Annotated in this window: 50 protein-coding genes; 19 read left to right on the top strand and 31 right to left on the bottom strand. The window is 63.0% G+C overall.

Annotated features, from left to right (window positions below; genetic code table 11):
* Positions 1-166: 166 nt before the first annotated feature.
* Positions 167-754: a hypothetical protein gene (locus RA20_RS05665; RefSeq protein WP_039125529.1), complete on the bottom strand. Its 588-nt coding sequence runs from the start codon at positions 752-754 to the stop codon at positions 167-169.
* Between the two features lie 129 nt (positions 755-883).
* Positions 884-3,232, bottom strand: coding sequence for a DNA topoisomerase IV subunit A (gene parC, locus RA20_RS05660; RefSeq protein WP_039125527.1), 2,349 nt, complete (start codon positions 3,230-3,232; stop codon positions 884-886).
* A 229-nt stretch (positions 3,233-3,461) separates the two neighbouring features.
* Between parC and RA20_RS05655 the strand changes: the two genes are divergently transcribed.
* The 6 genes from RA20_RS05655 to RA20_RS05630 all read left to right on the top strand — a co-directional run bounded on the left by RA20_RS05655 (position 3,462) and on the right by RA20_RS05630 (position 7,790).
* Complete coding sequence (locus tag RA20_RS05655; protein WP_039125525.1) at positions 3,462-4,088, top strand: SH3 domain-containing protein; 627 nt, start codon at positions 3,462-3,464, stop codon at positions 4,086-4,088.
* Between the two features lie 34 nt (positions 4,089-4,122).
* Complete coding sequence (locus RA20_RS05650) at positions 4,123-4,953, top strand: SDR family NAD(P)-dependent oxidoreductase (RefSeq protein WP_039125523.1); 831 nt, start codon at positions 4,123-4,125, stop codon at positions 4,951-4,953.
* Positions 4,954-5,026: 73 nt separating this feature from the next.
* The gene (locus RA20_RS05645; protein WP_039125522.1) at positions 5,027-5,230 is read left to right on the top strand and encodes a twin transmembrane helix small protein; all 204 of its coding nucleotides are present in this window, start codon (positions 5,027-5,029) and stop codon (positions 5,228-5,230) included.
* A 6-nt stretch (positions 5,231-5,236) separates the two neighbouring features.
* Complete coding sequence (locus RA20_RS05640; protein WP_039125520.1) at positions 5,237-5,809, top strand: cob(I)yrinic acid a,c-diamide adenosyltransferase; 573 nt, start codon at positions 5,237-5,239, stop codon at positions 5,807-5,809.
* A gap of 293 nt (positions 5,810-6,102) precedes the next feature.
* A complete protein-coding gene (locus RA20_RS05635; RefSeq protein ID WP_039125518.1) occupies positions 6,103-6,861 on the top strand; it encodes an electron transfer flavoprotein subunit beta/FixA family protein in 759 nt (252 codons plus the stop codon).
* Positions 6,861-7,790 (top strand): electron transfer flavoprotein subunit alpha/FixB family protein, encoded by a 930-nt coding sequence (locus RA20_RS05630; RefSeq protein WP_039125516.1) that lies wholly within the window; start codon positions 6,861-6,863, stop codon positions 7,788-7,790. The genes RA20_RS05635 and RA20_RS05630 overlap by 1 nt, the downstream gene beginning before the upstream one ends.
* 81 nt (positions 7,791-7,871) lie before the next feature.
* Here the strand turns inward: RA20_RS05630 and RA20_RS05625 are convergent, their stop codons facing one another.
* Positions 7,872-8,696 (bottom strand): DUF6473 family protein, encoded by an 825-nt coding sequence (locus tag RA20_RS05625; protein ID WP_039125514.1) that lies wholly within the window; start codon positions 8,694-8,696, stop codon positions 7,872-7,874.
* A gap of 153 nt (positions 8,697-8,849) precedes the next feature.
* On the opposite strand from RA20_RS05625, the gene RA20_RS05620 reads away from it, so the two are divergent.
* Positions 8,850-9,725, top strand: coding sequence for a 3-hydroxybutyryl-CoA dehydrogenase (locus RA20_RS05620; RefSeq protein WP_039125512.1), 876 nt, complete (start codon positions 8,850-8,852; stop codon positions 9,723-9,725).
* A gap of 73 nt (positions 9,726-9,798) precedes the next feature.
* Here the strand turns inward: RA20_RS05620 and RA20_RS05615 are convergent, their stop codons facing one another.
* Genes RA20_RS05615 through RA20_RS05585 form a run of 7 tightly spaced genes read right to left on the bottom strand, consistent with a single transcriptional unit; the run spans position 9,799 to position 15,207 of the window.
* Positions 9,799-10,692 carry a lysophospholipid acyltransferase family protein gene (locus tag RA20_RS05615; RefSeq protein WP_039125510.1) on the bottom strand — a complete coding sequence of 298 codons (894 nt, stop codon included), beginning with the start codon at positions 10,690-10,692 and terminating at the stop codon, positions 9,799-9,801.
* A 32-nt stretch (positions 10,693-10,724) separates the two neighbouring features.
* Positions 10,725-10,994: an HPr family phosphocarrier protein gene (locus tag RA20_RS05610; protein WP_039125508.1), complete on the bottom strand. Its 270-nt coding sequence runs from the start codon at positions 10,992-10,994 to the stop codon at positions 10,725-10,727.
* Positions 10,995-11,402: a PTS sugar transporter subunit IIA gene (locus RA20_RS05605; protein WP_039125506.1), complete on the bottom strand. Its 408-nt coding sequence runs from the start codon at positions 11,400-11,402 to the stop codon at positions 10,995-10,997.
* 9 nt (positions 11,403-11,411) lie between these two features.
* Positions 11,412-12,290, bottom strand: coding sequence for an RNase adapter RapZ (gene rapZ, locus RA20_RS05600; RefSeq protein ID WP_039125503.1), 879 nt, complete (start codon positions 12,288-12,290; stop codon positions 11,412-11,414).
* Positions 12,283-12,720: an HPr kinase/phosphorylase gene (locus RA20_RS05595; RefSeq protein ID WP_039125501.1), complete on the bottom strand. Its 438-nt coding sequence runs from the start codon at positions 12,718-12,720 to the stop codon at positions 12,283-12,285. Before RA20_RS05595 ends, rapZ begins: the two co-directional genes overlap by 8 nt.
* A 16-nt stretch (positions 12,721-12,736) precedes the next feature.
* On the bottom strand, positions 12,737-14,449 hold the full coding sequence (locus tag RA20_RS05590) for a sensor histidine kinase (protein ID WP_039125499.1): 1,713 nt from the start codon (positions 14,447-14,449) through the stop codon (positions 12,737-12,739).
* Between the two features lie 53 nt (positions 14,450-14,502).
* Positions 14,503-15,207, bottom strand: coding sequence for a response regulator transcription factor (locus RA20_RS05585; RefSeq protein ID WP_039125497.1), 705 nt, complete (start codon positions 15,205-15,207; stop codon positions 14,503-14,505).
* A gap of 352 nt (positions 15,208-15,559) precedes the next feature.
* Between RA20_RS05585 and RA20_RS05580 the strand changes: the two genes are divergently transcribed.
* Complete coding sequence (locus tag RA20_RS05580; protein ID WP_039125495.1) at positions 15,560-17,158, top strand: phosphoenolpyruvate carboxykinase; 1,599 nt, start codon at positions 15,560-15,562, stop codon at positions 17,156-17,158.
* A gap of 194 nt (positions 17,159-17,352) precedes the next feature.
* Positions 17,353-18,030 (top strand): methyl-accepting chemotaxis protein, encoded by a 678-nt coding sequence (locus RA20_RS05575; protein WP_052248848.1) that lies wholly within the window; start codon positions 17,353-17,355, stop codon positions 18,028-18,030.
* On the opposite strand, the gene dgt is transcribed toward RA20_RS05575, so the two are convergent.
* The 3 genes from dgt to RA20_RS05560 form a co-directional block, all read right to left on the bottom strand.
* A complete protein-coding gene (dgt, locus tag RA20_RS05570; protein ID WP_241482215.1) occupies positions 18,027-19,382 on the bottom strand; it encodes a dGTP triphosphohydrolase in 1,356 nt (451 codons plus the stop codon). The two genes, RA20_RS05575 and dgt, sit on opposite strands and share 4 nt — an antisense overlap.
* A 64-nt stretch (positions 19,383-19,446) precedes the next feature.
* The gene (locus tag RA20_RS05565) at positions 19,447-20,343 is read right to left on the bottom strand and encodes a cation diffusion facilitator family transporter (RefSeq protein WP_039125494.1); all 897 of its coding nucleotides are present in this window, start codon (positions 20,341-20,343) and stop codon (positions 19,447-19,449) included.
* A gap of 24 nt (positions 20,344-20,367) precedes the next feature.
* Positions 20,368-21,135, bottom strand: coding sequence for a sulfite exporter TauE/SafE family protein (locus RA20_RS05560; RefSeq protein WP_039125492.1), 768 nt, complete (start codon positions 21,133-21,135; stop codon positions 20,368-20,370).
* A gap of 145 nt (positions 21,136-21,280) precedes the next feature.
* On the opposite strand from RA20_RS05560, the gene RA20_RS05555 reads away from it, so the two are divergent.
* From RA20_RS05555 to RA20_RS05545, 3 genes are all read left to right on the top strand, one after another.
* Positions 21,281-22,966, top strand: coding sequence for an acyl-CoA dehydrogenase family protein (locus RA20_RS05555; RefSeq protein ID WP_039125490.1), 1,686 nt, complete (start codon positions 21,281-21,283; stop codon positions 22,964-22,966).
* Between the two features lie 160 nt (positions 22,967-23,126).
* Complete coding sequence (locus RA20_RS05550) at positions 23,127-23,810, top strand: SGNH/GDSL hydrolase family protein (RefSeq protein ID WP_039125488.1); 684 nt, start codon at positions 23,127-23,129, stop codon at positions 23,808-23,810.
* A gap of 247 nt (positions 23,811-24,057) precedes the next feature.
* Positions 24,058-24,450: an META domain-containing protein gene (locus RA20_RS05545; RefSeq protein WP_039125487.1), complete on the top strand. Its 393-nt coding sequence runs from the start codon at positions 24,058-24,060 to the stop codon at positions 24,448-24,450.
* Here the strand turns inward: RA20_RS05545 and recO are convergent.
* The 3 genes from recO to era all read right to left on the bottom strand — a co-directional run bounded on the left by recO (position 24,404) and on the right by era (position 26,555).
* Positions 24,404-25,159, bottom strand: a complete 756-nt coding sequence (gene recO, locus RA20_RS05540; protein WP_039125485.1) for a DNA repair protein RecO — start codon at positions 25,157-25,159, stop codon at positions 24,404-24,406. The genes RA20_RS05545 and recO overlap by 47 nt on opposite strands.
* 70 nt (positions 25,160-25,229) lie before the next feature.
* Positions 25,230-25,559, bottom strand: coding sequence for a DUF1491 family protein (locus RA20_RS05535; RefSeq protein WP_039125483.1), 330 nt, complete (start codon positions 25,557-25,559; stop codon positions 25,230-25,232).
* 90 nt (positions 25,560-25,649) lie between these two features.
* The gene (gene era / locus RA20_RS05530; protein WP_039125481.1) at positions 25,650-26,555 is read right to left on the bottom strand and encodes a GTPase Era; all 906 of its coding nucleotides are present in this window, start codon (positions 26,553-26,555) and stop codon (positions 25,650-25,652) included.
* 202 nt (positions 26,556-26,757) lie between these two features.
* Between era and RA20_RS05525 the strand changes: the two genes are divergently transcribed.
* Entirely contained in the window at positions 26,758-28,140 is a 1,383-nt protein-coding gene (locus RA20_RS05525; RefSeq protein ID WP_039125479.1) for a multicopper oxidase family protein, read from the top strand.
* 80 nt (positions 28,141-28,220) lie between these two features.
* On the opposite strand, the gene rnc is transcribed toward RA20_RS05525, so the two are convergent.
* The 9 genes from rnc to folK form a co-directional block, all read right to left on the bottom strand.
* Positions 28,221-28,898 (bottom strand): ribonuclease III, encoded by a 678-nt coding sequence (gene rnc / locus RA20_RS05520; protein ID WP_039125477.1) that lies wholly within the window; start codon positions 28,896-28,898, stop codon positions 28,221-28,223.
* Positions 28,895-29,731, bottom strand: coding sequence for a signal peptidase I (gene lepB, locus RA20_RS05515; RefSeq protein WP_039125475.1), 837 nt, complete (start codon positions 29,729-29,731; stop codon positions 28,895-28,897). The genes rnc and lepB overlap by 4 nt, the downstream gene beginning before the upstream one ends.
* A 58-nt stretch (positions 29,732-29,789) precedes the next feature.
* On the bottom strand, positions 29,790-30,221 hold the full coding sequence (acpS, locus tag RA20_RS05510) for a holo-ACP synthase (protein WP_039125474.1): 432 nt from the start codon (positions 30,219-30,221) through the stop codon (positions 29,790-29,792).
* Positions 30,218-30,637 carry an ABZJ_00895 family protein gene (locus tag RA20_RS05505; protein ID WP_039125472.1) on the bottom strand — a complete coding sequence of 140 codons (420 nt, stop codon included), beginning with the start codon at positions 30,635-30,637 and terminating at the stop codon, positions 30,218-30,220. Before RA20_RS05505 ends, acpS begins: the two co-directional genes overlap by 4 nt.
* A 7-nt stretch (positions 30,638-30,644) precedes the next feature.
* Positions 30,645-31,391 carry a pyridoxine 5'-phosphate synthase gene (locus RA20_RS05500; RefSeq protein ID WP_039125470.1) on the bottom strand — a complete coding sequence of 249 codons (747 nt, stop codon included), beginning with the start codon at positions 31,389-31,391 and terminating at the stop codon, positions 30,645-30,647.
* Between the two features lie 106 nt (positions 31,392-31,497).
* Positions 31,498-32,139 (bottom strand): DUF2062 domain-containing protein, encoded by a 642-nt coding sequence (locus tag RA20_RS05495; protein WP_039125468.1) that lies wholly within the window; start codon positions 32,137-32,139, stop codon positions 31,498-31,500.
* A gap of 67 nt (positions 32,140-32,206) precedes the next feature.
* On the bottom strand, positions 32,207-34,339 hold the full coding sequence (locus tag RA20_RS05490; protein WP_039125466.1) for a RelA/SpoT family protein: 2,133 nt from the start codon (positions 34,337-34,339) through the stop codon (positions 32,207-32,209).
* 38 nt (positions 34,340-34,377) lie between these two features.
* Entirely contained in the window at positions 34,378-34,731 is a 354-nt protein-coding gene (gene rpoZ / locus RA20_RS05485; RefSeq protein WP_039125464.1) for a DNA-directed RNA polymerase subunit omega, read from the bottom strand.
* Between the two features lie 93 nt (positions 34,732-34,824).
* Positions 34,825-35,394, bottom strand: coding sequence for a 2-amino-4-hydroxy-6-hydroxymethyldihydropteridine diphosphokinase (gene folK / locus RA20_RS05480; protein ID WP_039125462.1), 570 nt, complete (start codon positions 35,392-35,394; stop codon positions 34,825-34,827).
* Between the two features lie 136 nt (positions 35,395-35,530).
* On the opposite strand from folK, the gene RA20_RS05475 reads away from it, so the two are divergent.
* Complete coding sequence (locus tag RA20_RS05475; RefSeq protein WP_039125460.1) at positions 35,531-36,103, top strand: LabA-like NYN domain-containing protein; 573 nt, start codon at positions 35,531-35,533, stop codon at positions 36,101-36,103.
* Positions 36,104-36,169: 66 nt separating this feature from the next.
* Here the strand turns inward: RA20_RS05475 and RA20_RS05470 are convergent, their stop codons facing one another.
* Entirely contained in the window at positions 36,170-36,631 is a 462-nt protein-coding gene (locus RA20_RS05470; RefSeq protein ID WP_039125458.1) for a c-type cytochrome, read from the bottom strand.
* 140 nt (positions 36,632-36,771) lie between these two features.
* Here RA20_RS05470 and ispH point away from each other — a divergent pair, with 140 nt between their 5' ends.
* The 5 genes from ispH (at position 36,772) to RA20_RS05445 (ending at position 40,158) form a co-directional block, all read left to right on the top strand.
* A complete protein-coding gene (ispH, locus tag RA20_RS05465; RefSeq protein WP_039125457.1) occupies positions 36,772-37,722 on the top strand; it encodes a 4-hydroxy-3-methylbut-2-enyl diphosphate reductase in 951 nt (316 codons plus the stop codon).
* 101 nt (positions 37,723-37,823) lie between these two features.
* On the top strand, positions 37,824-38,438 hold the full coding sequence (locus RA20_RS05460) for a LysE family translocator (RefSeq protein WP_039125455.1): 615 nt from the start codon (positions 37,824-37,826) through the stop codon (positions 38,436-38,438).
* Between the two features lie 23 nt (positions 38,439-38,461).
* On the top strand, positions 38,462-39,061 hold the full coding sequence (locus tag RA20_RS05455; protein ID WP_039125452.1) for a class I SAM-dependent DNA methyltransferase: 600 nt from the start codon (positions 38,462-38,464) through the stop codon (positions 39,059-39,061).
* Positions 39,054-39,518 (top strand): ribonuclease HI, encoded by a 465-nt coding sequence (rnhA, locus tag RA20_RS05450; RefSeq protein WP_039125451.1) that lies wholly within the window; start codon positions 39,054-39,056, stop codon positions 39,516-39,518. Before RA20_RS05455 ends, rnhA begins: the two co-directional genes overlap by 8 nt.
* A gap of 16 nt (positions 39,519-39,534) precedes the next feature.
* Positions 39,535-40,158, top strand: coding sequence for a trimeric intracellular cation channel family protein (locus tag RA20_RS05445; protein WP_039125449.1), 624 nt, complete (start codon positions 39,535-39,537; stop codon positions 40,156-40,158).
* A gap of 7 nt (positions 40,159-40,165) precedes the next feature.
* On the opposite strand, the gene RA20_RS05440 is transcribed toward RA20_RS05445, so the two are convergent.
* From RA20_RS05440 to RA20_RS05420, 5 genes are all read right to left on the bottom strand, one after another.
* Positions 40,166-41,155, bottom strand: a complete 990-nt coding sequence (locus RA20_RS05440) for a glycosyltransferase family 2 protein (RefSeq protein ID WP_052248847.1) — start codon at positions 41,153-41,155, stop codon at positions 40,166-40,168.
* 130 nt (positions 41,156-41,285) lie between these two features.
* Entirely contained in the window at positions 41,286-41,522 is a 237-nt protein-coding gene (locus RA20_RS05435; protein ID WP_039125447.1) for a GlsB/YeaQ/YmgE family stress response membrane protein, read from the bottom strand.
* A 10-nt stretch (positions 41,523-41,532) separates the two neighbouring features.
* Complete coding sequence (locus RA20_RS05430) at positions 41,533-41,769, bottom strand: hypothetical protein (protein ID WP_039125445.1); 237 nt, start codon at positions 41,767-41,769, stop codon at positions 41,533-41,535.
* A 24-nt stretch (positions 41,770-41,793) separates the two neighbouring features.
* On the bottom strand, positions 41,794-42,699 hold the full coding sequence (gene fmt / locus RA20_RS05425; protein WP_039125443.1) for a methionyl-tRNA formyltransferase: 906 nt from the start codon (positions 42,697-42,699) through the stop codon (positions 41,794-41,796).
* 164 nt (positions 42,700-42,863) lie between these two features.
* Positions 42,864-43,203, bottom strand: a 340-nt coding sequence (locus tag RA20_RS05420) for a peptide deformylase (RefSeq protein ID WP_039125442.1), incomplete at its 5' end; no start/stop codon positions are given.

The raw sequence follows: 43,203 nt of genomic DNA, 5'->3' as shown, positions 1-43,203 counted from the left end.
TTGACGTGCGGTTTATTACGCTCAAACTTTTCCTTTGCCATTCCTTAGGCGCCCTTTTGAAATGAGGGGTCGTGCTTTGACCCGGTTTCCTCTGCGCGGGCGGATTATTTGGTTTGGGCGGAAAAATCAACCCGTTCCTGCTTGACAGAAGCGGAATTCGCGTGCCTCAGCCGTCCGTGCTGTCCGGTGCCGGCCTATCTGCGGCCTCCCCGGCCAGGCGCGGGGCAAACCACCCCGATTCCTTATGCTGCTCTGCCATCCATTCCTCGACCTTGTCGGCAATGTTGATGGCCAGGCCCTGGATCTGCTCTTCCTTCGTGCGGGCATGGCCGGAGCCCAGCAAAGCGCTTTCGCCGGTTGTGCTTTCGAAGATCTCCATCTGGTGCTTCTTGGCGAGGAATCTCTCTTCCGCAACGTCATAGACAAAGACGTTCACCACAACCGCGCTCTTCGGGGAAAACAGCACCGGCACGCCGGGCGGGGCCAGCATGAACCCTTCGAGCGTTACTGCCACGTCATATTCCTGCGCACCGTCGTAGCGGCGCAAACGGGCGTTCAGCGCGTTTTCGATCGGCGCCGTCCATTCGCTGTGTTCAGCGTCGCGCGACAGCGGCCATTGCAGTGCTTTTTCCGTGTAAACATGAGTGACCCGCGCATGGAAGGCGCCCAGATCCTCAGGAGCCTCGTTCAGGCTGGTTTCGCCGCAAGCGGCGAGCATGGCCAGCCCGGACAGCAGAGAAAGAATGCGGATCATCAACGGTCCCCCACGGAAATTCAGACCTGCTCAGATAGCCGGGCAACGCCCAGCCGGTAAAGGCCCGCAAACAGCAACCCCCGCGCAGGTGGCGCGGGGGGCACAGGCAGGCAGCAGAAACCTGCCGCCTTACTTGAATTTGTAGTTGCGCGGGAAGCCGTGCGGCGGCCGCTTGCCGACGCCTGCGCGTTTGCCCAGCCACTGTGTGAGGTCGGCTTCATGGCGGGTCTTGCCGCCGCCCATTTCCCACTTGAGACCATCGTCCCAGTTGAAGGTGGTGATGTCGCTGAGGCCGCCGTCCAGTTCCAGCGATCCCTGTTTGCCGCGGGCCATGTTGTACTTCTGCAGCCGCACGCCCTTGCCGCGGGTGAGCTCGGGCATCTCCTCGACCGAGAACACCAGGAACTTGCCGTTTTCCGACACAATGGCCACGTGGTCGCCTTCGACCGGAATGCAGATCTTGGCGCGGTCTTCGTCCTTGACGTTCAGAACCTGCTTGCCGGAGCGGGTCTGGGCGACGATCTCCTTCTCGGCGCAGATGAAGCCGTTGCCTGCATCGGATGCCACAAGCAGCTTGCCTTCGGGGTTGTGGATGATCAGATCAATGATCTCCGCCTCGTTGGGGAGGTCGACCATCAGGCGGACGGGTTCCCCCATGCCGCGGCCGCCGGGGAGATTCGCCGCCGACAGCGTGTAAAAACGGCCGTTGGAGCCAAACACCAGCAGCCGGTCTGTGGTTTCGGCATGGAAGATGAAACGCGGGCCGTCGCCGTCCTTGAACTTCAGTTCGCGGTTCAGATCGATATGGCCGGTCATGGCGCGGATCCAGCCCATCTGCGAACAGACAACCGTGATCGGCTCCTTGTCGATCATCGCTTCCAGCGGCACCTCTTCCACTTCGCCGGCCTCGGCAAAGCGGGTGCGGCGGGCGCCGCCTTCGTAGGTCTTGCCAAACTGCTTCTTGGTCTCTTTCAGCTGCTCGGTGATGCGGTTCCACTGCAGCTCTTCCGACCCCAGCAGCTCGACCAGGCCGGCGCGTTCCTCGCGCAGCGCGTCGCGCTCGCGGGTCAGTTCGATCTCTTCCAGCTTGCGCAAACTGCGCAGGCGCATGTTGAGGATGGCTTCGGCCTGGACCTCGGTCAGCTCGCCAACGCCTTGTGCCGGGGTGATATACTCGGCCTCGGTGAAGGCACGCGGGTGGTCCTTGCTCCAGTCCTCGCGGATCAGCGCGACCTTGGGGTCCTCGTCATAGCGAATGATGTCGATCACCCGGTCGAGGTTCAGGAAGGCGATTATGAAGCCTTCCAGCACTTCCAGCCGGTGGTCGATCTTTTCCATCCGGTGGCGCGAGCGGCGCTGCAGCACGTCGCGGCGGTGGTCGAGGAAGGCGCGCAGCACCTCTTTCATCGAGCAGACCTTGGGCGTGACGCCGTCGATCAGCACGTTCATATTCAGGCTGAAGCGGATTTCCAGGTCCGAGTTGCGGAACATCATGTTCATCAGAACCTCGGGGTCCACGTTCTTGGACTTGGGTTCCAGGATGATGCGGATGTCGTCGGCCGATTCGTCGCGCACATCGGCGAGGATCGGCACCTTCTTGGTCTGGATCAGCTCGGCGATCTTTTCGATCAGCTTGGATTTCTGGACCTGATAGGGGATCTCGGTGACCACGATCTGCCATTGGCCGCGGCCCAGATCCTCGACCTCATGGGTGCAGCGCAGACGGAAGGAACCGCGTCCGGTGCTGTAGGCCTTGGCGATGTTTTCCTTGGGCTCGACAATGATGCCGCCGGTCGGGAAATCGGGGCCCGGCACGTAGTTCAGCAGCGTGTCATCGCGGGCATCCGGCGTGCGGATCAGGTGGATGCAGGCGTCGATCAGCTCGGCGATGTTGTGCGGCGGAATGTTGGTGGCCATGCCCACCGCGATGCCGGCCGCTCCGTTGGCCAGAATGTTCGGGAAGGTCGCGGGCAGAACCGAGGGCTCCTGCAGGCGGCCGTCGTAGTTGTCGCGGAAATCAACTGCGTCCTCGTTCAGCCCTTCCAGCATCGCCTCTGCGATGAAGGTCATCCGCGCCTCAGTATAACGCGAGGCCGCCGGGTTATCGCCATCGATGTTGCCAAAGTTGCCCTGGCCGTCGACCAGCGGGTAGCGGACGTTGAAGTCCTGCGCCAAACGCGCCATCGCGTCATAGATCGCCGCGTCGCCATGGGGGTGGAAGTCGCCCATGGTGTCGCCGGAGATCTTGGCCGACTTCAGGAAGCCGCCCGAAGAACTGAGCCGCAGCCGGTTCATCGCATAGAGGATGCGCCGGTGCACCGGCTTAAGCCCGTCGCGGGCATCGGGCAGCGCCCGGTGCATGATGGTGCTGAGCGCATAGGTCAGATAGCGCTCGCCAATGGCGCGGCGCAGCGGTTCGCGGATTTCGCCCCCTTCAGGGGCGGACGGCATGTCGGGGTCTTCTACCAAGTCGGTCATGCATCGGTGATACTTCCGCCGCCGGAATTGGTAAAGCGGGGCTGCGCGAAATTCGCACGCCGCCCCCTGCCCGCCCGCTACGGGGAGAAGGCCGCCGACTCTCCCCTGTTTCCTGGCCGTTAACCCGCGCTAGATATACAGGGACCGGGCAGCTGCACCGGTCGTATTGCATTTTGGATCAATGTGTTTGCGCTGCGCTGCCTTTTGCAGGTCTTGGGGGGACCGGGTTATGTCGCGATTTGTTTTGGTATCTTTTGCCTTCCTCGGATGGGGATTCTATGAACTGAGCGGAGGGGCGGATTTTGAACCGCCCAAACGGCCGGAGCCGGTGGCGGAGGCCAAACCTGCCACGGCTCAGCCTGCGAGAATCACCGCGGCCTCGCTGACGGCTCAGCCGGTGCTGACCCGCCGGTCGCAGGTTCAGACGCCTGAGCGCCCGGCTGCGGATCCGGCCCTGCGCCAGCGCGTGGCAGCCGGCCATCTGGCCAGCGCTGCCGGCGTTCTTGCTTCGACGCAGACGGCCTTCTCCGGCGAACCGGCACCAGGGGGCTTGCAACTGGCGTCGCTGGATGGCGGCCTTGCAGCGATTACAGCAACGCCTGCTGCCGCTGTCGAAACTGCTGAAACCTTGCAACCCGAACCTGAGGTCATTCTGGACCGCCGCAGCATCCGCGCATCCCGGGTGAACATGCGCCAGGGGCCGGGCACAAATTACCCGGTGATCACCCGCCTTTTGGGCGGGGATGAGGTGATCGTGCTGGAAGACAGCGGTACCGGCTGGCTGCACCTGCGCGCACCGGACAAGGGGCATGTCGGCTGGATTGCCGCTTCCCTGGTCAGCAAGAAACGCCCATAACTGCACCGGAGACATCCGGGCAGAGGGCGTGAACATGAAGAAAACCATCCTGATCACAGGCTGCTCCTCCGGGATCGGCCTGGACGCGGCGCGCGGCATGCGGGAGCGGGGCTGGCGGGTGTTTGCCTCCTGCCGCCAGCAGCGCGACTGCGACCGGATGCGCGCCGAAGGCTTTGAAAGCCCGCGGATTGACTACACCGAGCCGGCCAGCATCAGCGCGGGCCTTGCCGAAGTGCTGGAAGCCACCGGCGGCACGCTGGACGCGCTGTTCAACAACGGCGCCCACGGGCTGCCCGGCGCGGTGGAGGACCTGCCGACCGAGGCCCTGCGGACGATTTTCGAGGCCAACTTCTTTGGCTGGCACGAGCTGACCCGGCAGGTGATTCCGGTGATGCGCAAGCAGGGGCACGGGCGGATCGTGCAGAATTCTTCGATCCTGGGCTTTGTCTCCTTCCCCTGGCGCGGCGCCTATGTGGCGACGAAGTACGCGCTGGAGGGCCTCACCGACACGCTGCGGGTCGAGCTGCAGGGGACCGGCATCCACATGGTGCTGATCGAGCCCGGGCCGGTAACCTCGAAAATCCGCGAGAAGTCGATTCCGCATTTCGAGCGCTTCATTGACTGGAAGTCTTCGCCGCTGCGCGATCTCTACGAAAAGCGCCTGCTGAAGCGGCTGTACGAAAGCAAAGGCCCGGACACATTCGAACTGCCCGCCTCAGCCGTCACCGCCAAGCTGGCGCATGCCTGCGAATCCCGCCGCCCGCACCCGCGCTACTATGTGACCACGCCCACCCATATTGCCGGCATCCTGCGCCGGATCCTCAGCACTAGGGCAATTGACCGCATCCTTGTGAAGCTGGGCTAGCCGATTCCCGGTCGCCAACCGCCGTCGCGCGGGGTAGAGGAAAGCAAGGGACTAAACGCGTGCGAGGGATAGGATGAGCGATCCGCTGTATTATCTGGGCTTGGCCGCCATGGGCGCCGTGGTATTGGCGCTGGTCATCGGCATCGGCGGCTTTGGCAAAGGCGGCGAGTTCAACCGCAAGAATGCCAACAAGATGATGCGCCTGCGCATCCTGTTTCAATTCATTGCGGTGGTTCTGCTGCTGGCCTACATCTACCTCCAAAGCCAGGGAGGGTAATCGGCGATGGTCGTTCTGAACAAGATTTACACGCGGACCGGCGATAAGGGCGAGACCGCCCTGGGCAATGGCGACCGCGTGGCCAAGCATTCGGCCCGGGTGAACACCTATGGCACCTCGGATGAGCTGAACGCCTTTGTCGGTGTGGCACGCCTTGAGGCCGAGGGCGAGATGGACGCAGCCCTCAGCCGTATCCAGAATGACCTGTTCGATCTGGGTGCCGACCTCTGCCGGCCCGAGATGGAAAAAGACGCCGAGGCCGAATATCCGCCGCTGCGCATCGCGGTGGCGCAGGTCGAGCGGCTGGAAGCCGAGATCGACGTGATGAACAAGGACCTGGAGGCGCTGCGCAGCTTCATCCTGCCGGGCGGCTCAAAGCTGGCCGCGCATCTGCATGTCTGCCGCACCGTTGCCCGGCGTGCCGAGCGTATGGCAACCGAGCTGAGCACTGCTGAGGACGTGAACCAGGCGGCGGTGAAATACCTGAACCGGCTGTCGGATTGGTTCTTTGTTGCGGCGCGCGTGGCCAACAACGGCGGCAAGGACGATGTCCTTTGGGTGCCCGGCGCCAACCGCTGACACCCCGGCCGCTTTGCCAGGCGCCTGATTCGCCCAGCCAGCCCTGAAATCCCCTGAAAACGCCTGCCCCGGTGCGCCTTTGCCGCCGGGGTTTGCGGCATGGCCCGGAACAATTTTCCGTCAGGAAACATTCTTGCAAAATTGATGCCTCAAATGCGCAAACGCGACGTCGGCGTGCGCTAACGTGACGATTTTGCCCTGTTACGGCGCCACACCAGCCGGTATCAACGCTGCGAGAGCATAAAGGGGAGTCGCCGGTGGCGGCTTGCCGTTTGTTAAGGAGAGAACGCAAAATGAAGGTACTTGTGCCTGTCAAGCGCGTGATTGACTACAACGTGAAGGTCCGCGTCAAAGCGGACGGCAGCGGTGTCGATCTCGCCAACGTGAAAATGTCGATGAACCCCTTCGACGAAATCGCTGTCGAAGAAGCCATCCGCCTGAAAGAAGCCGGCAAGGCGGATGAGGTGGTTGCGGTTTCGATCGGCGTGAAGCAGGCCCAGGAAACTCTGCGCACCGCCCTGGCGATGGGCGCGGACCGCGCGATCCTGGTGGTTGCTGCCGACGACGTGCACACCGACATCGAGCCGCTGGCCGTTGCGAAAATCCTGGCCAAAGTGGTCGAGGAAGAGCAGCCCGGCGTCGTGCTCTGCGGCAAGCAGGCGATCGACAACGACATGAACGCCACCGGCCAGATGCTGTCGGCGCTGCTGGGCTGGTCCCAGGGCACCTTTGCCTCCGAGCTGGACATCGAAGGCGACACCGCGAAAGTCACCCGCGAGGTTGACGGCGGCCTGCAGACCATCTCCGTGAAGATGCCCGCCATCATCACCGTGGACCTGCGCCTGAACGAGCCGCGCTATGCGTCGCTGCCGAACATCATGAAGGCGAAGAAAAAGCCGCTGGACGAGAAAACCGCCGCCGACTACGGCGTCGACGTCACGCCGCGCCTGGAAATCGTCAAGACCGAAGAGCCGCCGGCACGCGCCGCAGGCATCGTGGTCGGTTCCGTCGACGAGCTGGTTGAGAAACTCAAAGAAGCGGGGGCTGTGTAATGGCTGTTCTTCTCCTTGCTGAAGTGACCGACGGCGCCCTGGCGCTGGACGCAACCGCAAAAGCCGTGGCCGCAGCCTCCAAGCTGGGCGACGTGACCGTTCTGGCCGCTGGCGCATCTGCTGCTGCCGCCGGTGCCGAAGCCGCGAAAATCGCTGGCGTTGCCAAGGTTCTGGTTGCCGAGGACGCTTCCCTGGGCCACCGCCTGGCAGAGCCGACCGCAGCGCTGATCGCAGGCCTGGCGTCCGACTACGAGCACATCGTGGCACCCGCCACCACCGACGCCAAGAACGTTCTGCCGCGCGTTGCCGCGCTGCTGGACGTGATGGTGATCTCGGACGTTTCCGGCGTTGTCGACGGCGCGACCTTCGAGCGCCCGATCTATGCCGGCAACGCGATCCAGACCGTGAAGTCGAACGACGCCAAGAAAGTCGTCTCGATCCGCACCGCGTCCTTCGACGCAGCCGGCGAAGGCGGTTCCGCATCCGTGGAAACCATCTCTGCAGCCGGCAACCCGGGCCTGTCCGAGTGGGTCGAAGACAAGGTTGCCGCCTCCGACCGCCCCGAGCTGACCTCGGCCGGCATCGTTGTCTCCGGCGGCCGCGGCGTTGGCTCCGAGGAAGACTTCAAACTGATCGAGACCCTGGCCGACAAGCTGGGCGCCGCAGTTGGCGCATCCCGCGCCGCGGTCGACTCGGGCTACGCCCCGAACGACTGGCAGGTTGGCCAGACCGGCAAGGTTGTTGCCCCGGACCTCTATGTTGCCATCGGCATCTCCGGCGCGATCCAGCACCTGGCGGGCATGAAGGACTCCAAGGTCATCGTGGCGATCAACAAGGACGAAGAAGCACCGATCTTCCAGGTCGCAGACTTCGGCCTGGTTGCAGACCTCTTCGAAGCTGTGCCGGCTCTGACCGAAAAGCTGGGCTAACCCCCGGCTCAACAGCTGATCAAAGCGAAGGCCCGCCATTTGGCGGGCCTTTTGCTGTTGAGGGAGCTTGGCAGGCGGAAGCTATTTCTCCTGCACCAGCGGTGCCAGATGGCCGGCAAGCGCTTCAGCAATCCTCATATGCTCTTTGGGGCCGATCATGTGGCGCGCCGCCGGCAGCTCCATCTGGCCGAAGATCATGCCTGCAATATCCTGTGCCGCGGCAGCGGATTCGGCGCGGAACTCGAGGATGCCCTGCACCTTGGGCCTCAAGGCTTCGGCCATGGCCCGGTCAACCAGAACCGGCTCTTCCGGGAAACCGGTCTCGCCGCCCAGCTCATAGCGCAGCCATAGCAGCAGCACCCGGCCATCCAGCTGTTCGATCAGGAGGCTCATCCTCTCCACCCAGCTGCGCTGCAGCTGCTCGCGCACCTGTTCGAACCGCTGGCCGGAAATGTCACGCAGGGTGCACAGCAAGTGCTTGTTGAAATGGAATTCGGTGAAGTCGACCTCGGGATAGAGGGTTTTCAGCGCCGGATGCGCCTGCAGGAAACGATCATTGCGGCGCGGATGCACCCGGTAATAGGGGTTCGAAATGTTCTGCGCCCCGAGCATCTGCAGCACCGTGACTTCCGCGGCGCGGGCGATCCCGGTCAGGGTTTCATCCTGCACGAAGCTGTCCAGCCCGGCATTCACGCTGCCAAGGTTGATGCAATCCATTCCAAGCTGGGTCTCCAGGGAGTCGACAAAGGGAAATTCAACGAATCGCCCGTAAACTTCGGTTCCACCGAGAAAGGCAATATAGGGGTCCCCCAGGATCCTCTCCGGACCCCTCACCAGCAGCCTGGACTCGCCATATCTGCATGGTTCCCCCGAAAGCGCCCCCGCGCTTTTGAGTTCATAGCTCATTTCACCACCAATTTTTCACCCGAGACTCACTCTGACCGGCAACCATTGCAATTTCCCTAAAGTGAAAATTTGCCTCAAATCCGCTGCAGCTGCCCTTGTGCCTGCCCTTTCGCCGCCAGTAAGGTTGCCGCAGATATTTCAGGAGCCTGAGGCATGGAAATTCAGAAGGTTGGTGTGATCGGCGCCGGGCAGATGGGCAACGGCATTGCCCATGTGATGGCGCTGGCCGGGTACGAGGTCGTGCTGAATGACGTGAGCCAGCAGGCGCTGGATGGCGCGCTGAGCGTCATTCACAAGAACATGGCCCGCCAGGTGAGCAAGGGAAAGGTCTCCGAAGCGGACATGAAGGCGGCCCTGGCCCGAATCGTGCCGTCTCTGAAGCTGGCAGATGTGGGCACGACCGACCTTGTGATCGAAGCGGCGACGGAGCGGGAAACCGTGAAACAGGCCATCTTCGAGGACCTGCAGCCGCATCTGATGCCGCATACGATTCTGACATCCAACACCTCGTCAATCTCGATCACCCGGCTGGCCAGCCGCACCGACCGGCCTGAGCGCTTCATGGGCTTCCACTTCATGAACCCCGTGCCGGTGATGCAGCTGGTTGAGCTGATCCGCGGCATTGCTACCGACGAGCCCACCTTCACCGCCTGCCAGGAGGTAGTCGCGCGGCTGGGCAAGACATCGGCCAGCGCCGAGGACTTCCCGGCCTTCATCGTCAACCGGATCCTGATGCCGATGATCAACGAAGCGGTCTATACGCTGTATGAAGGCGTGGGCTCGGTGAAGTCGATCGACGAGTCGATGAAGCTGGGCGCCAATCATCCGATGGGGCCGCTGGAACTGGCGGATTTCATTGGCCTGGATACATGCCTCGCGATCATGAACGTGCTGCACGACGGGCTGGCCGACACCAAGTACCGGCCCTGCCCGCTGCTGACCAAATATGTCGAGGCCGGATGGCTGGGCCGCAAAACCCAGCGCGGGTTTTACGACTACCGCGGCGAGGAGCCGGTGCCGACACGGTGACGGCCAGACCCGTGCAAAACAAAAAAGCGCCCTGCGGGGCGCTTCTTTTGTTTCCAGCGGGATGACGCCGAGGTCAGCCCTTTTTGCCGAGGCTGAGCGTGTGTTCGCGCAGCCAGGCCATGAAGCCGCGCGGGTCGCTTTGCAGCTGCTCCATCTGCTCATCGGTGAGCGGCTTGCCGACAACGGGGGCCTGCGGTTTGTTGCAGGAGCGGACGATCTCATGCAGCAGAAGGCCCTGGCGCAGGATCGGCGAGACCTGGCAGGCGATCTGATACCAGCGGGAGTTGTTGCCGGGGAAGAAGATCGGCACCACCCGCGCACCGGAGCGGCGGATCAGCTGAGCGGTGAAGACATTCCATTCGCGCTCCACTGCCGGGCCGAACCAGCTGTCGGACGACATCACAACGCCGGAGGGGAACAGCGCCACCGCGCCGCCCTCCTTGAGGAACGCCATCGTCTTGGCCCGCATATCGACCATCTTGCGCTGCGCTTCGGGGTCATGCGGGAAGGGCACCGGGATCATGAAGGAGGTCGCCGCCTCGTCCAGGCCGGTCAGCACCGAGCGGGTCAGGATGCGGTAGTCCAGACGACGGCGGCCGATCAGATCGGCAAAGATCATGCCGTCGACCATACCGTGCGGGTGGTTGGCGACAATCACCACCGGCCCGTCCTTGGGGATGTTGTTGATCTGCTCTTCCGGGGTCTGCAGGTCGATGCCCATCACGTTGAGCGCGCCGCGCCAGAACTTCTGGCCGCGGTATTCGGCATTCTGCTTTTCGAACCGGCTGACCATGCGCAGGATAGTCAGTTTGCCTGTGAGCCATTCGATGGTCTTGATGGCCAGAGATGTCCAGCGGTCGTCAAAGGAATTGGCATAGGTCAGCGTGCGGCGGTCATAGACCTCCCCCGTCTGCCCAGCACTCTCCGGCGCAGCGCCGGTGTTCCTGTCGTGTGCGGTATCCGCCAATGTGCCTTTTCCCGTTCCGCTGCCGGCTGGGCCTAGTAGCCCTCGCCGAACTTGTCGGCCACCAGGGACTCAAGCGCATGCGCCAGCGCATCTGCATCAGGTCCCGAAGTTTCGACGTCAATAGTCGTTCCTTTCGAGGCTGCCAACATCAAAAGACCCATAATGCTGTCGCCGGAGGCCGACAGCCCGTCCTTTGTGACCTCTGCCGTGGCGTCAAACCCTTCGACCACCTCCACCAGCTTGGCCGAGGCGCGGGCATGCAGCCCCTTTTCATTGATGATTTTCAGCGTCTTCAGAGCCATTTAATGTGCCTGCTCCCCGTCAGGGTTTACGTTTTGCGCGTTGATGTATTTGCGCCCGGCCTCCATAGCCTGCCGGACCGCATCGGCAACCGGCAAGTGGCGGGATTTCGCCAGTTTGATCAGCATCGGCAGATTGGCTCCGTAGAGGATGCGGCGGTCCGCCGGTGCGCAGGCCTTGAGACTGAGGTTTGATGGAGAGCCGCCGAACAGGTCCGTCACCACCACCACGCCGCCGCCGGTGTCGACGGTATTGGCAGCCGCACAGATTTCATCCTGCTTGCCGCCCCGGTCATCCTCCGGGCCGATAGCAATGGACATGAGATTGGGCTGCGGACCCACAACGTGTTCCACCGCGGCAAGGTACTCCCTTGCCAGCCCGCCATGCGCTACGATCACAATCCCGATCAACCCGGCCTCTCACTTCATTTGCTGGCCTTGCAGCTCGCGGTGTCTAATTGACACTTGCAGGCCGTCTTCCGCAAGGGCCTTGGCCAGGGTTTCCGCCATTGTGACAGATCTGTGCTGCCCCCCTGTGCAGCCGAAGCCGATGGAAAAATGCGATTTCCCCTCTTCCCGGTAGGCCGGCAGCAGCAGGCGGGTCAGGTCCAGGATCCGGGTAAAGAAGGGCGCAAACCGGGCATCGCCCCGAACGTAGTCCTGCACGGCGGGGTCCTGGCCATTCAGCTGGCGCAGCTCCGGCTGCCAGTAAGGATTGGCCAGAAAGCGGCAATCGAACACCATGTCGATGCCATGCGGCATGCCGCGTTTGTATGAGAAGCTTTGCACCGACAGCGCCAGCGCCCGGCCTTCGGGGGCGAACCAGCGCTCGATCTCGGCCTTCAGCTGGTGGACGTTCATGGCGGAAGTATCCAGCAGGATGTCCGCGCGGTCGCGGATCGGCGCCATCAGGTCCAGCTCGCGGCGCACGCCCTCGCCTGGGGATTCCGCCGGGGCCAGCGGATGGCGGCGGCGGGTTTCCGAATAGCGGCGCAGCAGCACGTCCGGCTGGGAATCAAGGTACAGCACGGTCAGCTCAACCTCGCGGCGGCCGGACAGCATGTCGATCACATCCAGCAGAGCCCGCGGCGAGAAATCGCGGTTGCGGCTGTCCAGGCCCAGCGCCATCGGCCGGGGTGCGGCGGCGGCGTCGATCAGCCCGGGCAGCAGCCGCAGCGGCAGGTTGTCGATGGCCTCAAAGCCAAGATCCTCAAGCACGTTGATCGCGGTAGTCCGCCCAGCCCCGGAAGGGCCGGTCACCAGAACGGCAGGGACCGCCTGTGTTTCGGCATCAGGCATCGGGATCAAGGGCTCCGCATCTGAGGTATTGAATAAGGGCCGGAGCAAAATGCGCGCCGTCCACCCGTTTCAGCCGCGGCACGTCCAGGCCCAGCAGCCGGGTAGTCTGCCGTTCCGGCAGGCGTTCGGTCTCGGCCTCATCCAGGTCAACCAGAACCGCCACTGGCACCGGGCTGCGGATCTGCGCATGCAGCAGCCCCATATAGCGTGCTTCGACAAGCCCGCGGATCGGCTCCGGTGCGCTGGCAACCGCCTCGCCGTCCCAAAGCTGCAGCAGCACCCGGTCGTCGGCAACCAGCTGGGCGCCATAAGCCATCAGTTGCAGCGCCAGGGCCGATTTGCCCTGCCCCGAAGTGCCGGTGATCAACAGCCCCTTCCCCTCCAGCGCGACGCAGGAGGCATGCAGGATGAGGCTTTGAGTTTCAGACATGGGCTATACACCGGGTTTAGACGGGCAAGCCTACCACAAATCGCGCGCCCAGAGGCTCAGAAGTTACATCGGCCTCGGTAGGACGGATGTTTTCGGCCCAGATCACGCCGCCATGCGCCTCGACAATCTGCTTGGAAATCGCGAGGCCAAGGCCGGAGTTATTGCCGAAATGCTCCACCGGGCGCTGCGAATAGAACCGTTTGAAGATCTTGGACAGCGCCTGATCGGGAATGCCCGGTCCGGTATCCTCGACCACAATCAGCACCCGGTTGGCGCGGCGCCGCGCCCAGACGCGGATCGCGTCGCCCTCCTCGCAAAATGAAATCGCATTGGTGATCAGGTTGACAAAGACCTGCGCCAGACGCGCCTCCAGACCCTGCAGCAGGATCGGCTGGGCGGGCAGATCGGTGATGTAGTCGACGCCCTTGGCGCGGGCGTCTTCGCCAAGATACTGGTTCAGATTGCCTAGCATGGTCAGCAGGTCGAATTCCTCTTCCTCCTCCTTGACCAGCTCGGCATCCAGCCGCGAGGCGTTGGAAATGTCGCTCACCAGCCGGTCGAGGCGGCGGACGTCATGTTCGATCACATCCATCAGCTTTTCGCGCTGATCATCGCGGCGCACCATGCGCAGGGTGCCGACGGCCGATTGCAGGCTGGCCAGCGGGTTCTTGATCTCATGCGCGACGTCAGCTGCAAATTGCTCGTTGCTGTCGATCCGGGTGTAAAGCGCTTTGACCATGCCGCGCAGGGCCCGGCTCAGGCGGCCGATCTCATCCGGACGGGCAGAGAGGTCAGGAATACGGATCCTGCCGGGATTGGATTTGCGGCTGCCCCGCTCACGGCCAAGTTCGGCGGCTTCGGCCAGATCCGCCAGCGGATTGGCAATGGTCGAGGCCAGCACCAGGCTCAAACCAACCGAGACCAGCAGCGCCACGATGAACATCTGCAGCACCCGCTCCTGCTCGCCGCGCACCAGCGCGTCCACCTCGCCAGTGGGCGACGTCAAGGCAATCACGCCAACCGCCCTGCCGTTGTGCATGATCGGCGTCGCCGCGGAAATCACCCGGCTGCCGCTGGTATCGACTACGGTTTCAACCCCGGTGCCGCCGCTCATCGCGCGGTCGACCAGCCCAGCCAGGCGCTGCTCCAAAGCCGGCGCTGATGCAGTGTTTGAAGCGGCCGGTTTGCCGCCATCTGCAAACCCCCATATGGCAGCCAGGGCATCGCTGATCAGGGTGCGGTTTCCGCCGCTGTCATTCAAGGTGTTCAGGGCATCGCTGCTGCCGGCCCCTTTGATGCTTGAGATCAGATTGCCGGTGGTATCGAACACAAAGGCTTCGACGCCGCTGCGCAGGCTGAGACGGGCCAGGGTATCCTCCACCTGAATGCCGTCACCTGCAGCAAAACTTACGGCACCTGCCGACGGCAGCTCCGCTTCAAAGACATTGGCAGTCAGCATTGCTTCGGATACGAGGGTGCCCGCCCGCTGCTTGACCAGGCTCTGGCGCGAGGAATTCAGATACAGAATCCCGGCAACCAGGATGATCAGCGCGATCAGGTTAAAGGTAATGATTTTGCGTGTCAGCGGCGAACCCTTGAGCGACAGAAGCCCCCGGCGTGCGCGCTTGACCTGCATTTCCTGCGTGACGGATTGCTCGGGGGTGACCCAGTCTTCCCCCAGAACAACATCGCCGTCCTGCTGGCGTTGCGTTATGCTGGTATCGCGCATGCGCGCCTTCTCCTTCGGCCCCGGTGGCATAACGCCCCGCTCAATCGTGCCGCTTATTCTTCGTTATAACGGTAACCGATTCCATAAAGGGTTTCGATTGCCGCAAAATCCGAATCCGCGCTGCGCATCTTCTTGCGCAGGCGCTTGATGTGGCTGTCGATGGTGCGGTCGTCGACATAAACCTGGTCGTCATAGGCCACATCCATCAGCTGGTCGCGGCTTTTGACAAAGCCGGGGCGCTGCGCCAGCGCCTGCAGCAGCAGGAATTCGGTCACGGTCAAGGACACGTCCTTGCCCTTCCAACTGACGGCGTGGCGCAGCGGGTCCATCCGCAGGTTGCCGCGCTCCATCACCTTGGTCTCGGGGCTGCTGCCGCCGGCCGCGTCGCTGCTGATCGCCTCCTGGCGGCGCAGAAGCGCCCGGATCCGCTCAACCAGAAGGCGCTGCGAGAACGGCTTCTTCACATAGTCGTCTGCGCCCATGCGCAGGCCCAGCACCTCATCTATCTCATCATCCTTGGAGGTGAGGAAGATCACCGGCATCTGGGTTTTCTGGCGCAGCCGCTGCAACAGGTCCATGCCATCCATGCGCGGCATCTTGATGTCCAGAACGGCCATGTCCGGCAGTTTCTTGTTGAACGCGTCCAGTGCTGCCTGGCCGTCGTTATAGGTCTCAACCTCAAAGCCTTCGGCCTCAAGCGTCATGGAGACGGATGTCAGGATGTTCCTGTCATCGTCAACCAAAGCAATCTTTGACATCGGAATTGCCCCTAATCTGCTCTGCTCAGTTTTGTTTTTACCACTTTCATCGCCCTAATGGTGCGCCGAATCAATCCCATTTGAAGAATCGCGGCCATCTTTGGGCGCAATTGGGGCAAAAATACCTTAGCGTCTGCTGAACAAGCAGGCGGCTGCGGCAGTTAAATCAACTGTTAAATCAATGGTTGCGCTAAACATCGCCTTGATGGCGCTAACTAGGGGACGCCGGCCTGTTCACCGCCCGAAACGCCGTGTTAAGACCCCGCCACCGGCAGCAATGCCGTTTTCTATTGCCCCACTGGCGCAGCCGCGCAGCCTGCGTGCCGCCGCGCCGCCACAGGAGAAAAAACGCATGACATCTGGACGGGTTAACCCGCAATTCCGCCTCGAAGATCAGGGCATCGAGGGTCTGGGAAATGTCTACTACAACTTCATGGAGCCGGCGCTGATCGAAGCCGCGCTGAAGCGCGGCGAAGGCACGCTGGGCAATGGCGGCGCTTTCCTCGTGACCACCGGCAAATTCACCGGCCGTTCGCCCAAGGACAAACATGTCGTAAAATCCGACAGCGTCCGCGACACCATCTGGTGGGACAACAACGCAGCGATGAGCCCGGAAGGCTTTGATGCGCTCTACAACGACATGCTGGAGCACATGAAGGGCAAAGACTACTTCGTCCAGGACCTGGTGGGCGGTGCCGACCCGGCGCATGCGATCAACGTCCGGATGGTCACCGAGCTGGCTTGGCACAACCTGTTCATCCGCACCATGCTGCGCCGCCCTGACCGCGAAGATCTAGACGATTTCACCGCGGACTTTACCGTCATCAACTGCCCCAGCTTCCAGGCGGATCCGCAGAAGCACAACTGCCGTTCGGAAACCATCATCGCGATGAACTTCGACCGCAAGATGATCCTGATCGGCGGCACCGAATATGCGGGCGAGAACAAGAAATCGGTATTCACCCTGCTGAACTACCTGCTGCCGGAAAAAGGCATCATGCCGATGCACTGCTCCGCCAACCACGCCAAAGGCAACCCGGTCGACACCGCCGTGTTCTTCGGCCTGTCGGGCACCGGCAAAACCACCCTGTCCGCCGACCCGGACCGGGTGCTGATCGGCGACGATGAGCATGGCTGGGCCGACAACGGCACCTTCAACTTCGAAGGCGGCTGCTACGCCAAGACCATCAACCTGAACGCCGAGGCAGAGCCGGAAATCTACGCCACCACTTCCAAGTTCGGCACCGTGATCGAAAACATGGTGTTCGACGAGGACACCAAAGAGCTGGATTTCAACGACGACAGCCTGACCGCCAACATGCGCTGCGCCTACCCGCTGCATTACATCTCCAATGCATCGGAAAGCGCCCGCGGCGGCCACCCGAAGAACATCATCATGCTGACCTGTGATGCCTTCGGCGTGCTGCCTCCGATCTCGCGGCTGACCCCGGCGCAGGCGATGTACCACTTCCTGTCGGGCTTCACCTCCAAAGTGGCCGGCACCGAGCGCGGCGTGACCGAGCCGGAGCCGACCTTCTCCACCTGCTTCGGCGCCCCCTTCATGCCACGCCGCCCCGAAGTCTACGGCAACCTGCTGCGCGAGAAGATCGCCCAGCACGGCGCAACCTGCTGGCTGGTCAACACCGGCTGGACCGGCGGCGCTTATGGCGTTGGCTCCCGGATGCCGATCAAGGCAACCCGCGCGCTGCTGACCGCCGCGCTGGACGGCTCGCTGGCCGAGGCGGAATTCCGCAAGGACGGCAACTTCGGCTTTGACGTGCCCGTCACCGTGCCGGGCGTGCCGGAAGTGCTGCTGGATCCGCGCCGCACCTGGGATGATCAGGAAGCCTATGACCGTCAGGCGGCCAAGCTGGTTCAGATGTTCTCGGACAACTTCGAACAGTACCTGCCGTTCATCGACGAGGATGTGAAAGCAGCTGCCATCGGCTGATTCCCTTCCTTAGCGAAGCCTTAAGAAAACCCCGGTTCCGGCCGGGGTTTTTCTTTTGCATGCCGCATCTGCGGGCACTCAATGCCGCAAATGACCGATATACGTTAATTTAACGGCACAAACCCACCCTATTCAGGAATCAACAACTCAGATCACATGTTTTTTGCGCAGCCTCCAAGCTGGGAAAGGGCCACATGGACACGCAAGCTTTGACGGTATTCAACAGCATCTTCAGCTCTGGCAGCGCCTTTGTGTACCGATGCGCCAACGACGAGAATTTCACCATGGAGTTTATGGCGGGCCAGGTGGAGAAACTCTGCGGCTGTGCCAAGGCCGATATCCTTGGCAACGCCAAAGTGTCTTACGTCGGGCTCACCCACAAAGACGACATCGACCGGGTGTTTGCAGATGTGGACGCCGCCATCGAAGCCAGGGAAAACTGGGACGTTGCCTACCGTCTCAGCCGCCCGGACGGCACTGACGCCTGGGTGCGCGAGCGCGGCAATGCGGTTTATGACGACAGCGGCGAAATGGTCTATCTGGAAGGACTGGTGGTGGATGCCTCGGCTGAGGTGGCCTTGCGCAAGGAACTGCAGGAGACCTTGAGCCGCACTGAGGATGCCAATGCCGAGATCATCGACCTGGCGGAGAACATCCTGCGGTCGGTGCAGAAACTATCGATCCTGGCAATCAACGCAGGCATCGAGGCTGCACGCGCGGGCAAGGCGGGCCTCGGCTTTGCCTACCTCGCCCGCGAGATCAAAGCGCTGGCGGACGAGAACAATCAATGGGCCAGCCGCATCACCGACACCATGGCCGAACGCAAACGCGATGAGGCGCGGGAGGCTGCCGAAGCCCGGCGTGCCGGTTAGCGCGAGACAGCCCCCGTCACCATGTCCCGCACCTTGAGCGCATAGCGGTCAGTCATGCCGGAAACAAAATCGGCCAGCGAGTGCATCGCGGTATAGGGGTCTTCCACCCCGCGCAGATCCAGATCGACAGCGCGGATCAGCTTGGCCCAATAGCCGTGCCGGGCTTGCAGCTCCTCTGCATCCCAGCCGCAATCATGCAGATCGGCGTAAAGACCATGGAAGTGATCCAGCACCGAATGCAGCACCTGCCGTCCGGTGATCTCCAGCTCGGTCTTGCGGCGGGCGACAAAGATCCGCTTCTCCGACAGCTCTTTCAGCCAGGCAAAGGCCTGTGCCTTGGAGGAGACCTCCATTAGCCCGTCGTTGAATTCGCCCATCATGATGGCGTCATAGTTTTCCATGAAAGCAGTGACGGCGGCCTCGATGGACTGGCCGATAGCAAAAGCGCGCAGCAGGCCAATGCGGTCGCGCATCGGCAGGCCGCGGTCCTCATTGGGCTTGCCGATGATGGCTTCCAGCGCCTCGGCGACCTCGGCGCGGTCGAGATCGCCCATGCTGGCGGCATCCTCGATATCCAGAATACGGTAGCAAATGTCATCGGCAGCCTCGACCAGGAAGGCCAGCGGATGGCGCCGGTACCAGCCGCCGGGCTCGGCCACCAGGCCCAGCGCCTCTGCGGTTTCCTCGAACAGCTTTGCATCCGACTGGAACACACCGAATTTCTTGAGGCCGACGTAGGGAGCTTTGCCTGCCCCTACGGCCTCGTCCCGCACCAGGCGGGTGCAGGGGTACTTCATGAAGGCGCCCAGCGTCGCATAGCTGAGACGCAGACCGCCCTCCTGCTGGGCAAACTCCAGCCGTCCGACGATGCGGAAGCCCTGGGCATTGCCCTCGAAGTGCTCAAACTCGGCCCGCAGATGCTGCGGCACCTCCGCGGCAACGCCGTTGCCTGCGCGGAACTGCGCCGCAAACCAGTCGCCGATGCTGTCTTCGCCGGAATGGCCAAAGGGCGGGTTGCCGATGTCATGCACCAGGCAGGCAGCCTCGGTGTGGCCGGCCAGGCGCGAGATCTGCTCAGGCTCCAGACTGCCGCGCGCCACCAGCGCTGCGCCCACGCCCGCCCCCAGCGAGCGGCCGACGCTGGCGGTTTCCATGCTGTGGATCATCCGGTGATGCACGTGGTCATGGTCATGCAGCGGATGCACCTGGGTCTTCTGCGCCAGGCGGCGAAACGGTTCGGAAAACAGGATCCGGTCGTAATCCTGCAGATAGGCGGGGCGGCCCGGGTGCTCAGGGTACTCCGGACGGCACAGTCTTCCTGCATTCAGCAGCTTGTTCCAATCCATCGCCATATGCCCGCTCCTTATGCCTGTTTGACAGCGCTTAAACGGGAGGCGCGCCGGAAATGCAAACGCTTCAGCGCGGCTTGATCCCGGCCGGCTCCAGCTTGTGCTCCGGCTCCACGTGAATCACCACCTGCGCTTCGGGCAAGGCATCCCGCAGGGCAATCTCGATCAGGTCGCAAATGCCATGCGAGGCCCGCACCGTCATGGCGCCGTCCACCACCATGTGAAACTCGATGAACAGCGCCTGCCCCGCCCGGCGCGTCTTCAGATCATGCACCTGCAGCGCGCCTGAGCCCATGCGGTGAATGATCTCCTCGATCTTTCTGCGTTCCGCTTCCGGCGCTGCGGTGTCCATCAGCCCGTTCACCGAGGAGGCTATCACCAGCCAGCCCTCGCGCAGGATATTGACCGCCACCAAAAGCGCCAGCAGCGGGTCAAGCACCGTCCAGCCGCTGGCCAGCGCCAGAACCAGGCCTGCCAGCACCCCGGCGGAGGTCCAGACATCGCTCATCAGATGCCGCCCGCCTGCCGACAAGGCCGGCGACTTAAGCCGTCCGCCTGCGGCCAGCAGCACCCGCGCCCAGGCAAGATTCAGCACCATGGCCAGCGCGTTGACCAGCAGGCCCGCCGTGCCCCAATCCGCCACGGCGGCACGGCCAAAGGCATTCACCGCCTCATGCAGGATCACCACTGCGGCGATCACAATCATGATGCCTTCGGCCACGGCCGAGAAATACTCCGCCTTGTGGTGGCCGTAGGGATGGCCGTCATCGGCCGGCCGCTGGGCATAGCGCACGGCAAACCAGGCAATCACAGCGCCGCCGATGTTCACGAAGGACTCAAGCGCATCCGACAGCAGCGCAACTGAGCCGGTCAGCATCCAGGCAGCAACTTTCAGCCCGGTCACCGCCAGCGCGATCAGGATCGACCCTGTCGCCAGTTGTGTTGCACTGAAGCGTTGAAACATGCTCTCTCCCCGCTTGTGCACTGTTTACATCAGCAGCCCGCGGCGCAAGAGGTTCAAGCCGGCGATCAGCAGCACCACCAGCGTGGCCCGGCGGAACAGCACCTGGTCGATCCGGTCATGCAGCTGGCCGCCGATCCACATGCCTGCCACTGCGGGCACGATCAGAGCCAAAGAGAAAGGTGCAGTTTCCGCCCGCATCACCCCGGAGCCGACATGCGCCAGCAGCAGCGCCACGGCGCCAAGGCCGTAGATCACCCCCTGCACCCGGATCTGCTCAGTCTTTTCGGTGCCCAATGCAGTCAGATAGGCCACCGTCGGCGGCCCCCAGACACCCGACACCCCGCCAATCAGCCCGGCAATGCCGCCCACCATGGCCTCGCTGCGGCGGGTCGGATTGGTGATCGAGAAGGTTTTCCCCATCAGCTGGATGAAGGCAAAGACCGTCACCGGCACCCCGATCACCAGCAGCAGCGCCTGCTGCGGCAGCACCCGCACCGATTGGGCACTGAGCAGCAGGCACATCAGACCAATCAGCAAGAAGACTTTGAATTTGCCAATTGAAGCCATGGCAGCTCGCGGCCCCTGCCGCAGCGCCTGCATTCCGTTGGTCACCAATGTCGGCAGAATCAGCCCCGCCAGCGCCAGATCAGGCGCCAGGAACATGCTGAGCCCGGAGATGAAGATCATCGGCATGGCAAAACCAACCAGCCCTTTGACGGTGCCTGCCAGCAATGCGATGCCAAATGCGGCTGCCAGCTCAGCCGGGGAAATCAGGGAAAACAATGCGCTCATAGCCCTGCTCTACCACATCCGCGCCGCGCTGCACCGGCAAAATCAACACGCAAGATTTGATCCAAACGCCACACCTGTGAGTATTTTTGTTGCGCTGCACCTGCAAAATGATTTACCACCGGGCGACCGAAGAAGGATCTGATTCATGGCTCATGACGGACAGGACTTGCAGATGAAACCGACACTCATTCCCGACCTGCTGGCACTGACCGGCGCCGCCCTGGAACCGCTGGACCAGCTGCTTGACGCTGCCCGGGCCTCCGTGAAGGAAATGGTCAGCAGCGAGGGCCGCGTTTCCGGCAAGCTGATCGAGGAAAACCAGGTGGCCGCGCACGGGCTGTCCTGGCTGGCCACTTACGTCTACTCGCTGCGCCAGATGCAGAAGTGGGCCGAAAAGCTGCAGGGCGAAGGCAAATTCGGCGAGATGGAGCAGCTGATCCACCAGATCGGCTTTGGCGAGTATCTGTGGCAGGTCTACGGCGGCATCCAGATGAACCAGGGCGAAATCATCCGCCTGCAGGACCTGGGCCTGAGCCAAGATGCGCAGCGCTCGCTGATGGCGCCTGCGGTGATGACGCTGTGCGAGCAGGGCAACAGCCAGGCTGCGCGCTCCCGTCTGGTCCAGCTGATGGAGGAGCAGGCAGGCTCCACCATGTTCGGCACCTCCGGCCTGGAAGAAGAGCTGGAGATGATCCGCGACCAGTTCCGCCGCTATGCGGTCGAAAAGGTCGAGCCGAATGCCCATGACTGGCACCTGAAGGATGAGCTGATCCCGCTGAGCGTGATCGAAGAGCTAGCCGAGATGGGCGTTTTCGGCCTGACCATCCCTGAGGAATACGGCGGGTTCGGCCTGTCCAAAGCCTCGATGGTGGTGGTCTCTGAAGAACTGTCGCGCGGCTATATCGGCGTTGGCTCGCTGGGCACCCGCTCCGAGATTGCAGCCGAGCTGATCCTCTGCGGCGGCACCGAGGAGCAGAAAGCCAACTGGCTGCCGAAACTGGCCAGCGCCGAAATCCTGCCCACCGCTGTGTTCACCGAGCCGAACACCGGCTCCGACCTTGGCTCCTTGCGCACCCGCGCGGTGAAGGACGAGAACGGCGACTACAAGATCACCGGCAACAAGACCTGGATCACCCACGCGGCGCGCACCCATGTGATGACCCTGCTGGCGCGCACCGACCCCGACACCACCGACCACCGCGGGCTGTCGATGTTCCTGGCGGAGAAAACCCCGGGCACCGACGAACATCCCTTCCCGACCGAAGGCATGACCGGCGGCGAGATCGAGGTGCTCGGCTACCGCGGCATGAAGGAATACGAGCTGGGTTTCGACAACTTCCATGTGAAGGGCGAAAACCTCTTGGGCGGCGAGGAGAACAAAGGCTTCAAACAGCTGATGGAGACTTTTGAATCGGCCCGTATCCAGACCGCGGCCCGCGCCATCGGCGTGGCACAATCCGCGCTGGATATCGCCATGCAGTATGCGCAGGAGCGCAAGCAGTTCGGCAAATCGCTGATCAATTTCCCGCGCGTCTCCGGCAAGCTTGCGATGATGGCGGTGGAAATCATGATCGCCCGTCAGCTCACCTATTTCTCGGCCTGGGAAAAAGACCACGGCCACCGCTGCGACCTGGAGGCCGGCATGGCCAAACTGCTGGGCGCACGGGTGGCCTGGGCAGCAGCCGACAACGGTTTGCAGATCCACGGCGGCAACGGTTTTGCGATGGAGTACAAAATCTCCCGCGTGCTGTGCGACGCCCGCATCCTCAACATCTTTGAAGGTGCTGCCGAGATCCAGGCGCAGGTCATTGCCCGCCGCCTGCTGGGCTGATCGCAGACACCGCTGCAGCTCAAATGCGTCAAAGCCCGGCCCCGTGCCGGGCTTTTCCCTTGCCGCCAAGAATGCGGCCTGTTTGCAATGGAAGACCGGAATAAGATTGTTTCCATTCCGGGTTATTCGCTCCTCAGCGATTCGTGGTTAACAAGGGGGCATGACCATTCTTCGATGTCTTCTTGTTCCGTTTATGATGCTGCTGTCAGCTTGCGGCGACGCCGTGCCAACCGAACAGCCTTCCCGCATTCTGGCCATGGGGGATTCCCTGCTGGCCTGGCATAGCCTGGCAGGAAAATCGGTTGCGGACACTGTGGCGCAGGAACTTCAGGAACCTGTGGTCGACCGCTCCGTCTCCGCCGCACGGGTAATCTACAAACTGCCGGTTTCTGCTGCCGCAGGGCTGCAGATCCGCAATCAGTACACGCCCGGAAAATGGGACTGGGTGATCGTGAACGGCGGCGGCAATGATCTGTGGCTCGGCTGCGGCTGCTTTGCCTGCAACCGCAAGATGGACAAGCTGATTTCGGCAGACGGACGCAAGGGCGCGATCCCTGGCATGCTGTCTGATCTGCGCGCAACCGGCGCCAAAGTGATTTACGTCGGCTACCTGCGCAGCCCCGGTGTCGGATCGCTGATCGAACATTGCCGCGATGAGGGCAACGAACTGGAAACCCGCATCGAACGGCTTGCCGCGCTGGACGAAGGCATCCACTTCCTGTCGCTCAAGGACATGGTGCCGTTTGGCGACCGGTCTTACCACGCGCTCGATATGATCCACCCGTCGGTCAAGGCCAGCACTGAAATCGGCCGCAAGGTAGCCGGGATCATCCACGCCAATTAAGGAGGCACTCCCGCCTCCTCCAGTGCGTTGAGTGTAGCGCCGTACTGCGCCCGGCGCCTCTGCGGACTTCTGCAACGGGGAAGCCCCGCGCCGCGCATCGCGCGGCGCCCGGCCCAACGGGAGCAAGGCATTTTCAATGCCGCCGCGACGGGCGGGAGCGCTTCCCAGGGATGTTTTCAGGGCGCTGTCTTGAATTTGCCGCGGCCCCTTTCCACAATGCCGGATGCTGCAGCAATTGGACCCGCCTATGCCACGCACTGCCTGGATACTCGCATTTCTGCTCGCCAGTGCGTGCACCGGTGACGAAACCCTCTCCGCCTACGGCGCAGCCGGCAAGCTGTGGCACCTCTCCGCCATTGACGGGGCCGATTTCCCTGCCGCAGCCAGCGTGACTTTTCCGGCACCCGGACGCATCGCTGGCCAGGCCCCCTGCAACAGCTTCCGCGGCCGCCAGACGGCTCCCTATCCCTGGTTTGGCGCCGGGCAGCTCGCAACCACCCGCAGGGCCTGCCCGGAGCAGGATGCGGAAACCGCCTTTCTGCAGGCGCTGCAGGAGATGACACTCGCAGAAATCTCGGGCGACGTGCTGATCCTCAGCAACGATCAGGGGCGCGAAATGCTGTTCGCGAGCGGCGGCTGAGCAGGTCCGCAAACCGCCCCCGCGCCTCCGGCAGCGGGCGGCTGCCCAGCGATGGCGCCAGATGCGCTTCCAGGAAATGGCCGGTGGTGCGCAGCGCCTGCGCAATCTCGGCGTCTTCCGCAGCACCTTCTCCCAGCATGACCGGCGGCAGCGGCAACAGCCGGTCAGCCCAGTCTCCTGCGCCTTCACGTGAAACAGCCCGGCCCGACTTGGGGGACACAAACTCCAGGCCCCGGGTGCGGCCAGTCACCGCGCAGGCTGTGAAGTCCAGCCCGAAACCCAGCTCCTCCAGCAGCGCCAGTTCCCAGCGCAGATAAGCAAGCGGCCAAAGCTCCTCGTTCTCCAGGAGATCCAGCAGGTTTTCGCTGCGGCGGTAAAGCGCGGGGTGCGGTTCGCGTTCCGGCAGGCAGAAACCCAGCAGCGCCGTCACCGCGTTGAGCCCCGCCAGCGCCAGCCGGCCGGACAAGGCCGCCGCTGCCCTGCTGCGCAGCAGTTCCGCCTCATAGCTGCCCAGATGCTCTTCGAGCCGGGCCCGCCAGGTGAGATCCAGCTGTGCGCCCGGCTGCAGCACCGGGGCCATCCTGCGGCCGGCTCCGCCGCGCACCACGCCCGCGTGACGGCCATGCGTTTCGGTGAACACATCAATGATCGCCGAATTCTCGCCATGGCGGCGCGTCGAAAGCAATATGCCGTGATCACGCCATTCCAAAGGCGGGCCTCCCAGTCATCCGGACAGTGCCAGCAGAGCCGATTGCAGCGGCGTCTGCAAGCGGCCGGGCCTATTCCAGCCCGGGTTCGTCCAGCAAGTGGCGCCCCTGGCGGTCCTCGACCTCTAGCACCCAGAGATCCGGGTCAAACTCCTGCTGGCGGCGGATCGAAGCGTCCACGTCTGCTTCGGCACCCGACGCCAGTTCATCCCATTTGCGCGAGCCGCTCATCAGGTCGTAGGTGCGGTGAAAGGCACAGGCCTGGCCATCCAGAGTGTTGAGTTTGACCAGCACGGCGCCGGCCGTGTCATCGCCATGAGAGGTAACAAAGGCCGGTATATCCATCAGCCGCAAGCGGGCCAGATAGGCCTGAACCCAGAATTCGGCGGTGAGCCGGGTCATTGCACGCAACCGCCGGCGTCTGCCCCAGCCGGCAGAGCCGGAGCCTCCGGCGGGAGTATTTTCAGAAAGGTGAAAGGCACGAGACCTGCCTCAATTGCCGTCTTTGAAGTCGAGGCCCATTTCGGAGTAGCGCTCCGCCTCTTCCAGCCAGTTCGGGCGCACCTTAACCTGCAGGAACAGATGCACCTTGCGGCCAAGGAACTCTTCCAGCTCGGCACGGGCGGCCTGGGAAACAGCCTTGATAGTCTCACCGCGTTTTCCCAGAACAATGCCCTTGTGGCCGTCGCGCATCACATAGATCAGCTGATCCACACGGGCAGAGCCGTCTTTGCGCTCTTCCCACTTTTCCGTCTCTACGGTCAGCTGGTAGGGCAGTTCCTGATGCAGGCGCAGGGTGAGTTTCTCGCGCGTCATCTCGGCCGCGATCATCCGCATCGGCAGGTCTGCGATCTGGTCTTCGGGGTAGAGCCAGGGGCTTTCCGGCAGCTTGCCTGCCAGCCACTGGCGCAGGTCACCAACCCCGTGGCCGCGCTCTGCTGAAATCATGAAGGTTTCGGCAAATCCATAGCGGCCGTTCAGATCCTGCGTAAGACCCAGCAACTTCTCCGATGGCACCTTGTCGATCTTGTTGATCGCCAGCGCCACGGTGCGGCCCTCGCCGATTTCCTCCAGCCCTTCCAGGATCTTTTCGACGCCTTCGGTGATGCCCCGGTGCGCCTCGACCATCAGCACCACAACATCGGCATCCGCAGCGCCGCCCCAGGCGGCCGCAACCATGGCGCGGTCCAGGCGGCGGCGGGGTTTGAACAGGCCGGGAGTGTCGACAAATACCAGCTGCGCGTCGCCCTCCATCGCCACGCCGCGGATACGGGCACGGGTGGTCTGCACCTTGTGGGTCACAATCGAGACCTTGGCCCCGACCATGCGGTTCAGAAGGGTCGATTTGCCCGCGTTGGGCTCTCCGATCAGGGCAATGAATCCGGCGCGTGTGGTCATGGGTACTGGTCCTGTTTGCAGAGCAGACCCCCTACAGGATTTTACCCACAGGGGCCAGAGCTGTTTTCCCGGGCGTTCCGTGCAGCGTCGCACAGGCTTGCCCTATGTCAAAGACCTGTGGCAGGTCCCGTGTGACAACCGCAGCGCCGAGCCAGTTCGCAAGCCAGGCCTTTCGAACCCGCACCCATACCGGAGGCCTGTGATGAACCGTCGTGATTTTCTGCTTGGGACCGCTGCAGCAGGCGCCAGCTTGGGCGCGTCAGGCTGGGGGATAGCCAGCGCAACGCATACGCAGGAGCTGACGCTGCAATCTGCCAGCTTCACGTTCCGGGACAAGCCGACCAAAGGCATGGTGAGCCTGTCGCCTGACGCACCGCCACAGGTTCTGTTCGGCGAGCAGGGCAAGCCCATGCATTTGCGGGTGACCAATCGGACGCCGGATTATACCGCTATGCACTGGCACGGGCTGCGGATTGCGAACCGCATGGACGGGGTGCCCTACCTGACCCAGATGCCGATCGCAGGCGGCGAGAGTTTTGATTACACGTTCACGCCGCCCGATGCCGGCACATACTGGTATCACCCGCACTGCATGACTATGGCGCAGATGGCGCATGGGCTGACAGGGGTAATGGTGATCAAGGAAGCCGAAGACCCCGGTTTCGACGGCGATCAGGTGGTCAACCTGCGCGATTTCCGGCTGGACGCCGACGGTGCCTTCCTGCCCTATTACACCGCGCGCGGGGCCGCGCGGGGCGGCACCCATGGCAATGTGCTGACCGCAAACTGGCTGCAAGTCCCGGTTTATGACTACCCGGCCGGCGGGCTGGTGCGGCTGCGCGTGGTCAACACCGACACTACCCGGATCTACAAGCTGCATCTCAGCACCGGTCAGGCCCGCATCATTGCCTGGGACGGGCATCCGGTTGAAATGGAACTGCCTCTGCCCTCTGCCGGCGAACCGCTGTTGGTCGGCCCCGGCCAGCGGGTGGATTTTGCGGTGCAGATGCCTGCGGGCGAAGGCCAGACCGCGGACCTGCTGGCGGAGCTACCGGGCCAGCCCACCCGCACCATGGCGCAGCTGCGGGCAATTGGTGCGGACCTGGCACGGGACCTGGCTGAGCTGAAGCCGCTGCCAGCCAACCCGTTTTCCCGGCCGGACCTCTCCTCTGCCGAAGTGCATGATTTCGTGTTCGGCTGGACACCCGAGGGAGATGCCCCCAACGACGGCTACTGCGGCTCGATGGGCTATAGCTTCTGGTCGATCAACCGAACACCCTGGGCCGGAGATGCCGCCAAGGGCACCGGACCGCTGGCCGTGCTGGAGCGCGGCAAGAGCTATGTGCTGCGGCTGAGGAACGAGTCGCCGAACCTGCACCCGATCCACCTGCACGGGCTGGCCTTCGTCCCGATCCGCTCGAACCTGCGCAAGCTGCCGCCGCTGGTCACTGACACCATGCTGCTGCTGAAGGACGAAGTGGCAGAAATTGCGCTGGTGGCCGATAACCCGGGCGACTGGGCCTTCCATTGCCATGTGATCGAGCATCAGAAGACCGGGCTGGCGGGCTATATCCGGGTGACTTGAGAACCTATGTACCCGCCTGCTACTGACATCGAAACTATCTGCCCGGCGTTTCGCCGGGCGAATCCGTTTCGCTGAATACTCTAGCCCAGCTGTGCCAGCAGCGCCTTGGCTGCGGCCTGCTCGGCTTGCCGCTTGGAACCTGCGGTAGCCTGTGCCTCGGTGCCATCCTGCAAGCGCACCGCGATGGTGAAGACCGGCGCGTGGTCCGGGCCGCTGCGGGAGACCTCGGCATAAACCGGCACTTTCTGGCCGCGCGCCTGGGCCCATTCCTGCAGCGAGGTCTTGGCGTCGCGCGCGTCGGTCTCAACCTGATGGATACGGCTGCCCCAGAGGCGCAGGATCATCTCTGCCGCGGCATCAAAACCCGCGTCCTTGTAGACCGCGGCAATCACCGCCTCCATCGCATCGCCCAAGAGCGCCTGCTTGCGCCGCCCGCCGGACATCATTTCGGAGCGGCCCAGCTTCAGCACCGCACCCAGGTCGATTTCCTTGGCAACATCAGCGCAGGCCTCCTTGCGCACCAGCGCGTTGAAGCGCGGCGCCAGCTGGCCTTCGGTCGCGGCCTTGTCATGCTCCAAAAGCGCGGTGGCCATCACCAGCCCCAGCACCCGGTCGCCCAGGAACTCCAGCCGCTGGTTGTCCTTGCGGTTGGGCGAGGACACCGACGCATGGGTCACGGCACGCTGCAGCAGGTCGGGCCGGTTGAACCGGTGCCCGATCCGTTCCTCGAACGCGCGCAGTTCCTTGGACAGTTTCACTGGATCCCCTTGAAGAAACGGTCGCCGCGCCAGGTCCAGAAGTAGAGCATCGAGCGCCCGGCAGAGGAGAACATGATCCGGTCAGCGCGGCCAATGAGGTTTTCAAACGGCACAAAGCCGACCCCGCCCGCCGACTGCGGCAGGCGGCTGTCCGAGGAGTTGTCGCGGTTGTCGCCCATGAAGAAGAAATGCCCGTCCGGCACCTGATAGACGCCGGTGTGGTCCATGCCCTGGTTGGTGATGTTCAGCACGATGTGCTCGTTGCCGCCCGGCAAGGTTTCTTTGGTCCGGGATTTCTTGCAGACCGCACCCCGGCCCACCGGCGCGTTTTCACAGCGCGGGAAAGAGCCCTGAGGCCCCTGCCGTTCCATCACTTCTTCGAACTGGCCTGCATCTTCGCGCTTGACCGCTTCGCCGTTGATGAACAATACGCCGTTTTTCATCTGGATCTTGTCGCCGGGCAGGCCGACCAGACGCTTGATGAAGTCGTTGCCGTTGACCGGATGGCGGAACACCACCACATCGCCGCGCTCGGGCTCGCTGCCCAGGAGGCGGGTGTTGTCGCCGTCCAGGAAGCCGCAGATATCCTTGGCGTCGATATTCAGCCCCACAGCAGGAATACGCACGCTGGGGCAGGAGGCATAGGAATAGCCATAGGCCATTTTGTTCACGAACAGGAAATCCCCGATCAGCAGGGTTTCCTTCATCGAACCGGAGGGGATCCAGAACGGCTGGAAGAACAGGGTGCGGAAGATACCGGCGATCAGCAGCGCATAGACGATTGTCTTGATGGTCTCGACAATCGAACTGCCGGTCTTTGCTTTGGCCGTCATCAGGCTCTCCGGTTTGGAAACAGGGTCCGGGGCTACATGCGGGCCTGAAGAAGGCAAGTCAAGTTCCCGAAGGAATTTCCGCTGTGTCCGCGGCCACGGGGCGCGCTTCGATCACCACAAAGGCCTGCGCCCAGGGGTGATCATCGGTCAATGTCACATGGATCACCGCCTCATGGCCGGGCGGGGTCATCTCGCGCAGCCGCTCGGCAGCCCAGCCGGTCACATGCATCACCGGCTGGCCGCTGCGCAGGTTTGAGACCGCCATGTCCTTCCAGGCAATCCCCATCCGCAAGCCGGTGCCCAGCGCCTTGGAGCAGGCCTCCTTGGCGGCCCAGCGCTTGGCGTAGGTGCCTGCCACGTCACGGCGCCGCTCGGCCTTGCGCTGTTCGATGTCGGTAAACACCCGGTTGCGGAACCGGTCGCCAAAGCGGTCCAGTGTGCGCTGGATGCGCTCGATATTGGCGAGATCGGTTCCAACCCCCAGGATCATTCTTCCAGCCGCTTCAGCCCCAGTTTGATGCCATGGCCCAGGAACAGGCGGTTGATCATCAGGATCACCGCCAGCAGCAGGACAAAGATGCCTGCAAGGAACAGCAACGGAATTGTCTGCCGAGCCTCTGCAATCACCGGGTTGTTCCAGTAGAGCGGCAGCTGAATGATGGTCAGAACGGCAACCACGCCGGTCATCGCCGCGGCATTGGTCCAGGCCTCCTTGCCCTGCAAGGGCTCCCGGGTCGCCTCGGCAATGCGCATGCCTTCCATCACCGATGCCACCATCGGCGGCAGCACAGTGGCCAGCCCGGCCGGCATGCCGACCCCGAACTGCGCCAGCAGCAGGCCAAGCAGCATCATCCCGACCGAGGCCGCCATCCAGATCAGCCCGTAGCGGATCAAATTGACTTGCATTGCAGACTTACCCCCGCGCTTCATCCATCAGCCGGCGCATTTCCTGCACCGCCGGTGTCAGCCCGCGGAAAACCGCCTCGCCGATCAGGAAATGACCGATGTTCAGCTCCTTCACCTCAGGAAAGGCCGCAACCGGCTGTACCGTATCATAGGTCAGCCCGTGGCCTGCGTGAACCTCCAGCCCCAGTGAATGCGCATAGGCCGACATCTCCCGCAGCGCTTCCAGTTCCCGGTCGCGCTCGGCAAAACTGCCCTCGGCATGGAAATCGCAATAGGCGCCGGTGTGCAGCTCAATCACTTCGGCGCCGATGCGGTGCGCGGCCTCGATCTGCTTCTTGTCCGCTGCAATGAAAATCGACACCCGGCAGCCCGCATCCCGCAGCGGCGCTATGTAGTGCGCGAGGCGGTTCTCCTCGCGGGCCACTTCCAGCCCGCCCTCGGTGGTACGCTCCTCGCGCTTTTCAGGCACGATGCACACCGCGTGCGGCTTGTGGCGCAGGGCGATCTTCTGCATTTCTTCTGTTGCCGCCATCTCAAAGTTCAGCGGCACCGTCAGCGCCTCCATCAGCCCGTCGATGTCGGCATCGGTGATATGGCGGCGGTCTTCGCGCAAGTGGGCAGTGATGCCGTCGGCGCCGGCTTCCTCGGCCAGCTTTGCCGCCCGGATCGGGTCCGGATAGGCGCCGCCGCGGGCGTTGCGCACGGTGGCGACATGATCGATGTTCACACCCAGCCGCAGTTGGTTCTGTGTCATGTAAGCTGTCTCATCCGTCTGAAGTCAAAGGCTTAACCCAAGACTAGACAGGCCGCTGGCCAGAGCAAGCCTGCAGGCGGAATTTGGTACAATACTTCTGATGCGGTCAGGAGCCGGTGCCAACATCCGCGCGCTGCTTGATCGCTTCGAACTTGGCCTTGATCTTGGCCCGGCGGCGCTGCTGATAAAACCGGATCGCCGGCAGGCTCAGCACATAGCACACGGTGGCCGAAATGATCCCGGGAATGACGCCGCCGATCATATAGGGATAGAACACCTCGTTGTAGAACAGGTGCAGCCCTTGCCAATCGGCAGGCTGATCCATGAACAGGGCAAACAGGTTGTCCTTCAGGTCCTTGCCCGCATCCATGAACTTGCCCACCAGGGACTTGTCGACCTTCTCGTCGAACTCGGTCCCCAAAAGCCAGTGACCGGTCTGCAGCGACGCCACCCCGATCGGCACATAGGTCAGCGGGTTGCCAAAGAAGGTGGCGCTGAGCGAGGCGAGAATGTTGCCGTTCATCACCCGGGCGATGAGCGCCGCCACCAGGAAATGCAGGCCGTAGAACGGGGTGAAGGTGGTGAAGACGCCGGCCCAAATGCCGCGGGCGATGCGTTCAGGCGAATCGGGAAGGCGGCGCACCCGGTGCTTTACATAGAGAAACGCCCTTCCCCAGCCGCCGCGCGGCCAGAGGAAGTCTGCCAGCGCCCGGAGGGGCGGACGTCTGTCCCGGCGCCTGAATACCAAAGCTGTGCGTCCTTCCCAGTTTCCGGCCCAGTGCCCGGCTCAATTCCCGCTTTAAGATGTCAGCGGCTCACCCCGGGAAATGGCGCTCTTCCGGCCGTTCCCGGAACCGCGCCACCGCGGCAACATCGCTTTCGGCTTCAAGCGTCAGCATCAGCGAGTGCAGCTGCTCCACATCCCGCAGTTCCACATTGATCATAAGCCGGTAAAAGTCTGGTTTCCTGTCGACAAATTCCAGATCCGAAATATTGGCCTTTTTCTCGCCGATCAACGTGCAAATGCGTCCCAGCACACCGGCGTCATTGCCGATGGTCAGCTCCAGCGTCGTGCCATATGCCGCCGGGTGGGTGCCGCTGTGCCACTGCACATCAACCCAGCGCTCCACCTGGTCTTCAAACTCGCCCAGCCGGTCGCAGTCGGCCGCATGCACCACCACCCCGCGGCCGCGGTAGGTGATGCCGATGATGCGCTCGCCCGGCAGCGGCTGACAGCAGGGCGCGCGCTCAAAGCTTTGCCCAGGCTCCAGGCCGATCACGGCCCGGCGCGGCGAGATCTCGTCGCCATCGCCCGAAGTCAGCTCAGGGTAGACAGATTGCACCACGTCATGCGCGGTGATCTCGGCCGCGCCCAGCCGCGCCAGCAGCTCATCCACGCCGCTGGCCCGCAGGGCGCGGGCGGCGGTTTCCAGTGCCTTGTCAGTCGCCTTTTTGCCGACGTGTTCAAAGGCCGAGCGCGCCAGCTCGTGCCCAAGTTTCACAAACCGCGCCCGGTCCGCCTCGCGTAAGCTCCGGCGGATGGCGGTACGGGCCTTGCCGGTAGTGGCGATCTCCAGCCAGCTCACCTGCGGGGTCTGGCCTTCGGCGGTGATGACGTCCACGGATTGGCCATTCCTGAGCCGGGTCCACAAAGGCACCCGGATGCCGTCCACCTTGGCCCCCACGCAGGAGCTGCCGATACGGGTGTGGATAGCATAGGCAAAATCGATCGGTGTTGCGCCTTTAGGCAGCTTGATCACGTCGCCCTTGGGGGTAAAGCAGAACACCTGGTCCGAGTACATCTCGAGCTTCACAGCCTCGAGGAATTCGTCGTGGTCGTCCTCGGCGTCGAACTGTTCGGTCAGCGAGGCGATCCATTTGGCCGGATCAACCGCAAAGGGGTTTTCCGAACGCACACCGTCCCGGTAGGACCAATGCGCCGCAACCCCGGTTTCCGCCACATCATGCATCTGGCGGGTGCGGATCTGCACCTCCACCCGCTTACCGTCGCGGCCCGACACCGTGGTGTGGATCGAGCGGTAGCCGTTCGATTTCGGCTGGCTGATGTAATCCTTGAACCGGCCCGGCACCGCGCGCCAGCGCTGGTGAATCGCGCCCAGCGCCCGGTAGGCGTCTTCCTCAGAGAGGGTGATCACCCGGAAGCCGTAGATATCGGACAGCCGCGAAAAGCCCTGGTCCTTGGCCTGCATCTTGCGCCAGATCGAATAGGGCTTTTTGGCGCGGCCGAATACCTCGGCTTCGATCCCGGCCTTTTCCAGCTCGCCGCGCATGTCGCCGGTGATCCGGTGGATCACGTCGCCGGTTTCGCGCTGCAGGGTGACAAAGCGGCGGATGATCGACTGGCGCCCCTCGGCGTTCAGCACGCGGAAGGCCAGATCCTCCAGCTCTTCCCGCATCCACTGCATCCCCATGCGGCCCGCCAGCGGCGCATAGATATCCATGGTCTCGCGCGCCTTCTGGGCCTGCTTTTCCGGACGCATCGCCTTGATGGTGCGCATGTTGTGCAGACGGTCGGCAAGCTTCACCAGGATCACCCGGAGGTCCTTGGACATCGCCATGAACAGCTTGCGGAAGTTCTCTGCCTGCTTGGTCTCGCGGCTGGAGAGCTGCAAGTTGGTCAGCTTGGTGACGCCATCGACCAGCATCGCCACTTCGCCGCCGAAACGGCGCTCGACCTCCTCATAGGAGGCTTTGGTGTCTTCGATGGTGTCGTGCAGCAGCGCGGTGATGATGGTTGCATCATCCAGGCGCTGTTCAGTCAGGATCGCGGCAACTGCCACCGGATGCGTAAAATAGGGCTCGCCCGAGTGGCGGAATTGCCCGTCATGCATCTGCTCGCCAAAGTCATAAGCTTCGGCGATCCTGTCCGCATTGGTCTTGGGATTGTAGTTGCGGACCAGAGCAATCAGGTCGTCAGGGGAAATCATGTCCGGTCCGCAGCCTCAAAATTCTATAGGCGCGCGCCTCAGCCCTGGCCCTGGGCCTCCATCAGTGCGCGCAGCAGTTTCTCTTCCGACATATCGTCTTCAGCGGGTTTGTCGCCGTCCGCACCCATCAGCAGAGCCATGGAATCTTCTTCCGGCTCGTCGACTTCGATCTGGGTCTGGTTGCTCTCGATCAGACGCTCGCGCAGATCATCGGCGCTTTGGGTCTCATCTGCGATCTCGCGCAGGGACACGACCGGGTTCTTGTCGTTGTCACGCTCAACGGTGATCGGCGCACCTGCCGAAATCTCGCGGGCGCGGTGTGCTGCCAGCATCACCAGCTCAAAGCGGTTGGGCACCTTGTCTACGCAATCTTCAACCGTCACGCGGGCCATGAGCGACTCTCCAATTCATTCCGGGTCCAGAAGGCAGACATTTACGCCCATATCTTTCTCTTGACAAGGGCGGAAAACGCCGCATTGGACGGGTTACAGCGGCTTTACTTCCGCCACTTCCTGTTCCGGCAGATCCGCCAGCATTTCCGATACGGTTTTCTGCAGCACCGGGTGGCTCCAGCGCGGCGCGATATCGTTCAGCGGCACCAGCACAAAGGCGCGGTCCTGGATACGCGGATGCGGCAGGATCAGCTGCCCCGGCGCCTCCTGCATTTGCTGCTCCAGCGGCAGCCCGTGCCAGCGGGCAAACCCCTCGGCGTCCGGCAGCACGGCAGCGCCGTAATCCAGCAGATCCAGGTCCAGCGTGCGCCCTGCCCAGCGCTGGTCACGCACCCGGGCAAACGCGGCCTCAACCTCATGCAGGCGGGCCAGCAGCGCGCCTGCAGAGAGCGTGGTTTCCACTGCCACGGCCGCGTTCACATAATCGGGCCCGGCCCCCGCCGGAAAGCAGGGTGTTTGGTAAAAACGCGACACGCTGCGCAGGATGACGTCATCCGACTGCAAGGCAGAAATTGCCTTTGACAGCGTAACTTGAGGCGCATTAGCGTCAACTGGCAGGTTGCCGCCCAGTGCGATAAGCGACATTTTCCGGTTTGCGGCCATTTTTGACCCTGTTTCAGAATGGCAGTATACTTGCGGCAGATGACAAATAACTTACATTAAGTCCACCCGTTTCGCCGATTTCAAGCATTCACTCACGGAACAATGGCCGAGGCGGATATACCGGAAGGAACATTTGATGTTTTACAAAGACGAACGGCTTGCGCTGTTCATAGACGGTTCGAATCTTTACGCCGCGGCCAAGGCGTTGGGTTTCGACATCGACTACAAGCTGTTGCGGCAGGAATTCATGCGCCGCGGCAAGCTGCTGCGGGCCTTCTATTACACCGCCCTGCTGGAGAATGACGAGTATTCGCCGATCCGGCCGCTGGTGGACTGGCTGCATTACAACGGGTTCACCATGGTCACCAAGCCGGCCAAGGAGTACACCGACAGCATGGGCCGCCGCAAAGTGAAGGGCAATATGGACATCGAGCTTACCGTCGATGCCATGGAGCTGGCACCGCGGGTCGACCATATCGTGCTGTTCTCGGGCGATGGGGATTTCCGCCCGCTGATTGCAAGCCTGCAGCGCCAGGGCGTGCGCGTTTCGGTGGTTTCGACCATCCGCAGCCAGCCGCCGATGATCTCTGACGACCTGCGCCGCCAGGCCGACAATTTCATCGAGCTGGAAGAGCTGCGCGACGTGATCGGCCGCCCGCCGCGCGAGCAGAGCGAACCGCGCTCGGCGACCACTGCCGCGCACGGCTGACCACAGCACGCGTTCTGCAAAAAACAAAAACAGGCGCCTGATGGGGAGGCGCCTGTTTAATCAAGACTACCCGTCCGCCCGGGCATTGATCTGATTGTGGCGGATGATGACCTCTGGCGGCCAGCTGCTTTTGATATAGGCCAGCACCGCCAGCATCTCTTCTTCGCTCAGCACACCCTCGTAACCGCCCATGCGGCTGCGGTAGCCATCACCCGCCAAAGGCGCTACCCCGTATTTGGTGATCGCCAGAAGCTGTGCGTCCGGGTGATGCCAGGTATGGCCGCTTGCATCATGCGGCGGTGCAGGCAGATAGCCCTCGGCATCCCGCTGCTGCCAATTGGGCTCTCCCTGCAATGCCGCCCCATGGCAGCTGGCACAATAGTCCTGGTAGATTTCCGCACCGGCCTTTACGGCCTCCGGATCCTGATAGGGCAGAACACCCGCCGCCCGCACATCCGATCCGGCCAGCCAGTACCCTGCTGCGCCTGCCAGAACCACAACGGCTGCGCCGCCAATCACCCACTTCATGCCTGCCTCTCTTGCTGTTCCATCCCGCTGCTCTCTGCCGCCTTCCTCCGCAGGAAGCTCCAATCACAAATCCGTGAGGTCCATCTGGCCCTAGACCTTGGCGCCCGGACCGCTTACCTCTGCTGCGCAAGGAGACGCCAATGACCAAGCCAGATCTGACCCTCTACCTCGCTGCCCCGCGCGGCTTCTGCGCCGGAGTCGACCGCGCCATCAAAATCGTCGAGATGGCGATCGAGAAATGGGGCGCGCCGGTCTATGTGCGCCATGAGATCGTGCACAACAAATTCGTGGTTGACAGCCTGCGGGACAAGGGCGCGGTTTTTGTCGAGGAGCTGGACGAATGTCCCGATGACCGGCCGGTGATCTTCTCCGCCCACGGGGTGCCGAAATCGGTTCCCGCTGCCGCCGAGGCACGTGAAATGGTCTATGTGGATGCCACCTGCCCGCTGGTCTCCAAGGTGCATATCGAGGCCCAGCGCCACGCCGAGGCGGGCCTGCAGATGATCATGATCGGCCACAAGGGCCATCCCGAGACCATCGGCACCATGGGTCAGCTGCCCGACGGCGAGGTGCTGCTGGTGGAAACCGTCGAGGATGTGGCCACGGTCGAGGTGCGCGACCCCGAGCAGCTGGCTTATGTCACCCAGACCACCCTGTCGGTGGATGACACCAAAGGCATCGTTGCGGCGCTGGAAGCGCGTTTCCCCAGCATCACCGGCCCGCACAAGGAAGACATCTGCTATGCCACCACCAACCGCCAGGAAGCGGTGAAATCGGTGGCGCCGAAGGCCGATGCCCTGCTGGTGGTCGGCGCGCCGAACTCCTCCAACTCCCGCCGCCTGGTTGAGGTCGGCGCCAAAAACGGCTGCGATTACGCCCAGTTGGTGCAGCGTGCGGAAAACATCGACTGGCGCGCGCTGGAAGGTATCCGCTCGGTCGCCATCACCGCCGGTGCCTCGGCCCCGGAGCTGCTGGTCAATGAGGTGATCGACGCCTTCCGCAAACGGTATGACGTAACTGTCGAAACCGTGGAAACCGCCGTCGAAACCGTGGAGTTCAAGGTGCCCCGCGTCCTGCGCGTGCCCGCCTAAACAAACATTCAAGTTAAGAGAAGGGTTTCACAGTTTGCGCCGCTGGTGCAGGCTAATCATGTTGCGCGACAGCATTCCGACTTTTTTCTGGAGCCGTATTCATGATTACCCTTCACTTTCTTATTACCGCTTTTGTCGTCGTCCTCGCCCCCGGCACCGGCGTCATCTACACGCTGGCCTTGGGGCTCGGCCAAGGCTGGCGCGCCGCAATCTGGGCGGCGCTTGGCTGCACCATCGGCATCCTTCCGCATCTGGCCGCAGCCGCGCTGGGGCTGGCGGCTGTGCTGCACAGCTCCGCCCTGCTGTTCCAGATCGTCAAGGCAGCCGGCGTAGCCTATCTGCTGTACCTCGCCTGGCAGGCACTGCGCAGTGGCGGCGCGCTGGCAGTAACCTCCAAACGCACCAGCCAGCCCGGTTGGAAAATCGCCTGGCGCGGGGCGCTGATCAACATCCTGAACCCCAAGCTGTCGGTGTTCTTCCTGGCGCTGCTGCCGCCTTTCTTGAGCGGCAACCCTGCTAGCGCCACGCTGGAGATGTCCGTTCTGGGCCTCGTGTTCATGGTGATGACCTTTGCCATCTTTGTCCTGTACGGGCTGTTTGCCGCCCAGGCCCGCAGCTATCTTCTGACGAGCGAGCGGGTTCTCAAATGGATGAACCGCGGTTTTGCCGCCGTGTTTGCAGGCCTTGCCGCCCGGCTTGCCCTCGAACGCGCCTGAATTGACGGCTTGGAGATGATCAAATGAGCGATGACAGAACAATCGGCGTCTATGACGATCAAGCAGCGGAATACGCTCAGCGCTTTGCCGGCGGCATGGACGCAGGGGAAGAGGCTGACTTCCTTGCCATGACCGCCCGGCTTCCCGAAAACGGCACCCTGCTGGATCTGGGCTGCGGCCCCGGCCAGTGGGCCGCCCGTTTCCGGGACGCAGGCTACCGTGTTGCCGCGCTGGATGCCTCGCAGGAAATGGCCGACATGGCCCGCGACACCCACGGGATCGATGTCATCGTCGCAGGCTTCCACGCCCTGGATGCAGAAGCGGTCTTTGACGGCATATGGGCCTATTTCAGCCTGCTGCATGTGCCCCGCGCCGAGCTGCCGGTCCACCTGTCGGCGGTGCACCGGGCGCTGATCCCCGGCGGCACTCTGTGCCTGGCGATGAAGCTGGGAGAGGGCGAAGGCCGCGACGGGCTGGGCCGGTTCTATGCCTACCACAGCGAAGAGGAGCTGCGCGGGCATCTCGAAACCGCCGGTTTCACCGTTCTCGGCAGCCGCTGCGGAAAAGGCAAAGGACTGGCTGGCACCGACGAAGAGTTCATAGTACTGACGGCGCATGCCTGACTTATTTGCTTATACCGACGGCGCTTGCTCCGGCAATCCCGGCCCTGGCGGCTGGGGTGTGCTCTTGCGCGCCATGGATGGTGAAACCATCGTAAAAGAAAAAGAACTGCAGGGCGGCGAGGCAGAGACCACCAACAACCGGATGGAGCTCTTGGCCGCTATCAACGCGCTGGAAAGCCTGGCGCGGCCCTCGGTGATCACCGTGGTCACCGACTCGGCCTATGTGAAGAACGGCGTCACCGGCTGGATCTTCGGCTGGAAGAAAAACGGCTGGAAAACCTCCAACAAGAAGCCGGTCAAGAACGTCGAGCTGTGGCAGCGGCTGGACCAGGCGCAGGCCCGCCACAAAGTGACCTGGGAATGGGTCAAAGGCCACGCAGGCCACCCGGAAAACGAGCGCGCCGACGAGCTGGCCCGGGCCGGCATGGCCCCTTTCAAAAAGAAGAAAAGCGCCTGATGCGTGAGGCGCACGGATGACCTTCCTGATGCTGCTGGATTATGCCTCGGTGCTGGTCTTTGCACTGACCGGAGCACTGGTCGCCAGCCGGGCGCAGCTCGATATTGTCGGCTTTGCCTTTGTCGCCTGCCTCACCGCGCTTGGCGGCGGCACCGTGCGCGATCTGCTTTTGGACCGCAACCCGGTGTTCTGGATCGGCAACCCGGACTACATCCTGCTGGCCGCCAGCGCCGCGGTGGCGGTGTTCTTCACCGCGCATCTGCTGGAGAGCCGGCTGCGCTGGGTCGTCTGGCTCGACAGTTTTGCATTATCCGTGGCTGTCCCCGCAGGGACAGGCGCAGCAATTGCGCTCGGCAGCCCGCCGGTGATCACCGTGCTGATGGGCATGGCCACCGGTACCCTGGGCGGGCTGATGCGCGATGTGGTCTGCAACGAGGTGCCTTTGGTGCTGAAGCAGGGAGAGCTCTACATCTCCTGCGCCATGGCAGGCGCCATCACCGCGGTGGCGGCCATCGGCGCAGGACTGGAACTGGGCCTGGCCCTGTCCGCCTGTGCCGCGGTGTGCTGGAGCTTGCGGGCTGGTTCCATCCTGTTCGGCTGGCATCTCCCGGTCTACAAGAGCCGCCCGCCGCGCAGCTGAGCCGGGCTCAGACGGTGTCGCTTAGCTTCAGCTGCCTGAGGAACTCCTGCCCCTCCTGGCTGATCCGCGCCTTGCGGCCCTTGCGGCGGTGCCAGCCCAGCGCGGTTTCGTGATGCTCGCGCAGCGCCTCGTCCTTCAGCAGGTCTTCCTTGATCGCCAGCGCCGCCTCGAAATGATCCGCCAGCCGCCGGTCCTCTTCCTCGTTCCGGTTGAACTTGTGCCAATAGCCGGGCTCTATTGAGGAGGTGAAATGGTTGGCCCGCCCCCGGGCTTTTTTGTTCAGGAAGCCGTCGCGCGACCGCAGGGCATAATGGTTGAGCTGCGCTGCCGGATAGCCGTAGCTGCCGCGCACATAAAGCGCTCCTTCCAGTTCCTCCTCCGGCAGCCGGGTTCCATCCGCCAGCTGCCAGTTCACCTCTTGCGGCGGCACCGCAAGGAACGGGCGGTGCACCCCCATCCGGTCAAACTTTCCGTTGTTACGGTAGGCGGTCTTGAAGAAGCGGTGCTCGTCCGGTGCGCCTGCCTCCGGTTCAGCCCTGGTAAAAGCCTGCGGCACCGGCGGGTGGTCCACCTGTGCCACGCCATCATTGCCGAAAATCCGCCACACAAAGGAGACCGCATCCGCGTCCGCCCGATCTGCCAGCAGCCCCGGCAGTGTGCCGTCGCCGGAATTGATCTGCAGGTATTCGTCGACATCGATGACCAGAACCCAATCCGCCTCGGCCACCGTCGGCTCATAGCCTGCCCACATCAGCGCGCTTTTATGCGGCCCCCGCCGCATCACCCGGTTGAAGCGGTGCTCGACCACCCGCAGCCGGTTCAAACAGCGCAAGATATGATCGGTCGGATCCGAGCAGTCGTTGGTGAAAATGACAAAATCGCTGACACCCAGTGCCTTGTAATGGCTGATCCAATCGAGAATGTAGGCGCCTTCATCCTTCATGGTGGTCACAACCACCACTTTCGGCGCGCCCTGCCGGGTGCTGTCCTGTGTCATCTGCAAATGCTCTCTGCCTCTGGGTCCGCCGCTTTTGCGGTCGTTAACGCAATCTTAACCATTCAGCGGTGCGGTGCAGCAGAAATTATGCCTTCTCCTGCAAGCTGTGGCCCTTGCGCCGCAACCCGGCTTATTTGCCGAAGTAGCGCTGCCACAGCCAGATCAGCAGCAAAGCCCCCAGCACCGCGCCAATAAAGCCGGCCATGAACCCCATCACAGTCAGCAGAAACCGCAGCACCAGCCCGCCAATGAGCGCGCCCGCCATGCCGATGCAGACCGTGGTGATGATGTCAGTGTTCAACCGCATCAGGCGGGTCGCCAGAAAGCCGGCCGCGGCGCCGATGATGATCAGGGCAATAATGGGCACGGGAACCTCCCTATCTGCGCCAATGGGTTGGCACGATCACCAGCGCTCCGATCGAGGACGCGATGGCGTTCCAGCCCGGTGCACTGAAGCCAATGCCGAACATCAGCCGCACAAAGAAGAACAGGAACGCCCCCCCGGTGCAAATGATGATCGACTGCACATAGCCGTTGCTGGTGAAGCCGCTGCGCTCGGCCGCATAGCCGACAATGCCGGCAATCACCACGGTGCCCATCAAGGTCAGGATCATCACGCGTCTCCGGTTTTCGTCGGATTACAGGCGGCTGCCCTTGGGAAGCGGGAAGCCGCGCAGGAACACATCCGGATCCTGCGCGCTTTTGCCCGCCCTTTGCAAGCGAAGCAGTCGAACGGCCCCTTCGCCGCATGCAACCGTCAATGCATCGTCCAGCACTTCCCCAGGCACGCCCTGCCCTTCTGCCAGCCGTGACGCCAGCAGCTTCACCCGCTGGCCTTCCGCCTCGCACCAGGCGCCGGGGAAAGGCGACAGGCCGCGAATCTTGCGGTCGACCTCTGCAGCTGGCTGGGACCAGTCGATCTGCGCCTCTGCCTTGTCGATCTTTTCGGCGTAGAGGACGCCGTCTTCGGGCTGGTTCTCCGGCTCCAGCTCCGCCAGGCGGGCCAAGGCTTCGACGATCAGAGCGGCGCCCATGTCCGACAGCCGGTCATGCAGCTGGGCGGTGGTTTCCTCAGGACCAATCGCAGTGGCCCCGCGCAGCAGCACCGGACCGGTATCCAGCCCGGCCTCCATCTGCATGATGCAGACACCAGTTTCTGCGTCGCCCGCCATGATCGCCCGGTGGATCGGTGCGGCGCCGCGCCAGCGCGGCAGCAGGCTTGCGTGGATGTTCAAACAGCCCTGCGCGGGCGCGTCCAACACTGCCTGCGGCAGAATCAGACCGTAAGCCACGACCACGGCAACATCCGCGTTCAGAGCCGCAAAGGCCGTCTGCTCCTCCGCCCCTTTCAGCGACACCGGGTGGCGCACCTCCAGCCCCAAGGCCGCGGCGCGGGCGTGGACGGGGGTGGGACGGTCCTTCTTGCCGCGGCCCGCAGGCCGGGGCGGCTGGCAATAAACGGCGGCAATCTCGTGCCCGGCCGCAACCAGCGCGTCCAGCACCGGCACCGAGAAATCGGGGGTTCCCATAAAGATGATGCGCATCGGCGTTCCCGTCCCTGCCCCGCTGCCTTGCCGCACATCCGGCGGGGCGTGCCTGCCTTTGCGCAGGTTCGCACCCGGTTCCGGGAGGGGCGTTCCGCGCCCGCCCTGGGGGCGGGGCCGGGCGCGAACCGGGCCGCAAGCGCCCCGGGAATGGAATTCCGGCCTTAGCCGTTCAGCTTCTTTGCCTTGCGGATCAGCATGTCGCGCTTCACCTTGCTGAGGCGGTCGAAATACATCCTGCCGTTCAGGTGGTCGATCTGGTGCTGCACCGAGGTCGCCTCGATACCGACGAAATCGCGCCGGTCGACCATGCCCTGCTCATTGATGTAGCGGACCGTGACCGCCCGCGGCCGTTTGATCTTGGCCGAGACACCCGGCAGGTTGGGGCTCGCCTCGTCATGCTCGCGCAGCTCGATCGAAGAATGCAGGATTTCGGGGTTGGCAAGTTTCACCGCCTTGCCGCGTTCGGTGGAGCCATCCACCACCGCCAGCCGCAGCATCACG

This window comes from Leisingera sp. ANG-Vp (genome assembly GCF_000813725.1).
Classification (GTDB): Bacteria; Pseudomonadota; Alphaproteobacteria; order Rhodobacterales; family Rhodobacteraceae; genus Leisingera.
Note: the sequence above shows the minus strand (reverse complement) of the source record. Positions and strands in the feature narration are given on the sequence as shown.

What these genes read in the sequence shown, in the direction of transcription:
- RA20_RS05665 (WP_039125529.1), bottom strand. Translation starts at nt 754, where the DNA reads ATGATCCGCATTCTTTCTCTGCTGTCCGGGCTGGCCATGCTCGCCGCT.
- parC (WP_039125527.1), bottom strand. Translation starts at nt 3,232, where the DNA reads ATGACCGACTTGGTAGAAGACCCCGACATGCCGTCCGCCCCTGAAGGG.
- RA20_RS05655 (WP_039125525.1), top strand. Translation starts at nt 3,462, where the DNA reads ATGTCGCGATTTGTTTTGGTATCTTTTGCCTTCCTCGGATGGGGATTC.
- RA20_RS05650 (WP_039125523.1), top strand. Translation starts at nt 4,123, where the DNA reads ATGAAGAAAACCATCCTGATCACAGGCTGCTCCTCCGGGATCGGCCTG.
- RA20_RS05645 (WP_039125522.1), top strand. Translation starts at nt 5,027, where the DNA reads ATGAGCGATCCGCTGTATTATCTGGGCTTGGCCGCCATGGGCGCCGTG.
- RA20_RS05640 (WP_039125520.1), top strand. Translation starts at nt 5,237, where the DNA reads ATGGTCGTTCTGAACAAGATTTACACGCGGACCGGCGATAAGGGCGAG.
- RA20_RS05635 (WP_039125518.1), top strand. Translation starts at nt 6,103, where the DNA reads ATGAAGGTACTTGTGCCTGTCAAGCGCGTGATTGACTACAACGTGAAG.
- RA20_RS05630 (WP_039125516.1), top strand. Translation starts at nt 6,861, where the DNA reads ATGGCTGTTCTTCTCCTTGCTGAAGTGACCGACGGCGCCCTGGCGCTG.
- RA20_RS05625 (WP_039125514.1), bottom strand. Translation starts at nt 8,696, where the DNA reads ATGAGCTATGAACTCAAAAGCGCGGGGGCGCTTTCGGGGGAACCATGC.
- RA20_RS05620 (WP_039125512.1), top strand. Translation starts at nt 8,850, where the DNA reads ATGGAAATTCAGAAGGTTGGTGTGATCGGCGCCGGGCAGATGGGCAAC.
- RA20_RS05610 (WP_039125508.1), bottom strand. Translation starts at nt 10,994, where the DNA reads ATGGCTCTGAAGACGCTGAAAATCATCAATGAAAAGGGGCTGCATGCC.
- rapZ (WP_039125503.1), bottom strand. Translation starts at nt 12,290, where the DNA reads ATGCCTGATGCCGAAACACAGGCGGTCCCTGCCGTTCTGGTGACCGGC.
- RA20_RS05595 (WP_039125501.1), bottom strand. Translation starts at nt 12,720, where the DNA reads ATGTCTGAAACTCAAAGCCTCATCCTGCATGCCTCCTGCGTCGCGCTG.
- RA20_RS05590 (WP_039125499.1), bottom strand. Translation starts at nt 14,449, where the DNA reads ATGCGCGATACCAGCATAACGCAACGCCAGCAGGACGGCGATGTTGTT.
- RA20_RS05585 (WP_039125497.1), bottom strand. Translation starts at nt 15,207, where the DNA reads ATGTCAAAGATTGCTTTGGTTGACGATGACAGGAACATCCTGACATCC.
- RA20_RS05580 (WP_039125495.1), top strand. Translation starts at nt 15,560, where the DNA reads ATGACATCTGGACGGGTTAACCCGCAATTCCGCCTCGAAGATCAGGGC.
- RA20_RS05575 (WP_052248848.1), top strand. Translation starts at nt 17,353, where the DNA reads ATGGACACGCAAGCTTTGACGGTATTCAACAGCATCTTCAGCTCTGGC.
- dgt (WP_241482215.1), bottom strand. Translation starts at nt 19,382, where the DNA reads ATGGCGATGGATTGGAACAAGCTGCTGAATGCAGGAAGACTGTGCCGT.
- RA20_RS05565 (WP_039125494.1), bottom strand. Translation starts at nt 20,343, where the DNA reads ATGTTTCAACGCTTCAGTGCAACACAACTGGCGACAGGGTCGATCCTG.
- RA20_RS05560 (WP_039125492.1), bottom strand. Translation starts at nt 21,135, where the DNA reads ATGAGCGCATTGTTTTCCCTGATTTCCCCGGCTGAGCTGGCAGCCGCA.
- RA20_RS05555 (WP_039125490.1), top strand. Translation starts at nt 21,281, where the DNA reads ATGGCTCATGACGGACAGGACTTGCAGATGAAACCGACACTCATTCCC.
- RA20_RS05550 (WP_039125488.1), top strand. Translation starts at nt 23,127, where the DNA reads ATGACCATTCTTCGATGTCTTCTTGTTCCGTTTATGATGCTGCTGTCA.
- RA20_RS05545 (WP_039125487.1), top strand. Translation starts at nt 24,058, where the DNA reads ATGCCACGCACTGCCTGGATACTCGCATTTCTGCTCGCCAGTGCGTGC.
- RA20_RS05535 (WP_039125483.1), bottom strand. Translation starts at nt 25,559, where the DNA reads ATGACCCGGCTCACCGCCGAATTCTGGGTTCAGGCCTATCTGGCCCGC.
- era (WP_039125481.1), bottom strand. Translation starts at nt 26,555, where the DNA reads ATGACCACACGCGCCGGATTCATTGCCCTGATCGGAGAGCCCAACGCG.
- RA20_RS05525 (WP_039125479.1), top strand. Translation starts at nt 26,758, where the DNA reads ATGAACCGTCGTGATTTTCTGCTTGGGACCGCTGCAGCAGGCGCCAGC.
- lepB (WP_039125475.1), bottom strand. Translation starts at nt 29,731, where the DNA reads ATGACGGCCAAAGCAAAGACCGGCAGTTCGATTGTCGAGACCATCAAG.
- acpS (WP_039125474.1), bottom strand. Translation starts at nt 30,221, where the DNA reads ATGATCCTGGGGGTTGGAACCGATCTCGCCAATATCGAGCGCATCCAG.
- RA20_RS05505 (WP_039125472.1), bottom strand. Translation starts at nt 30,637, where the DNA reads ATGCAAGTCAATTTGATCCGCTACGGGCTGATCTGGATGGCGGCCTCG.
- RA20_RS05500 (WP_039125470.1), bottom strand. Translation starts at nt 31,391, where the DNA reads ATGACACAGAACCAACTGCGGCTGGGTGTGAACATCGATCATGTCGCC.
- RA20_RS05490 (WP_039125466.1), bottom strand. Translation starts at nt 34,339, where the DNA reads ATGATTTCCCCTGACGACCTGATTGCTCTGGTCCGCAACTACAATCCC.
- rpoZ (WP_039125464.1), bottom strand. Translation starts at nt 34,731, where the DNA reads ATGGCCCGCGTGACGGTTGAAGATTGCGTAGACAAGGTGCCCAACCGC.
- folK (WP_039125462.1), bottom strand. Translation starts at nt 35,394, where the DNA reads ATGGCCGCAAACCGGAAAATGTCGCTTATCGCACTGGGCGGCAACCTG.
- RA20_RS05475 (WP_039125460.1), top strand. Translation starts at nt 35,531, where the DNA reads ATGTTTTACAAAGACGAACGGCTTGCGCTGTTCATAGACGGTTCGAAT.
- RA20_RS05470 (WP_039125458.1), bottom strand. Translation starts at nt 36,631, where the DNA reads ATGAAGTGGGTGATTGGCGGCGCAGCCGTTGTGGTTCTGGCAGGCGCA.
- ispH (WP_039125457.1), top strand. Translation starts at nt 36,772, where the DNA reads ATGACCAAGCCAGATCTGACCCTCTACCTCGCTGCCCCGCGCGGCTTC.
- RA20_RS05460 (WP_039125455.1), top strand. Translation starts at nt 37,824, where the DNA reads ATGATTACCCTTCACTTTCTTATTACCGCTTTTGTCGTCGTCCTCGCC.
- RA20_RS05455 (WP_039125452.1), top strand. Translation starts at nt 38,462, where the DNA reads ATGAGCGATGACAGAACAATCGGCGTCTATGACGATCAAGCAGCGGAA.
- rnhA (WP_039125451.1), top strand. Translation starts at nt 39,054, where the DNA reads ATGCCTGACTTATTTGCTTATACCGACGGCGCTTGCTCCGGCAATCCC.
- RA20_RS05445 (WP_039125449.1), top strand. Translation starts at nt 39,535, where the DNA reads ATGACCTTCCTGATGCTGCTGGATTATGCCTCGGTGCTGGTCTTTGCA.
- RA20_RS05440 (WP_052248847.1), bottom strand. Translation starts at nt 41,155, where the DNA reads ATGACACAGGACAGCACCCGGCAGGGCGCGCCGAAAGTGGTGGTTGTG.
- RA20_RS05430 (WP_039125445.1), bottom strand. Translation starts at nt 41,769, where the DNA reads ATGATCCTGACCTTGATGGGCACCGTGGTGATTGCCGGCATTGTCGGC.
- fmt (WP_039125443.1), bottom strand. Translation starts at nt 42,699, where the DNA reads ATGCGCATCATCTTTATGGGAACCCCCGATTTCTCGGTGCCGGTGCTG.